Source organism: Pseudomonas sp. MWU16-30317 (assembly GCF_020515695.1).
GTDB lineage: Bacteria > Pseudomonadota > Gammaproteobacteria > Pseudomonadales > Pseudomonadaceae > Aquipseudomonas.
In genome coordinates, this window is sequence record NZ_JAIWJA010000002.1 from 55664 (window position 1) to 112171 (window position 56508).

General features: G+C 61.7%; 52 protein-coding genes, 1 other RNA gene and 1 pseudogene (1 of these 54 running past the window's edge). 38 read left to right on the forward strand and 16 right to left on the reverse strand.

All coding sequences use genetic code 11. The features are described 5' to 3' along the window. The first annotated feature begins 20 nt into the window (after positions 1–20). Together LIX93_RS04995 and LIX93_RS05000 are read left to right on the forward strand one after the other, a co-directional pair. Positions 21–638: a glutathione S-transferase N-terminal domain-containing protein gene (locus LIX93_RS04995; RefSeq protein ID WP_226502916.1), complete on the forward strand. Its 618-nt coding sequence runs from the start codon at positions 21–23 to the stop codon at positions 636–638. Between the two features lie 17 nt (positions 639–655). Continuing rightward, positions 656–1087, forward strand: a complete 432-nt coding sequence (locus tag LIX93_RS05000; protein ID WP_226502917.1) for a ClpXP protease specificity-enhancing factor — start codon at positions 656–658, stop codon at positions 1085–1087. Between the two features lie 66 nt (positions 1088–1153). Here the strand turns inward: LIX93_RS05000 and LIX93_RS05005 are convergent, their stop codons facing one another. The 4 genes and pseudogenes from LIX93_RS05005 to LIX93_RS05020 form a co-directional block, all read right to left on the reverse strand. Next, positions 1154–1732 (reverse strand): BON domain-containing protein, encoded by a 579-nt coding sequence (locus tag LIX93_RS05005; protein ID WP_226502918.1) that lies wholly within the window; start codon positions 1730–1732, stop codon positions 1154–1156. Beyond that, complete coding sequence (locus LIX93_RS05010) at positions 1729–2322, reverse strand: phosphoheptose isomerase (protein WP_226502919.1); 594 nt, start codon at positions 2320–2322, stop codon at positions 1729–1731. Before LIX93_RS05010 ends, LIX93_RS05005 begins: the two co-directional genes overlap by 4 nt. A gap of 140 nt (positions 2323–2462) precedes the next feature. Then, positions 2463–2846, reverse strand: a pseudogene (locus LIX93_RS05015) (YraN family protein); the annotation flags it as partial. Continuing rightward, positions 2846–4624 carry a penicillin-binding protein activator gene (locus tag LIX93_RS05020; RefSeq protein WP_226502920.1) on the reverse strand — a complete coding sequence of 593 codons (1779 nt, stop codon included), beginning with the start codon at positions 4622–4624 and terminating at the stop codon, positions 2846–2848. The pseudogene LIX93_RS05015 and the gene LIX93_RS05020, both read right to left, overlap by 1 nt. 232 nt (positions 4625–4856) lie before the next feature. Between LIX93_RS05020 and rsmI the strand changes: the two genes are divergently transcribed. The 18 genes from rsmI to lpxC all read left to right on the forward strand — a co-directional run bounded on the left by rsmI (position 4857) and on the right by lpxC (position 24364). Beyond that, positions 4857–5708 carry a 16S rRNA (cytidine(1402)-2'-O)-methyltransferase gene (rsmI, locus tag LIX93_RS05025; RefSeq protein ID WP_260524680.1) on the forward strand — a complete coding sequence of 284 codons (852 nt, stop codon included), beginning with the start codon at positions 4857–4859 and terminating at the stop codon, positions 5706–5708. A 159-nt stretch (positions 5709–5867) separates the two neighbouring features. Continuing rightward, an RNA gene (gene rnpB / locus LIX93_RS05030) (RNase P RNA component class A) lies at positions 5868–6228 on the forward strand. Positions 6229–6542: 314 nt separating this feature from the next. Then, the gene (gene mraZ, locus LIX93_RS05035; protein WP_226502922.1) at positions 6543–6998 is read left to right on the forward strand and encodes a division/cell wall cluster transcriptional repressor MraZ; all 456 of its coding nucleotides are present in this window, start codon (positions 6543–6545) and stop codon (positions 6996–6998) included. A gap of 2 nt (positions 6999–7000) precedes the next feature. Beyond that, positions 7001–7942: a 16S rRNA (cytosine(1402)-N(4))-methyltransferase RsmH gene (gene rsmH, locus LIX93_RS05040; RefSeq protein ID WP_226503667.1), complete on the forward strand. Its 942-nt coding sequence runs from the start codon at positions 7001–7003 to the stop codon at positions 7940–7942. A gap of 35 nt (positions 7943–7977) precedes the next feature. Then, positions 7978–8271, forward strand: coding sequence for a cell division protein FtsL (gene ftsL / locus LIX93_RS05045; RefSeq protein WP_226503668.1), 294 nt, complete (start codon positions 7978–7980; stop codon positions 8269–8271). Next, the gene (locus tag LIX93_RS05050) at positions 8271–10013 is read left to right on the forward strand and encodes a penicillin-binding transpeptidase domain-containing protein (protein ID WP_226503669.1); all 1743 of its coding nucleotides are present in this window, start codon (positions 8271–8273) and stop codon (positions 10011–10013) included. The genes ftsL and LIX93_RS05050 overlap by 1 nt, the downstream gene beginning before the upstream one ends. Continuing rightward, positions 10013–11476: a UDP-N-acetylmuramoyl-L-alanyl-D-glutamate--2,6-diaminopimelate ligase gene (locus LIX93_RS05055; protein ID WP_226502923.1), complete on the forward strand. Its 1464-nt coding sequence runs from the start codon at positions 10013–10015 to the stop codon at positions 11474–11476. Before LIX93_RS05050 ends, LIX93_RS05055 begins: the two co-directional genes overlap by 1 nt. Further along, positions 11469–12836 (forward strand): UDP-N-acetylmuramoyl-tripeptide--D-alanyl-D-alanine ligase, encoded by a 1368-nt coding sequence (gene murF / locus LIX93_RS05060; RefSeq protein WP_226502924.1) that lies wholly within the window; start codon positions 11469–11471, stop codon positions 12834–12836. The genes LIX93_RS05055 and murF overlap by 8 nt, the downstream gene beginning before the upstream one ends. Then, on the forward strand, positions 12836–13918 hold the full coding sequence (gene mraY / locus LIX93_RS05065) for a phospho-N-acetylmuramoyl-pentapeptide-transferase (RefSeq protein ID WP_226502925.1): 1083 nt from the start codon (positions 12836–12838) through the stop codon (positions 13916–13918). Before murF ends, mraY begins: the two co-directional genes overlap by 1 nt. A gap of 5 nt (positions 13919–13923) precedes the next feature. Then, a complete protein-coding gene (murD, locus tag LIX93_RS05070; RefSeq protein WP_226502926.1) occupies positions 13924–15270 on the forward strand; it encodes a UDP-N-acetylmuramoyl-L-alanine--D-glutamate ligase in 1347 nt (448 codons plus the stop codon). Further along, entirely contained in the window at positions 15270–16481 is a 1212-nt protein-coding gene (gene ftsW / locus LIX93_RS05075; protein ID WP_226503670.1) for a putative lipid II flippase FtsW, read from the forward strand. The genes murD and ftsW overlap by 1 nt, the downstream gene beginning before the upstream one ends. Then, complete coding sequence (murG, locus tag LIX93_RS05080) at positions 16471–17541, forward strand: undecaprenyldiphospho-muramoylpentapeptide beta-N-acetylglucosaminyltransferase (RefSeq protein ID WP_226502927.1); 1071 nt, start codon at positions 16471–16473, stop codon at positions 17539–17541. The genes ftsW and murG overlap by 11 nt, the downstream gene beginning before the upstream one ends. Then, complete coding sequence (murC, locus tag LIX93_RS05085) at positions 17534–18988, forward strand: UDP-N-acetylmuramate--L-alanine ligase (protein WP_226502928.1); 1455 nt, start codon at positions 17534–17536, stop codon at positions 18986–18988. Before murG ends, murC begins: the two co-directional genes overlap by 8 nt. Further along, the gene (locus LIX93_RS05090; protein ID WP_226502929.1) at positions 18985–19944 is read left to right on the forward strand and encodes a D-alanine--D-alanine ligase; all 960 of its coding nucleotides are present in this window, start codon (positions 18985–18987) and stop codon (positions 19942–19944) included. The genes murC and LIX93_RS05090 overlap by 4 nt, the downstream gene beginning before the upstream one ends. A gap of 3 nt (positions 19945–19947) precedes the next feature. Then, entirely contained in the window at positions 19948–20814 is an 867-nt protein-coding gene (locus LIX93_RS05095; RefSeq protein WP_226502930.1) for a cell division protein FtsQ/DivIB, read from the forward strand. Positions 20815–20828: 14 nt separating this feature from the next. Then, positions 20829–22091 (forward strand): cell division protein FtsA, encoded by a 1263-nt coding sequence (ftsA, locus tag LIX93_RS05100; RefSeq protein ID WP_226502931.1) that lies wholly within the window; start codon positions 20829–20831, stop codon positions 22089–22091. Positions 22092–22149: 58 nt separating this feature from the next. Next, complete coding sequence (gene ftsZ, locus LIX93_RS05105; protein ID WP_226502932.1) at positions 22150–23340, forward strand: cell division protein FtsZ; 1191 nt, start codon at positions 22150–22152, stop codon at positions 23338–23340. Between the two features lie 112 nt (positions 23341–23452). Next, positions 23453–24364: a UDP-3-O-acyl-N-acetylglucosamine deacetylase gene (gene lpxC, locus LIX93_RS05110; RefSeq protein ID WP_226502933.1), complete on the forward strand. Its 912-nt coding sequence runs from the start codon at positions 23453–23455 to the stop codon at positions 24362–24364. Positions 24365–25023: 659 nt separating this feature from the next. Here the strand turns inward: lpxC and LIX93_RS05115 are convergent. Next, a complete protein-coding gene (locus LIX93_RS05115) occupies positions 25024–25479 on the reverse strand; it encodes a DciA family protein (protein ID WP_226502934.1) in 456 nt (151 codons plus the stop codon). Between the two features lie 261 nt (positions 25480–25740). On the opposite strand from LIX93_RS05115, the gene secA reads away from it, so the two are divergent. From secA to LIX93_RS05130, 3 genes are all read left to right on the forward strand, one after another. Continuing rightward, entirely contained in the window at positions 25741–28485 is a 2745-nt protein-coding gene (gene secA, locus LIX93_RS05120) for a preprotein translocase subunit SecA (RefSeq protein ID WP_226502935.1), read from the forward strand. 116 nt (positions 28486–28601) lie between these two features. Continuing rightward, positions 28602–29819 (forward strand): bifunctional glutamate N-acetyltransferase/amino-acid acetyltransferase ArgJ, encoded by a 1218-nt coding sequence (gene argJ, locus LIX93_RS05125; protein WP_226502936.1) that lies wholly within the window; start codon positions 28602–28604, stop codon positions 29817–29819. Positions 29820–29887: 68 nt separating this feature from the next. Then, entirely contained in the window at positions 29888–30829 is a 942-nt protein-coding gene (locus LIX93_RS05130; RefSeq protein WP_226502937.1) for a Nudix family hydrolase, read from the forward strand. 108 nt (positions 30830–30937) lie between these two features. Here LIX93_RS05130 and LIX93_RS05135 read toward each other — a convergent pair whose 3' ends face one another. The 3 genes from LIX93_RS05135 to LIX93_RS05145 all read right to left on the reverse strand — a co-directional run bounded on the left by LIX93_RS05135 (position 30938) and on the right by LIX93_RS05145 (position 34587). Next, the gene (locus tag LIX93_RS05135) at positions 30938–31501 is read right to left on the reverse strand and encodes a cob(I)yrinic acid a,c-diamide adenosyltransferase (protein ID WP_226502938.1); all 564 of its coding nucleotides are present in this window, start codon (positions 31499–31501) and stop codon (positions 30938–30940) included. Positions 31502–31503: 2 nt separating this feature from the next. After that, entirely contained in the window at positions 31504–33531 is a 2028-nt protein-coding gene (locus LIX93_RS05140) for an ATP-binding protein (protein WP_226502939.1), read from the reverse strand. Between the two features lie 138 nt (positions 33532–33669). Further along, entirely contained in the window at positions 33670–34587 is a 918-nt protein-coding gene (locus tag LIX93_RS05145; RefSeq protein ID WP_226502940.1) for a putative 2-dehydropantoate 2-reductase, read from the reverse strand. Positions 34588–34809: 222 nt separating this feature from the next. On the opposite strand from LIX93_RS05145, the gene LIX93_RS05150 reads away from it, so the two are divergent. Both LIX93_RS05150 and LIX93_RS05155 read left to right on the forward strand, forming a co-directional pair. After that, the gene (locus tag LIX93_RS05150) at positions 34810–35289 is read left to right on the forward strand and encodes a YajQ family cyclic di-GMP-binding protein (RefSeq protein ID WP_226502941.1); all 480 of its coding nucleotides are present in this window, start codon (positions 34810–34812) and stop codon (positions 35287–35289) included. 124 nt (positions 35290–35413) lie between these two features. Next, complete coding sequence (locus tag LIX93_RS05155; protein ID WP_226502942.1) at positions 35414–36259, forward strand: mechanosensitive ion channel family protein; 846 nt, start codon at positions 35414–35416, stop codon at positions 36257–36259. A 112-nt stretch (positions 36260–36371) separates the two neighbouring features. Here LIX93_RS05155 and LIX93_RS05160 read toward each other — a convergent pair whose 3' ends face one another. Together LIX93_RS05160 and LIX93_RS05165 are read right to left on the reverse strand one after the other, a co-directional pair. Beyond that, positions 36372–37907: an AmpG family muropeptide MFS transporter gene (locus LIX93_RS05160; RefSeq protein WP_226502943.1), complete on the reverse strand. Its 1536-nt coding sequence runs from the start codon at positions 37905–37907 to the stop codon at positions 36372–36374. A gap of 55 nt (positions 37908–37962) precedes the next feature. Then, entirely contained in the window at positions 37963–38319 is a 357-nt protein-coding gene (locus tag LIX93_RS05165) for an MGMT family protein (protein WP_226502944.1), read from the reverse strand. A gap of 82 nt (positions 38320–38401) precedes the next feature. On the opposite strand from LIX93_RS05165, the gene LIX93_RS05170 reads away from it, so the two are divergent. From LIX93_RS05170 to groL, 5 genes are all read left to right on the forward strand, one after another. Continuing rightward, complete coding sequence (locus LIX93_RS05170) at positions 38402–39421, forward strand: DUF481 domain-containing protein (protein ID WP_226502945.1); 1020 nt, start codon at positions 38402–38404, stop codon at positions 39419–39421. A gap of 126 nt (positions 39422–39547) precedes the next feature. Beyond that, positions 39548–40279 carry a DUF2470 domain-containing protein gene (locus LIX93_RS05175; protein WP_226502946.1) on the forward strand — a complete coding sequence of 244 codons (732 nt, stop codon included), beginning with the start codon at positions 39548–39550 and terminating at the stop codon, positions 40277–40279. A 63-nt stretch (positions 40280–40342) separates the two neighbouring features. Further along, complete coding sequence (locus LIX93_RS05180; protein WP_226502947.1) at positions 40343–40834, forward strand: FxsA family protein; 492 nt, start codon at positions 40343–40345, stop codon at positions 40832–40834. A gap of 254 nt (positions 40835–41088) precedes the next feature. Then, positions 41089–41382: a co-chaperone GroES gene (locus LIX93_RS05185; protein ID WP_226502948.1), complete on the forward strand. Its 294-nt coding sequence runs from the start codon at positions 41089–41091 to the stop codon at positions 41380–41382. Between the two features lie 52 nt (positions 41383–41434). Beyond that, positions 41435–43081: a chaperonin GroEL gene (gene groL, locus LIX93_RS05190; RefSeq protein WP_226502949.1), complete on the forward strand. Its 1647-nt coding sequence runs from the start codon at positions 41435–41437 to the stop codon at positions 43079–43081. Between the two features lie 95 nt (positions 43082–43176). On the opposite strand, the gene LIX93_RS05195 is transcribed toward groL, so the two are convergent. Together LIX93_RS05195 and pta are read right to left on the reverse strand one after the other, a co-directional pair. Then, positions 43177–44070 (reverse strand): acyltransferase, encoded by an 894-nt coding sequence (locus tag LIX93_RS05195; RefSeq protein ID WP_226502950.1) that lies wholly within the window; start codon positions 44068–44070, stop codon positions 43177–43179. Positions 44071–44076: 6 nt separating this feature from the next. After that, on the reverse strand, positions 44077–46173 hold the full coding sequence (gene pta / locus LIX93_RS05200) for a phosphate acetyltransferase (RefSeq protein WP_226502951.1): 2097 nt from the start codon (positions 46171–46173) through the stop codon (positions 44077–44079). A 187-nt stretch (positions 46174–46360) separates the two neighbouring features. On the opposite strand from pta, the gene LIX93_RS05205 reads away from it, so the two are divergent. Both LIX93_RS05205 and LIX93_RS05210 read left to right on the forward strand, forming a co-directional pair. Next, positions 46361–46846 carry a peptidylprolyl isomerase gene (locus LIX93_RS05205; protein WP_226502952.1) on the forward strand — a complete coding sequence of 162 codons (486 nt, stop codon included), beginning with the start codon at positions 46361–46363 and terminating at the stop codon, positions 46844–46846. A 165-nt stretch (positions 46847–47011) separates the two neighbouring features. Continuing rightward, positions 47012–47494 (forward strand): glutathione peroxidase, encoded by a 483-nt coding sequence (locus LIX93_RS05210; protein ID WP_226502953.1) that lies wholly within the window; start codon positions 47012–47014, stop codon positions 47492–47494. A 151-nt stretch (positions 47495–47645) separates the two neighbouring features. Here the strand turns inward: LIX93_RS05210 and cysZ are convergent, their stop codons facing one another. Further along, on the reverse strand, positions 47646–48374 hold the full coding sequence (gene cysZ / locus LIX93_RS05215; RefSeq protein WP_226502954.1) for a sulfate transporter CysZ: 729 nt from the start codon (positions 48372–48374) through the stop codon (positions 47646–47648). Between the two features lie 309 nt (positions 48375–48683). On the opposite strand from cysZ, the gene LIX93_RS05220 reads away from it, so the two are divergent. Both LIX93_RS05220 and trxB read left to right on the forward strand, forming a co-directional pair. After that, positions 48684–49283 carry a peroxiredoxin gene (locus LIX93_RS05220; protein ID WP_226502955.1) on the forward strand — a complete coding sequence of 200 codons (600 nt, stop codon included), beginning with the start codon at positions 48684–48686 and terminating at the stop codon, positions 49281–49283. Between the two features lie 173 nt (positions 49284–49456). Next, positions 49457–50422 (forward strand): thioredoxin-disulfide reductase, encoded by a 966-nt coding sequence (gene trxB, locus LIX93_RS05225; protein ID WP_226502956.1) that lies wholly within the window; start codon positions 49457–49459, stop codon positions 50420–50422. A gap of 94 nt (positions 50423–50516) precedes the next feature. Here the strand turns inward: trxB and LIX93_RS05230 are convergent, their stop codons facing one another. Then, positions 50517–50858 (reverse strand): HopJ type III effector protein, encoded by a 342-nt coding sequence (locus LIX93_RS05230; RefSeq protein WP_226502957.1) that lies wholly within the window; start codon positions 50856–50858, stop codon positions 50517–50519. Between the two features lie 109 nt (positions 50859–50967). Next, positions 50968–51882: an AraC family transcriptional regulator gene (locus LIX93_RS05235; RefSeq protein WP_226502958.1), complete on the reverse strand. Its 915-nt coding sequence runs from the start codon at positions 51880–51882 to the stop codon at positions 50968–50970. 553 nt (positions 51883–52435) lie between these two features. Here LIX93_RS05235 and LIX93_RS05240 point away from each other — a divergent pair. The 4 genes from LIX93_RS05240 (at position 52436) to LIX93_RS05255 (ending at position 56283) form a co-directional block, all read left to right on the forward strand. Continuing rightward, a complete protein-coding gene (locus LIX93_RS05240) occupies positions 52436–53683 on the forward strand; it encodes an MFS transporter (protein ID WP_226502959.1) in 1248 nt (415 codons plus the stop codon). A 109-nt stretch (positions 53684–53792) separates the two neighbouring features. Beyond that, on the forward strand, positions 53793–54494 hold the full coding sequence (locus LIX93_RS05245) for a fumarylacetoacetate hydrolase family protein (RefSeq protein ID WP_226502960.1): 702 nt from the start codon (positions 53793–53795) through the stop codon (positions 54492–54494). Positions 54495–54529: 35 nt separating this feature from the next. Continuing rightward, complete coding sequence (locus tag LIX93_RS05250) at positions 54530–55300, forward strand: SDR family oxidoreductase (protein WP_226502961.1); 771 nt, start codon at positions 54530–54532, stop codon at positions 55298–55300. A gap of 26 nt (positions 55301–55326) precedes the next feature. Then, on the forward strand, positions 55327–56283 hold the full coding sequence (locus tag LIX93_RS05255; protein ID WP_226502962.1) for a 2-hydroxyacid dehydrogenase: 957 nt from the start codon (positions 55327–55329) through the stop codon (positions 56281–56283). A gap of 13 nt (positions 56284–56296) precedes the next feature. On the opposite strand, the gene LIX93_RS05260 is transcribed toward LIX93_RS05255, so the two are convergent. Then, positions 56297–56508, reverse strand: the 3' portion of a protein-coding gene (locus LIX93_RS05260; RefSeq protein ID WP_226502963.1) for a DUF1244 domain-containing protein. 85 nt of this gene lie beyond the right edge of the window; 212 of the gene's 297 nt are visible here — the last part of the coding sequence; the start codon falls outside the window, past its right edge; it ends in the stop codon at positions 56297–56299.

The following is a 56508-nucleotide window of genomic DNA, read 5'->3' on the forward strand; positions in this document are numbered from 1 at the left end:
TATACGCGAGGAGGACCGCCATGGGCGTGACCAATCGGTTGGCCTGTTACTCCGACCCCGCCGACCACTATTCTCACCGAGTGCGCATTGTGCTGGCCGAGAAGGGTGTCAGCGCCGAGATCATCGATGTCGTGGCTGGGCGTCAGCCTGCCAAGTTGATCGAAGTGAATCCCTACGCCAGCGTGCCGACGCTGATCGATCGAGACCTGGCGCTGTATGAGTCGACAGTCGTCATGGAATATCTCGACGAGCGCTATCCGCACCCGCCGTTACTGCCCGTTTATCCTGTCGCTCGCGCCAACAGCCGGCTGCTGATGCACCGTATCCAGCGCGATTGGTGTGGCCTGGTCGATACCATCCTTGACCCGCGCAGCAAGGAAAACGCCCGAGTGCAGCCGCGAAAGGAGCTGCGCGAGAGCCTTACCGGGGTTTCTCCGCTGTTTGCGGACAAGCCGTTTTTCTTGAGTGATGAGCAAAGTCTTGTAGATTGCTGTCTATTACCCATACTTTGGCGCCTGCCCATCCTGGGGATCGAGCTGCCGCGGCCGGCCAAGCCACTGCTCGATTACATGGATCGCCAATTCGCCCGAGAGGCTTTCCAGGCAAGTCTCTCAGCCGCCGAACGTGAAATGCGTTAAGTTTTCAAGGAGCCATGATGAACTCCAGTCGTCCCTATCTTGTGCGAGCGCTCTACGAGTGGATCGTGGATAACGATTGCACCCCCCACATGCTGGTCAATGCCGATTTCGCTGAGGTGCAGGTCCCTCAGGGCTTCGCCAGCGATGGCCAGATTGTCTTGAACGTATCGCCCAGTGCCGTGCGCCATCTGCATATGGATAACGATGCAGTGAGCTTCGAGGGACGCTTTGGTGGTGTTCCGCACAGTCTGTTCGTACCTATTGGCGCCATTCTCGGAATCTACGCGCGCGAGAACGGCCAAGGCATGGTGTTCGACCTGGAAGCGCCGGATGTCGATGAGGAAGAAGTCGACTTTGCTGAAGTGGTCGACTCCGATGACGACGTGCCTCCGCCTGATGGCCAGCCACCTCGCCCTACCGGCCGGCCGAGCTTGAAAGTGGTCAAGTAACGATCATTTGGCTTGAATAAAAAAGGCGACCCCACGAGGTCGCCTTTTTTGTGCGCTGCTGGGCCGTCAGTTGATGTATTCGAACAACTTGACGATCTTTTGCACGCCGGAAACGCTTTGCACGAGGTTAGTGGCTTGGGCGCCTTCCTGTTGAGTTACGAGGCCGAGCAGATAAACGATGCCGTTCTCGGTGACGACCTTGATGCGCGAGCCCGGAACGCTGGCATCGGTGAGCATTTGCGTCTTGATCTTGGTGGTCAGCCAGGCGTCATTGTTGCGCGCCAGCAGGGAGGAGGGCTCAAGGACCTGCAGCTCGTTGTGCACGGTTTTCACGCGTTGCACTTGGCCGGCCGCCTGTTCGGCGGCGGCCTTGAGGTCGGCGCGCGGGGTTTGCCCGGCCAGCAGTACGACGCCGTTGTAGCTGGTCACCACGATGTGAGAGTTCTGGTCCAGGTCAGGGCTGGCCTTGGCGACGTTGACCTTCACTTTGGTTTCGATCAGCGAGTCGTCGATCTTGCTGCCGAAAGTGCGCGTGCCGCGGTCGTCGTCGATGGGTTTGTCGCGGGTAGCGGTAATTACCGAGCTGCAGCCCGACAGGGTCAGGCACAGGGTCAGGGCCATGAGGCCAAGGCGATTAGGGGTCATTCTTCACTCCCGAACAATTGGCTGTCGATCAGATCGCAGAGGCAGTGGATCGCCAGCAGGTGGACTTCCTGGATACGCGCGGTAACGGTAGCAGGTACTCGGATTTCGACGTCTTCGGGCAGCAGCAGCGATGCCATGCCGCCGCCATCGCGGCCGGTCAAGGCTACGACAATCATTTCACGATCATGTGCCGCCTGGATGGCTTGAATGATGTTCGCCGAATTACCGCTGGTGGAGATTGCCAGCAGAACATCGCCTGGCTGGCCGAGTGCGCGGATCTGCTTGGAAAAGATTTCGTTGTAGCTGTAATCGTTGGCGATCGAGGTGATCGTCGAGCTGTCGGTGGTCAGTGCGATCGCCGGCAGGCTGGGGCGCTCGCGCTCGAAGCGATTGAGCAATTCGGAGGAAAAGTGCTGGGCGTCGCCGGCCGAGCCGCCGTTGCCGCAAGACAGCATCTTGCCGTCGCTGAGCAGGGTGTTGACCATGACCTGACTGGCTTGTTCGATGTACGGTGCAAGGACTTCCATCGCCTGTTGCTTGGTATCGATACTAGCCTGAAAAAGCTGGCGAATTCGGGATTGCATGTCCATCAATGAGACCTTAAGTAGGGCGGCTGGTCGGGAAGTTTCGAGTGGTCTCGAATGCTGCCCGGCACATGAATGTGCGGCCCGCAAAACAAAGCGTTAGAAGTCGTGAGTATGAAAAGGGGCGCGGCAAGCATCGCGTATCTGCTCTCGAAAGCGTTTTTCAGCCAGTTGAGACCTGCTGTCGAAGGATCGCTGCCTTCAATGGCGACCACGTCGAACCGGCAGGGGGCATCGGCCCAACGCGCTTCTTGCAACAAAAAATACTGGGCGGCCAATACCAGCTTTTTACGCTTGCCGGCATCGACGCTACCCGCCGCTCCGCCCCATTGTGAATGCAGGCGATAGCGAACTTCGACGAATACTACTGTATCGCCATCAACCATGACCAGATCCAGCTCGCCTCGTTTGCAGCGCCAGTTCCTGAAGAGGGTGCGCATACCCTGCTCGAGCAGGTGGCGTTCGGCCCACTGCTCGGCTTGCTGGCCACTGCGCTGACGTGTCTGCGGCGGGGAAAGCGGTGCTGCCATCAGCGCGGCGTATCGGGAAGGCGCTTGACCTGCCCGCCGTCGAATTGTGCCCAGGGCAGTTGACGCTCGATGCGTTGCCCGGTGGTCATGCTGAGGCTGCCGGACAGGCCGTCGATACGGTTATCCGGCAGGGCCTTGAGTTGATCCAGGCGCGGTGCGAGCAGAAAGGCATCGGCGCCCATGGCGTAGAGGCGCCCGAGGCTGCCAGCCGATTGTGGCCATTGGCGCACTACTTGCTGACGCAGGGCGTTGCCGGTATCCAGCAGCCAGGGTGTTTCGCAAAAGCGCACGCCAGCCATGTCGTTGTATTGAGCCTGGTCGCCACTGGCGCTATAGACGTGGGAGGTGGCGTAGACAGGCACGTCGCCCGCGTACTGGTAGTTCAGGGTCGGTTTGATCTGCTGTGCCAGCTGCGGCGTGGCGGCCAGGAAGATGAAGTCGATGTCCTGGCGGCGGGTAGGCGTGGCGCCAGTGGTATTGCCGGCGCCGTGCAGCTGGAACATGTCGGCGATCTGGTTGGCCAGGGCTACGGGTTGGTCGACGCGTTCGACGGCCATGATCTTGCCGCCGCCGCCCTCCCAGTCCTGGCGGAAGGCGGCGAGTACGCGATCGCCCCATTCGCCCTTCGGTACCATGGCCGCGGCGTTGTGCAGGCCGTCGGCGCGGGCCCGGCGGGCGACTTCGTGGGCTTCGTCTTCAGCCGCCAGACCAAACTGGAACAGCTGGGGCGGCCCAGCCTGGGTCGAATCGCTGTAGTTGAGGGCGAGGGTAGGCAGTGGCAGTTGCGGTTTGCCATTGAGCTGCTTGACCAGGTTCTTCTCCAGGGGGCCGACCACCAGTTGTACGCCGGCCGCCTGTGCCTGGCGGTAGAAGTCATCCATGGAGGTGATGCGCGAGCTGTCGTAGATCTCGATGGCGGGGACTTTCTGGCCGCTTTGCTGGGCCTGGAATTGCGCAGCCATGAAGCCTTCGCGCAGGGCGCGCGCTACAGATACCAGCTGGCCCTGTTGTGGCAGCAGCAGGGCGATCTTGTCCAGCGGCTGGCTCTTGAGGTTCTTGATGGTCACCAGCTGTTGCGGCAACTGCTTGGCGGCAGGGTGGTTGGGATGCTGGGCGATCCAGTTGTCGATGGCGGCCTGCTGTTGCTGCAGGGTGCCCGGGGTCTTGGCAGCCAGGGCCAGGCTCAGCCAGCCACCAAGGTCGTCATTGCTGGTGGCCTGCAGTTGCTCTGGCGGCAGCGCCATGACCAGCGACCAGATGGCCTCTTGGTTGGTCGCGGCTTCGGCGCCATTGAGCAGCGGAGCGATGAAGATGCGTTCACGGGCCGCTGCCAGGGGCTGGTTGTCGGCTTCCAGCGCCTTGGCCTTCACGGTCGAGGTGCGGATCTGCTGTTCTACCGGCAGCTCTGCCAGATGGCTCATGCTCGGGTGATTGAGGCTGCTCAGGGCTGCCTTGAAATCGTTGCGGGTCATGGCCAGTTCGGCGCTCAGGGTTACCGCGAAAATCTGCTGGGCGGGCTTGAGCGAGTCCAGCGGCACGGTGCCGAGGATTTGCGCGGCGCGGGCGGCATCGCCCTGGCGCGAAGCCTGGTCGGCGGCGCTGAGGCGTAGCAGCGCGGCTTCTTCCGGTTTGGCTGTGGCGGCTTTTTCGAGCAGTTGTTCGATGCTCGCATCCGGCGTGCGCGGCAGTTCACCCAGTGTCGATGACGGGGAGCTGGCGCAAGCTGCCAGCAGGGCAGCGAGGCAAAGGGCGGTCAGCAGCCGCAGGCAAGCTATCATTTAGATCTTCCTGATACCGGTTCGGTTTAAGCGAGCAATTGTACCCAAGCACTGGCCTGGGCGCGATGTTACTGGTGTGAAAGCGTTCATGCATTGCGCCAGTGGTTGCAAAACATCTCCAAGGTGGCCGCAGCCCTCGTCGTCGTATCGAGTGTCGACCGGCGCGCGCAAGACGGTACAATGGGTCTTTTGCCAAACCATTAAGGTGTGTGCTGTGACTGTGACGGGCGCTTTGAATTCCACGACTGGCACACTTTATGTAGTGGCGACGCCCATCGGCAATCTCGATGACATGAGCGCTCGCGCCCTCAAGGTGCTCGCCGACGTGGCCCTGATTGCGGCCGAAGATACCCGGCACTCGATTCGCCTGTTGCAGCATTTCGGTATCGAGACGCCATTGGCGGCCTGCCATGAGCACAATGAGCGCGAAGAGGGCAGCCGTTTCATCACCCGGCTGCTGGCGGGTGACAGCGTGGCGTTGATCTCCGATGCCGGCACGCCGCTTATTTCCGACCCTGGCTATCATCTGGTGCGCCAAGCGCGGGCCGCCGGTGTGCCGGTGGTGCCGGTCCCGGGTGCCTGTGCCCTGATCGCCGCGCTGTCGGCGGCGGGTCTGCCGTCCGATCGCTTCATCTTCGAGGGTTTCCTGCCGGCCAAGACGGCCGGGCGCAAGGCGCGTCTCGAGCAGGTGCGCGAGGAGCCGCGAACGCTGATCTTTTACGAAGCACCGCACCGGATTCTCGAATGCCTGCAGGATATGGAGCAGGTGTTCGGTGCCGAGCGCTCGGCGCTGCTGGCACGGGAGCTGACCAAGACGTTCGAAACCCTCAAGGGCTTGCCTCTGGCCGAACTGCGCGCCTTCGTCGAGGGCGACAGCAACCAGCAACGCGGCGAGTGTGTGGTGCTGGTGGCGGGGTGGACCGCACCCGAAAGCGACGAGGCCGTGAGTACCGAAGTGATGCGTATCCTTGATCTGCTGCTCAAGGAGATGCCACTCAAGCGCGCGGCGGCTCTGGCTGCGGAAATCACTGGCGTGCGCAAGAACCTGTTGTATCAGGTCGCCCTCGAGAAGCAGAAGGATTGAACCTGTGGGAGCGGGCTCTGCTCACAAAGCTGTCCGGTTTGCGCGGGTTCAAGAGCTTCATGGGCAGAGGCCGCTCCGACCTTGGAGGATGTCCACACATCCCCTCAAGCCGCGATAAAGCTTGTTCTTGAGGGCCGCTGCCGTTAATCTTGCCGGCGGAGAGTCGATCGGACAGTCGCTGCCTTCTTTTGTTCCGCAAAAGGGGGGGGAGGAAAGTCCGGGCTCCATAGGGCGGAGTGCCAGGTAATACCTGGGGGGCGTGAGCCTACGGAAAGTGCCACAGAAAATAACCGCCTAAGCGCTTCGGCGCCGGTAAGGGTGAAAAGGTGCGGTAAGAGCGCACCGCGCGACTGGCAACAGTTCGTGGTCAAGGTAAACCCCACTCGGAGCAAGACCAAATAGGGTTCCATATGGCGCGGCCCGCGTTGGAACCGGGTAGGTTGCTAAAGGTGTCCAGTGATGGCCACCGTAGAGGAATGACTGTCCTCGACAGAACCCGGCTTACAGATCGACTCTCCACCTTTTTCCCCCGCTTCATTGGCAAAACGCCATCCGATACCCCTCGTCGTAATCCTGAAAAATTCTTGCTCTTGATAAATCACTTTAACTTTGGCCGCTAGTTGCCTGATTTATCAAACGTTGTTATCCGAAAATCCCCCTCTTTTTGCTGTTCTGTATCCCAAATGCGCTGTAAATCTCCGATCTGTAAGGCTTTTCGTCGCGTGCGCGCCTTGACGGTGTGGCAGGCGGGTTCCTATAGTGTGCGCGAGTGGAGAGAAGTGGCACAAAGTGGGTTTTTTGGACGCAAAAAAGTAAAAAAGGGGAAGCGCAGCTGTGTTTCGCGGAGCGAATGCCATCAGTCTCGATGCCAAGGGTCGTCTCGCTATGCCGAGCCGGTACCGTGACGAGCTGAATTCGCGTAGTTCCGGACAGTTGGTGATCACGATCGATACCGTCTCCCCGTGCCTTTGCGTCTATCCGCTGGATGAATGGGAAATTATTGAAGCCAGGTTGAGCAAGTTGCCGTCGTTCGATGACGAAGCCCGTCGCCTTCAGCGTTTGCTGATTGGTAATGCGGTGGATCTCGAACTCGACGGCAGCGGTCGTTTCCTGGTTCCGCCGCGTTTGCGCGAGTACGCCAAGCTCGACAAACGCACCATGCTGGTCGGCCAGCTGAACAAGTTTCAATTGTGGGACGAAGACGCCTGGAACGTTGTTGCGACAGCGGACCTGGAAGCCATACAACGACCGGGCGCGATGCCCGCTGAACTGCGTGATTTGATTCTGTGACTATAGATAGCGGCTTTAACCACATCACCGTGCTGCTCGACGAAGCTGTCGAGGCTCTGGACGTGCGCGTCGATGGCTGCTACCTGGATGGCACGTTCGGCCGCGGTGGGCACAGTCGATTACTGCTCTCCAAGCTCGGGCCCGATGGCCGCCTGCTAGGGTTCGACAAGGATCCTCAAGCGATTGCCACCGGGCAAGCGCTGGCGGCCGAAGACGGCCGCTTTGTCATTGTGCAGCGCAGTTTTGCCGAAATGGCCGCGGTCATCGCCGAGCAAGGTCTGGCCGGCAAGGTTCAAGGCGTGCTGATGGACCTTGGCGTGTCGTCGCCCCAGCTCGATGACCCCGAGCGCGGTTTCAGCTTCATGAACGACGGCCCGCTGGACATGCGCATGGACCCGACGCGCGGCGTCAGTGCCGCCGAGTTCATCGCCCAGGCGCCGGAAGAAGAAATCGCCCGGGTCTTCAAGGAATACGGCGAAGAGCGTTTCGCCCGGCGCATGGCCCGTGCCGTAGTGCTGCGTCGCGAAACCGAGCCCTTTCTGCGCACCGGTGATCTGGCCGAAGTGCTCAAGGTTGCCAACCCTGCCTGGGAAAAGGGCAAGAACCCGGCCACACGCGCCTTTCAGGGACTGCGTATCCACGTCAACAACGAATTGGGTGATCTGGAGGCTGGCCTCGAAGCGGCACTCGACGCCCTGGAAGTCGGCGGACGCCTGGTCGTCATCAGCTTCCATTCGCTCGAAGACCGTATCGTCAAACTCTTCATGCGTCGCTTGGCCAAGGGCGAAGCCGACAATCTGCCGCGCAACCTGCCGGTGCGTTTCGAAGCCTTCGTGCCGAAGATCAAGGTCCACGGCAAGGCGCAGTTCGCCTCCGAGGCCGAGCTCAAGGCCAACCCGCGCTCGCGCAGCGCGGTCATGCGCGTGGCGGAGAAGCTCCGTTGAGCAAACTCTTGAAAAAGCCTCTGCCCAGCGCGCCGCTGAGCAAGCTCATGAACAAGCCTCTGCCGGGCGGCAGCTTCCTGATGCTGCTGTTGTTCATCGCGGTGCTGGTCTCGGCCATTGCCGTGGCGTACAGCGCGCACACCAATCGCATGCTGCTCAACCAGCTGTACACCGAGCTGAACGACGCCGACAAAGTGCAGGCTGAATGGGGCCGCTTGATCCTTGAGCAGAGCACCTGGACTGCCCAGAGCCGTATCGAGGCCCTGGCGGCCGATCAATTGAAAATGCGCGTGCCCGACGCCGCCGAAATTCGCATGGTGACGCCATGATGAAACTCGAAGGCGCACTGTACCCGTGGCGGTTCCGGGTAATGGTCGGATTGCTGATGAGCATGGTCGCGGCCATTTCCTATCGTATCGTCGACCTGCAGGTCATCGACCATGACTTCCTCAAGGGTCAGGGAGATGCCCGCAGCATGCGCCACATCCCGATTCCCGCCCACCGTGGCTTGATCACCGACCGTAATGGCGAGCCGCTGGCCGTCAGTACGCCGGTGACCACCTTGTGGGCCAACCCCAAGGAAATGCAGGCCGGCAAAGACAAATGGCCGGCGCTGGCGGCTGCCCTGCAGCAGGATCCCGCGCAACTGACCGAGCGTCTTGAAGCCAACGCTACCAAGGAGTTCATCTACCTGGTGCGCGGCCTGACTCCGGAGCAGGGCCAGACGGTGCTCGACCTCAAGGTGCCGGGCGTCTACGGCCTCGAAGAGTTCCGCCGCTTCTATCCGGCTGGCGACGTGACCGCGCACATGGTCGGCTTTACCGACCTGGACGACCACGGCCGCGAAGGTGTCGAGCTGGCCTATGACGATTGGCTGGCCGGTGTGCCGGGCCGTCGTCAGGTGCTCAAGGATCGCCGCGGTCGTTTGATCAAGGACGTGCAAGTCACCAAGAACGCCAAGCCAGGCAAGACTGTGGCGCTGTCGATCGACTTGCGCCTGCAATACCTGGCGACCCGTGAATTGCGCAAGGCCATCACCGAGAACGAGGCGAAGGCTGGCAGCCTGGTGATCCTCGACGTCAAGACCGGTGAAGTACTGGCCATGGTCAACATGCCCACCTACAACCCCAACAACCGCCGAACCATGTTCCCGGCGGCAATGCGTAACCGTGCCATCACCGACGTGTTCGAACCCGGTTCGACCATGAAGCCGCTGTCGATGAGTGCCGCGCTCGAGACCGGCCGCTGGAAGCCCAGCGACAAGGTCGACGTGTACCCCGGGACCCTGCAGATCGGTCGCTACACCATTCGTGACGTGACCAAGACCGAAGGCCCGGTGCTCGACCTGACCGGCATCCTGATCAACTCCAGTAACGTCGGCATGAGCAAGGTCGCCTTCGATATCGGCGGCGAAGCCGTGTTCAAGGTGATGTCGTCGGTAGGCCTGGGGCAATATTCCGGCCTGGGCTTCCCGGGCGAGCGTGTGGGTAACCTGCCTAACCACCGCGAATGGCACAAGGCCGAAACCGCAACGCTCTCGTACGGCTACGGCCTGTCGGTGACCGCGCTGCAACTGGCCCATGCCTACGCGACCATCGCCAACCATGGCCGCCTGACACCGCTGTCGATCCTCAAGGTGGACAAACAGCCTGACGCGGTGCAAGTGATTCCGGAAAAAGTCGCCGACACCGTGCAGTGGATGCTCGGCCAGGTGATCGAAGACCCGCGCGGCGTCTATCGCGCACGGGTACCGGGCTATCACGTGATGGGCAAATCGGGTACCGCCCGTAAAGCCACCATCGGTTCGCGCGGCTATACCGAAAATGCCTACCGTTCATTGTTCGCCGGTTTCGGCCCGGCCGCCGATCCTCGGTACGCCGTGATCGTGGTCATCGACGAACCTGGCAAGGCCGGCTACTTCGGCGGCCTGGTATCGGCACCCGTATTCAGCAAGGTGATGTCCGGTACCTTGCGCCTGATGAACGTGCGTCCCGACAACCTGCCGAGCACCCCGCAGCAGCAGGCCGAAGCGGCTCCTGCTGCGGCCCCGGTCAAGGGAGGGCGCGGCTGATGGTCATGTCACTCAATCAGCTGTTCATCCAGGTCGAGCGCGATCCATTGATCCGCGAGTTGACTCTGGACAGCCGCAACGTACGGCCGGGCGACCTGTTTTTGGCGGTGCCAGGGCTCAAGGTCGATGGCCGCGATCACATTGCCGATGCCATTGCCCATGGTGCTGCTGCCGTGGCCTATGAAGTCGAAGGCGCCACCGTACTGCCCTTGACCGACATTCCGCTGATTCCGGTCAAGGGCTTGATCGCCCAGCTTTCAGACCTGGCCGGGCGTTTCTACGGCGAGCCGAGCCGGCAGATGAACCTGCTGGGTGTCACCGGCACCAACGGCAAGACCAGCGTCACCCAGCTGGTCGCCCAGGCGCTGGACTTGCTCGGCCAGCATTGCGGGCTGATTGGCACCTTGGGCACGGGTTTCCATGGCTCGCTGAAAAGCGGCCGCCTGACCACGCCCGATCCGATTGCCGTGCAGGCGACCCTGTCGGACCTGCGCAAGGCCGGTGCTCGCGCCGTGGCCATGGAGGTTTCCTCCCACGCGCTGGATCAAGGTCGCGTAGCGGCGCTGGACTTCGACGTGGCCGTATTGACCAACCTGTCGCGCGACCACCTCGATTACCACGGCAGCATGCAGGCCTATGCCGACGCCAAGGCGCGTCTGTTCGCGTGGCGGACACTCAAGTGCCGCGTATTGAATCTCGACGACGAGCTGGGCCGTGAACTGGCCGGTCGCGAGGCCGAATCGCGCTTGATCACCTACAGCCTCAAAGACCCAGCCGCTACCTTGTATTGCCGCGAAGCGTCGTTCGATGACAGCGGCGTGCGCGCCACGCTGGTCACCGCACAAGGCGAGCGCAGCCTGCGCAGCGGCCTGCTCGGGCGCTTCAACCTGAGCAACGTACTGGCGGCGGTCGGTGCCTTGCTGGGCATGGATTATCCACTGGACGACATCCTCAAGGTGCTGCCAGTGCTCGAAGGTCCGGTCGGCCGTATGCAGCGTCTGGGTGGCGGCAAGCGGCCGCTGGTGGTGGTCGATTACGCCCATACCCCCGATGCCCTGGATCAGGTGTTGCAGGCAATGCGTGCGCACGCCAAAGGCCAGCTGGTGTGCCTGTTCGGTTGCGGTGGCGATCGTGACAGTGGCAAGCGCCCCTTGATGGCCGCCGTGGCCGAGCGCCTGGCCGATCGCGTGGTGGTCACCGACGACAACCCACGCAGCGAAGAACCGCTGGCGATTTTCGACGACATCCGTGCCGGGTTCGTCAACCCCGACTCCGTGCCTTTCGTGCCGGGTCGCGGGGCGGCCATCGCCCAGGCCATCGCCGCTGCCGCTGCCGACGATGTCATCGTCCTGGCCGGCAAGGGCCACGAGGATTATCAGGAAATTCACGGCCAGCGCCTGCCGTTCTCCGATCTGAACGAGGCCGAAATGGCGCTCGCCACCTGGGAGCTCAATCATGCTTAAGCCCTTGGCATTGAGTGATGTGTTACAGCCCTTGAACGGCCGCCTGCAAGGCGGCGATTGTCATTTTAGCGGGGTCAGTATCGACAGCCGCGCGATCGAGGCCGGGCAGTTGTTCGTCGCCTTGAGCGGGCCGAATTTCGATGGCCACAATTACCTGAACGATGTCGCCGGCAAAGGCGCTGTGGCCGCGCTGGTCGAGCGCCCCGTCGCCGACAGCGACCTGGCGCAGATCATCGTCGCCGATACCCGCGCCGCGCTCGGCCAGCTGGCGGCGCTCAACCGCGCCGCGTTCGACAAACCCGTAGCCGCCATCACCGGTTCCAGCGGCAAGACTACGGTCAAGGAAATGCTCGCGAGCATTCTGCGCACCCGCGGCCTGGTCCTGGCCACCCGCGGCAACTTGAACAACGATCTGGGTGCACCGCTGACCCTGCTCGAACTAGCGCCGGAGCACAGCGCCGCGGTGATCGAGCTGGGCGCTTCGCGTCTGGGTGAAATCGCCTACACCGTCGGCCTCACTCGCCCCCACGTCGCCATCCTGAACAACGCCGGTACTGCCCATGTCGGCGAGTTCGGCGGCCCGGAGAAAATCGTCGAAGCCAAAGGCGAGATCATCGACGGTCTGGGCGCCGACGGTGTGGCCGTGCTCAACCTCGACGACAAAGCGTTTACCATCTGGCAAGCCCGTGCCGGCGCGCGTCAGGTGCTGACATTCGCCCTGAGCAACCCGAGCGCTGACTTCCATGCCAGTGCCATCACCACAGACGCCCGCGGTTGCCCGAGATTCGAATTGCATTGCAAAGAGGGTGTGGCACCGGTGCAATTGAACCTGCTCGGCACCCATAACGTGCAGAACGCCCTCGCGGCCGCTGCGGCCGCCAGCGCCATGGGCGTTTCCCTGGCGGGCATCGTTGCCGGCCTTGACGCGGTGCAGCCGGTCAAGGGCCGCACCGTGGCGCAGCTGGCCAAGGCTGGCATGCGCGTCATCGATGACACCTACAACGCAAATCCCTCCTCCATGTGCGCGGCCATTGATATACTCGCCGGCTTTTCCGGTCGCACCGTCCTGGTGCTCGGAGATATCGGCGAGTTGGGCGAGTGGGCGATAGAGGGGCATCGGCAGGTTGGTGACTATGCGCGTGGCAAGGTTGACGCGCTATATGCCGTCGGGCCGCTCATGGCTCACGCCGTCAGTGCCTTCGGTGAAGGCGCCGCACACTTTTCCAGTCAGGCCGAACTGATTTCTGCGCTCGAGGCCGAGCAAGGTTCCGACACCACTATTTTGATCAAGGGTTCACGCAGCGCGGCGATGGAAAACATCGTCGCGGCCTTGTGCGTACCCGGCGGGGAGAAACATTAATGCTGCTGCTGTTGGCCGAGTATCTGCAACAGTTCTACAAAGGCTTCGCGGTCTTTCAATACCTGACCCTGCGCGGGATTCTGGGTGTGTTGACCGCGTTGGCGCTCGCCCTGTTTCTGGGCCCATGGATGATCCGTACCCTGCAGATGCGCCAGATTGGTCAATCGGTGCGTAACGATGGTCCGCAATCGCACCTGTCCAAGTCGGGCACTCCGACCATGGGCGGCGCGCTGATCCTCTCGGCGATCGGTGTCAGCACCTTGCTGTGGGCCGACCTGAGCAATCGCTATGTCTGGACCGTGTTGATCGTCACCTTCCTGTTCGGCGCGATCGGCTGGGTGGATGATTATCGCAAGGTCATCGAGAAAAACTCCCGCGGGCTGCCAAGCCGCTGGAAGTACTTCTGGCAGTCGGTTTTCGGCCTGGGCGCGGCGATCTTCCTTTATACGACGGCGCCGGGCAGCAACGAAACCACGCTGATCATCCCGATGCTCAAGGACGCCAGCATTCATCTGGGCCTGGGCTTCATCGTGCTGACCTACTTCGTGATCGTCGGCTCCAGCAACGCGGTCAACCTTACCGACGGCCTCGACGGCCTGGCGATTCTGCCCACGGTCATGGTCGGCGGCGCGTTGGGCATCTTCTGCTACCTGTCGGGCAACATCAAATTCGCCGATTACCTGCTGATTCCCTATGTACCGGGGGCTGGCGAGCTGATCGTGTTCTGCGGCGCGCTGATCGGTGCGGGGCTGGGCTTCCTGTGGTTCAACACCTATCCCGCGCAAGTGTTCATGGGTGACGTCGGCGCACTGGCGCTGGGCGCTGCCCTCGGCACCATCGCCGTGGTGGTGCGTCAGGAAATCGTGCTGTTCATCATGGGCGGGGTGTTCGTGATGGAGACCTTGTCGGTTGTCATCCAGGTGGCGTCGTTCAAGTTGACCGGCCGCCGGGTGTTCCGCATGGCGCCGATCCATCACCATTTCGAACTCAAGGGTTGGCCTGAACCACGGGTCATCGTCCGATTCTGGATCATCACCGTGATTCTGGTGTTGATCGGCCTTGCCACCCTGAAATTGAGGTAGAACGAGTGTCTCTGATCGCTTCTGACCAATTCCGCATCGTTGTCGGCCTCGGCAAGAGCGGCATGTCCCTGGTTCGCTTCCTGGCGAATCGGGGCGTGTCCTTTGCCGTGGCCGACACGCGCGAGAATCCGCCAGAACTCGCGACCTTGCGCCGTGACTACCCGCACGTCGATGTGCGTTGTGGCGAGCTGGACGTCGAATTTCTTTGCCGCGCGTCCGAGCTCTACGTGAGCCCGGGCCTGGCGCTGGCGACCCCGGCCTTGCAGCAAGCGGCAGCCCGTGGCGTTACCCTGTCGGGCGACATCGAGCTGTTTGCGCGCAATGCCAAGGCGCCGATCGTGGCCATCAGCGGCTCCAACGCCAAGAGCACCGTGACCACCCTGGTGGGTGACATGGCGCGGGCCTCGGGTAAACGCGTCGCGGTGGGCGGCAATCTCGGCACCCCAGCGCTCGACCTGCTCGCCGACAACGTCGATCTATACGTGATGGAGCTGTCCAGCTTTCAGTTGGAAACCACCCATCATCTGGGCGCCGAAGTGGCGACCGTGCTCAATGTCAGCGAAGACCACATGGATCGCTACAGCGGGCTACCGGCCTATCACCTGGCCAAGCACCGGATCTTCCGCGGTGCCCGCCAGGTGGTGGTCAACCGCCAGGACGCGCTGTCGCGGCCATTGCTGACCGAAGGCCAGCCGTGCTGGACCTTCGGCCTCAATCGTCCGGACTTCAAGGGCTTTGGCCTGATCGAAGAAAACGCCGAGAAGCACCTGGCGTTCGAGTTCAAGACCCTGATGCCCGTCAGCGAATTGAAGATCCGCGGCGCACATAACTACGCCAACGCTCTGGCTGCGCTGGCGCTGGGGCATGCGGTCGGCTTGCCGTTCGCCGCCATGCTGCACACCTTGCGCGAGTTCGGCGGCCTGGAGCATCGCTGCCAATGGCTGCGCGAGCGTGCAGGGGTGAGCTATTACAACGATTCCAAGGCCACCAATGTCGGTGCCGCGCTGGCGGCCATCGAAGGCCTGGGCAGCGACATCGACGGCAAGCTGGTGCTGATCGCCGGCGGTGATGGCAAAGGGGCGGACTTCAAGCCCCTGGCCGCGCCGGTTGCCGCTCATTGCCGTGCGGTCGTGCTGCTGGGCCGCGATGCCGAGCAGATCGCCGCCGTGCTGGGCGACCGCGTGCCGCTGGTGCGCGTGCAATCGCTGGAGGACGCCGTGCTGCGCAGCGCCGGATTGGCCCAGCCCGGCGATGCCGTGTTGCTGTCGCCGGCCTGCGCGAGCCTCGATATGTTCAAGAACTATGAAGAGCGCGGACATTTGTTCGCCCGCGCCGTGGAGGCTTTGTCATGATTTTCGGTGTGATCAAGCCTTATCCGTCACCGCTGATCAGCGGCCGCGGTATCGATATCGATTTCCCCATGCTGGTCGGCTGCCTGGCGTTGCTGGGCCTTGGCCTGGTGATGATCACGTCGGCTTCGTCGGAAGTAGCCGCGGCGCAGTCCGGCAATCCGCTGTATCACATGATTCGCCACCTGATCTATCTGGCCATCGGCCTGGGGGCGTGCATCGTCACCATGATGGTGCCGATCGCCACCTGGCAGCGGCTGGGCTGGTGGATGCTGGTGGGTGCGTTCGGTCTGCTGGTGGCTGTGCTGCTGCCGGGCATCGGCCGCGAGGTCAATGGCTCGATGCGCTGGATCGGCTTCAGTTTTTTCAACGTGCAGCCTTCGGAAATCGCCAAGGTGTTCGTGGTGATCTTCCTTGCCGGTTATCTGGTACGCCGTCAGCAAGAGGTTCGCGACAGTTGGATGGGCTTTTTCAAGCCGTTCTTCGTGTTGCTGCCGATGGCAGGCCTGTTGCTGATGGAGCCGGACTTCGGCGCAACCGTGGTGATGATGGGCGCCGCGGCGGCCATGCTGTTCCTCGGGGGTGTCGGGCTGTTCCGCTTCGCGCTGATGGTGGTGTTGGCGGTGGCTTCGGTCATTTTGCTGGTCAAGGCGCAGCCGTATCGGATGGCGCGTTTGGTGACCTTTACCGATCCGTGGTCCGATCAGTTCGGTTCCGGCTACCAGTTGACCCAGGCGTTGATCGCGTTCGGGCGTGGCGAATGGTTCGGCGTCGGCCTGGGCAACAGTGTGCAGAAGCAATTCTATCTACCGGAAGCGCACACCGACTTCGTGTTCTCGGTACTGGCCGAAGAGCTGGGCGTCGTGGGCTCGCTGTGCACCGTGGCGCTGTTCGTGTTCGTGTGTATTCGCGGCATGTACATCGGCATATGGGCGGAGCGCGCCAAACATTATTTCGCCGCGTACATGGCCTATGGTTTGTCGTTCCTGTGGATCGGACAGTTCTTGATCAACATTGGCGTGAACGTCGGCCTGCTGCCGACCAAGGGCCTGACCCTGCCATTCCTCAGTTACGGCGGCAGCTCGTTGGTGATCTGCTGCATGTGCCTGGGCTTGCTCTTGCGCATCGAGTGGGAAAGCCGTGCGGCGCTGGGCAGTGAAGAAACCGAATTCAGCGAAGACGATTTCGCCGAGGAGCCCGCCCATGGCCGGTAACGTGCTGATCATGGCCGGCGGCACCGGCGGGCACGTGTTCCCGGCCCTGGCCTGCGCGCGCGAGTTCCAGGCTCGTGGCTACAGCGTGCACTGGCTGGGGACCCCGCGCGGGATCGAGAACGACCTGGTCCCCCAGGCGGGTTTGCCGTTGCATTTGATCAACGTTGCCGGGCTGCGGGGCAAAGGTATCAAGTCGCTGCTCAAAGCGCCGTTTGTATTATGCAACGCGCTGTTGCAGGCGCGCCGTGTGGTGCGCCAGATCAGGCCGGTGTGCGTGCTCGGCTTTGGTGGCTACGTGACCGGCCCCGGCGGCCTGGCTGCGCGCCTGGCCGGCGTACCGGTGATCGTGCACGAGCAGAACGCCGTGGCCGGTACTGCCAATCGCCTGTTGGTGCCGTTTGCCAGCCGCGTCTGTGAAGCGTTCCCGAACACCTTCGGGGCGTCCAGCAAGCGCCGCACCACGGGTAATCCGGTGCGCCCTGAGCTGTTCCTCGAAACCCCCCGCCAGAGCCTCGCCGGGCGCAAGCCGCGCTTGCTGATCACGGGCGGCAGCCTCGGCTCCGAGCCGTTGAACAAGTTACTGCCCGCCGCGTTGGCGCTGGTGCCCGCCGAATTTCGCCCAGAAGTCTTTCATCAGGCCGGCAAGAAACACGACCAGGTGACCCTTGAGCGTTACCAGGCTGCGGGTGTCGAGGCGCAGGTCGCGCCCTTCATCCAGGACATGGCCCAGGCCTATGGCTGGGCCGACATGATGGTCTGCCGCTCCGGTGCGCTGACCGTCAGCGAGCTGGCGGCGGCCGGGCTGCCGTCGTTCCTGGTGCCATTGCCCCACGCGATCGACGACCACCAGACCCGTAATGCCGAATATCTGGCCCGTGAAGGCGCTGCCTTCCTCATGCCACAAGCGACAACCGGCGCGGCCCAACTGGCCGAGCGCCTGAAAGAGGTTTTGATGCAACCCGAGAAACTCAACCAAATGGCCGCCACCGCGCGCCGTCTGGCGAAACCCGATGCCACCCGTAATGTCGTCGATGTCTGCCTGGAGGTGGCCCATGGTTGAAAACCAGAAAGGCATCCCACAGCCAGAAATGCGCCGTATCCGCCGTATCCACTTCGTCGGTATTGGCGGCGTGGGCATGTGCGGTATCGCCGAAGTGTTGCTCAACCTTGGCTACAGCGTGTCCGGCTCCGACCTCAAGGCCTCGCCGGTTACCGAGCGGCTCAAGTCCTTCGGCGCCGAAATCTTCATCGGCCACCGCGCCGAGAACGCCGCTGTGGCTGACGTGCTGGTGGTATCCAGCGCCATCAACCCCAGCAACCCCGAAGTCGCCACCGCCCTGGAGCGTCGCATTCCAGTGGTGCCGCGCGCCGAGATGCTCGCCGAACTGATGCGCTATCGCCACGGTATCGCCGTGGCCGGCACCCATGGCAAGACCACCACCACCAGCCTGATCGCCTCGGTGTTCGCCGCCGGTGGCCTGGATCCGACCTTCGTCATCGGTGGCCGTCTGAACGCTGCGGGCACCAACGCACAGTTAGGCACCAGCCGCTACCTGATCGCCGAAGCCGACGAGAGTGACGCCAGCTTCTTGCATCTGCAGCCCTTGGTCGCCGTGGTCACCAACATCGACGCCGATCACATGGACACCTACGAGGGCGACTTCAACAAGTTGAAGAAAACCTTCGTCGAGTTCCTCCACAACCTGCCGTTCTACGGTTTGGCCGTGGTGTGCCTGGATGATCCGGTGGTGCGCGAGATTCTGCCGCAGATCGCTCGGCCGACCGTGACCTATGGCGTCTGTGAAGAAGCCGACGTGCGCGCGATCAATATTCGCCAGGACGGCATGCTCACCCACTTCACCGTGCTGCGCCGCGACCGCGAGCCGCTCAATGTGTCGGTGAACATGCCGGGCCTGCACAACGTGCTGAACGCCTTGGCGACCATCGCCATCGCCTCCGACGAGGGCGTCAGCGATGAGGCCATCGTCCAGGGCCTGTCGGGCTTCCAGGGCGTCGGCCGGCGTTTTCAGATTTACGGCGAACTGCCCGTAGAGGGCGGCAGCGTGATGCTGGTGGACGACTATGGTCACCATCCCCGTGAAGTGGCCGCGGTCATCAACGCCGTGCGCGGCGGCTGGCCCGAGCGCCGCCTGGTGATGGTCTATCAGCCACACCGTTACACCCGAACCCGCGACCTGTACGACGATTTCGTCCAGGTGCTGGGCGAGACCAATGTGCTGCTGTTGATGGAAGTCTATCCCGCCGGCGAAGAGCCGATTCAGGGCGCGGACAGCCGTCAGATGTGCCACAGCATCCGTCAGCGCGGCCAATTGGACCCGATCTACATCGAGCGTGGCGTCGAACTGGCGCCGCTGGTCAAGCCGCTGCTGCGTCCCGGCGACATCCTGCTGTGTCAGGGCGCTGGCGATATTGGCGCCTTGGCGCCGCAATTACTTAAAAGTCCGTTGTTCGCCGGCGCCGTTGCCGGTCCAGGAAAGTTGAAATGACCGTTAGCGCCTACTCCTCTCTGTTTTCCACTATCGCGCCGAAGGACTTCGGTCGCGTGGCGGTGCTGTACGGCGGCAAAAGCGCTGAACGGGAAGTGTCGCTCAAATCCGGTGCGCAAGTACTGGGTGCGTTGCAGAGCGCCGGTGTTGACGTGTTCGGTATCGATGTAGGCGACGACCTGCTCGAGATTCTGCAACGCGAAAAGATCGACCTGGCGTTCATCATCCTCCACGGCCGTGGCGGCGAAGACGGCAGCATGCAGGGCCTGCTCGAATGCCTGGGCATCCCTTACACCGGCAGCGGCATCCTCGCCTCGGCGCTGGCCATGGACAAACTGCGCACCAAGCAAGTGTGGAAGAGCCTCGGTTTGCCGACCCCTCATCACGCCGTGCTGGCCAGCGAGGCCGACTGTATTTTGGCGGGCAGGGAACTGGGCTTCCCTTTGATCGTCAAACCGGCCCATGAAGGTTCCAGTATCGGTATGGCCAAGGTGACCGGCGTCGAAGAATTGATCGCCGCCTGGAAAGACGCCAGTACCTACGATTCGCAAGTGTTGGTCGAACAATGGATCACCGGTCCCGAGTTCACTATCGCGACCCTGCGCGATCAGGTTTTGCCGCCGATCGCCCTCGGCACCCCGCACTCGTTCTATGACTACGATGCCAAGTACGTGGCCAACGATACCCAGTATCGGATCCCGTGCGGCCTCGACCCGGTCAAGGAGCAAGAGCTCATCGAACTCACCGCCCGCGCCTGCGAAGCCATCGGCATCGCCGGCTGGGGCCGCGTGGACGTTATGCAGGACACCGACGGCCAGTTCTGGCTGCTGGAAGTGAACACGACCCCAGGCATGACCGATCACAGCCTGGTCCCCATGGCAGCACGCGCGGCCGGTCTCGATTTCCAGCAGTTGGTGCTGGCGATCCTGGCCGCCAGTATTCCGGTACGAGGGTAACCCATGCAGGGCGCATCGATTCGTCACCAGATTCCCGCTCCGAGCCGCAAGCCGGTGCCCCGTGGCGCCAGTCGTATGGTGGCCAAGGAGCCGATGTCGGTGCGCCTGCCGAAGGCCAATTTCGGCTTTCTGAAAATGCTCATGTGGCCAATATTGCTGGTGGCGCTGGGCTATGGCACTTACATCGGTGCCCAGCGCCTGATGCCTTATGCCGACCGCCCGATCACCAAGGTCGCGGTGCAGGGCGACCTCAGCTACATCAGCCAGCAGGCGGTGCAGCAGCGCATTGCGCCCTACATCGCCGCGAGCTTTTTCACCATCGATCTGGCGAGCATGCGCACGGAACTGGAGAAAATGCCCTGGATCGCCCACGCCGAAGTGCGTCGGGTGTGGCCCGATCAGGTGGTGATCCGCCTTGAAGAACAGCTGCCAGTCGCGCGTTGGGGTGACGGCGCCCTGTTGAACAACCAGGGTGAAGCCTTCGCCCCGCGCGAGCTGGCCAACTATGAGCACCTGCCGCAGCTGTACGGCCCGCAGCGTGCTCAGCAACAAGTCATGCAGCAGTATCAAGTGTTGAGTCAGATGTTGCGGCCGCTGGGCTTCTCCGTCGCCAGGCTCGAATTGCGTGAACGCGGCAGCTGGTTCCTGACCACCGGTGCTGGCAGCGCCGGGCCGGGCATCGAATTGCTGCTAGGGCGGGATCACCTGATCGAGAAGATGCGTCGCTTTATCGTCATTTACGACAAGACGCTCAAAGAACAGATTACGAATATTGCGAGCATCGACCTGCGTTATGCCAACGGCCTGGCCGTCAGCTGGCGCGAACCGATTGCCCCGACCGGGGAAAAACCCGCGGTCGCGAAGAATTAAGAAGAGGCAGGACCATGGCAAACGTGCAAAGCGGCAAAATGATCGTCGGTCTGGATATCGGCACCTCCAAGGTGGTGGCGCTGGTAGGCGAAGTCGCGGCCGACGGCACCCTGGATATCGTCGGGATCGGTACCCATCCTTCCCGCGGCCTGAAGAAGGGCGTGGTGGTCAATATCGAGTCCACAGTGCAGTCGATCCAGCGCGCCATCGAAGAAGCGCAGCTGATGGCCGGTTGCCGGATCCACTCGGCCTTCGTCGGTGTGGCGGGCAATCATATCCGCAGCCTCAACTCCCACGGCATCGTCGCCATTCGCGATCGCGAAGTGAGCATGGCCGACCTTGAGCGCGTCCTCGACGCCGCCCAGGCCGTCGCCATTCCCGCCGATCAGCGCGTGCTGCACACGCTGCCGCAGGATTACGTGATCGACAACCAGGAAGGCGTCCGCGAGCCACTGGGCATGTCGGGCGTGCGCCTGGAAGCCAAGGTCCACGTGGTGACCTGCGCAGTCAACGCCGCGCAGAACATCGAGAAGTGCGTGCGTCGCTGTGGTCTGGAAATCGACGACATCATCCTCGAGCAGCTGGCCTCGGCCTATTCGGTATTGACCGATGACGAGAAAGAGCTGGGCGTGTGCCTGGTGGACATCGGCGGCGGTACCACCGACATCGCGATTTTCACCGAAGGCGCCATCCGCCACACGGCAGTGATCCCGATCGCCGGCGATCAGGTCACCAACGACATCGCCATGGCCCTGCGCACGCCGACCCAGTATGCCGAAGAGATCAAGATCCGTTACGCCTGCGCCCTGGCCAAGTTGGCCGGTGCCGGCGAAACCATCAAAGTGCCGAGCGTTGGCGATCGTCCACCGCGCGAGCTGTCCCGTCAGGCCTTGGCCGAAGTGGTCGAGCCGCGCTACGACGAGCTGTTCACCCTGATCCATGCCGAACTGCGTCGCAGTGGCTACGAAGACCTGATCCCGGCCGGCATCGTGCTGACCGGCGGCACTTCGAAAATGGAAGGGGCCACGGAGCTGGCCGAAGAAATTTTCCACATGCCGGTACGCCTCGGTGTACCGCACACGGTGCGCGGCCTCGGTGACGTGATCCGCAATCCGATCTATTCCACAGCAGTGGGTTTGTTGATGTATGGCCTGCAGAAGCAGTCCGATGGCGTCAACCTGTCCGGAATCAGCAGTAGCAGCAACAGCGGTTATGGCGAAGAAGAGAAAGCCCCAGTGCTAGAGCGGTTGAAGCGGTGGGTGCAGGGCAATTTCTAGCTTCAAAAGCGGTAATGGGCAGTAGGCGAAAAAACTAGAGAACTGAAGGAGAGGGAACATGTTCGAACTCGTAGACAACATCCCACAAAGCCCGGTCATTAAAGTGATCGGCGTTGGTGGTGGCGGCGGCAACGCGGTCAATCACATGGTCAAGAGCAACATCGAAGGCGTCGAGTTCATCTGCGCCAACACCGATGCTCAAGCCCTGAAAAGCATTGGTGCACGTACCATTCTGCAACTGGGTACCGGCGTCACCAAGGGCCTGGGCGCAGGCGCCAACCCGGAAGTCGGTCGTCAGGCCGCTCTCGAAGATCGCGAGCGCATCGCTGAAGTGCTGGCGGGCACCAACATGGTCTTCATCACCACCGGCATGGGTGGCGGTACCGGTACCGGTGCGGCCCCGATCATTGCCGAAGTGGCGAAGGAAATGGGCATCCTGACCGTTGCGGTGGTCACGCGTCCGTTCCCGTTCGAAGGCCGCAAGCGCATGCAGATCGCCGACGAAGGCATCCGTATGCTGTCGGAAAGCGTCGATTCGCTGATCACCATCCCGAACGAGAAACTGCTGACCATCCTCGGCAAGGACGCCAGCCTGCTGTCGGCTTTCGCCAAGGCCGACGACGTGCTGGCCGGTGCCGTTCGCGGTATCTCGGACATCATCAAGCGTCCGGGCATGATCAACGTCGACTTCGCCGACGTGCGTACCGTGATGAGCGAGATGGGCATGGCGATGATGGGCACTGGCTGCGCCAGCGGTCCTAATCGTGCACGTGAAGCCACCGAAGCGGCGATTCGCAACCCGCTGCTCGAGGACGTCAACCTGCAAGGTGCTCGCGGTATCCTGGTGAACATCACCGCAGGTCCCGACCTGTCGCTGGGCGAGTACTCGGATGTCGGTAGCATCATCGAAGCGTTCGCCTCCGAACACGCGATGGTCAAGGTCGGCACCGTGATCGATCCCGATATGCGCGACGAGCTGCACGTGACTGTAGTCGCGACGGGCCTGGGCGCGAAAATCGAGAAGCCGGTGAAGATCATCGACAACACCTTGCAGACCATGTCCGCACAGTCCGCCGCTCCAGCGCCTGCTCGTCAGGAACTGCCATCGGTGAACTACCGTGACCTGGATCGTCCGACCGTCATGCGCAATCAGGCTCAGGCCGGTGCCGCTGCGGCCGCGAAGCTGAATCCGCAAGATGATCTGGATTATCTGGACATCCCGGCCTTCCTGCGTCGCCAGGCCGATTAATGCAATTTATCAGGGGTATTAGGGTGATTGGTGTTCAGCAAAGGTCGGAGCTGCTATTATCGCCAGCCTTTGTTGATACCAGTTCGCAATTTGCGCTGAAGCGGCCAATGCCATGATTAAACAACGCACCCTGAAGAATATTATCCGTGCCACTGGGGTAGGCCTGCACTCTGGGGAGAAGGTATACCTGACCCTCAAGCCTGCACCGGTGGATACCGGCATCGTCTTCGTTCGCGCCGACCTGGACCCGATCGTCCAGATTCCCGCTCGCGCGGAAAACGTCGGCGAGACAACGATGTCGACCACTCTGGTCAACGGCGATACCAAGGTAGACACGGTGGAGCATCTGCTCTCGGCCATGGCTGGCCTGGGCATCGATAACGCCTACGTCGAGCTCTCCGCGTCCGAAGTCCCGATCATGGATGGTAGCGCTGGACCCTTCGTATTCCTGATTCAATCGGCCGGCCTGGAAGAGCAGGACGCCGCCAAGAAATTCATCCGCATCCTGCGCGAAGTGACAGTGGAAGACGGCGACAAGCGCGCCACTTTCGTCCCTTTCGAAGGCTTCAAGGTGAGTTTCGAGATCGATTTCGATCACCCTGTGTTCCGTGACCGTACCCAGATTGCCAGCGTGGATTTTTCCAGCACTTCGTTCGTAAAAGAAGTCAGCCGCGCGCGCACTTTCGGTTTCATGAGTGACCTCGAGTACCTGCGCAAGCACAACCTCGCACTCGGTGGTAGCGTCGAAAACGCTATCGTGGTCGACAAGGACGGCGTGCTCAACGAAGACGGCCTGCGGTATGAGGACGAGTTCGTCAAGCACAAGATCCTCGACGCCATTGGTGACCTCTACCTGCTGGGCAACAGCCTGATCGGTGAGTTCCAAGGCTTCAAGTCGGGCCATGCACTGAACAACCAGCTTCTGCGCAAGCTCATTGCACAGAAAGATGCCTGGGAAGTGGTGACTTTCGAAGATGCCAGCACGGCACCGATCTCTTACATGCGTCCTGTCGCGGCCGTGTAAGTACAGTTTCGAACGTTTCTCTCTCAGTTTGAAAAGCCATCTTCGGGTGGCTTTTTTTATGGTCGCTGGTTGGGGTTGGGGTGTGGTGCTTTGCTGCGGGCTTGTGCGGCTCGCCCTGCTCATTGGCCCTTCGCCGAGGCTCAGGGTACCCGCGTGCAGACGCCTGAAGAGAGGGCACGGCGCAATGGGCCATCCGTGGCCCAACGCGCCTGACCCGGCATCCTGCCGGGATCTCCCTCTCTTCAGGCGCCTGCACGCGGCCTGCTGGAGGGGCGATCCGCACAGGCCCGCAGCAAAGCACCAGCCGAGATTTGAGGTGCATGGAGCAGCTTTGAAAAGCTGAACAAACGACGCAGATGTCACTGTTCTGCTTTCGAGGCGGTCTTGGGGTTGCGGCCCCCTTCCAGCAGGCCGCGTTTCGACGCACTGGCGAGGGGATAGCCGGCATGGATGCCGGCTAAGCCCCGTTGGGCCACGGAAGGCCCATCGGGGCGTGCCCCTCGCCAGTGCGTTGAAGCGCGGGCACCCTGAGCCAAGGCGAAGGGCCAATGGCGGGAGCCGCAACCCCAAGGCCGGCTCGAAAGCAGAACCACCCCGATCCCCAACCCACTCTGGTCATCAAGCGGCCGTAAACCCAGCCCAGGCCGACACCCAAGCGATCAAGTTTTAGGCTTGCCATGACTGGCCAATCGCTCCAGCGCCGCACGCAACCCAGGATTGGTAATCCCCTCGGCAGTGGCCTGGATATTCTCGGCCGAGCGTACCGACAGATCGATCGCATGCCCGGCCGCTGCGCTCTGTACCGTGGGCGGTTGCACCTTGAAGAGGATGCGCGTCAGGCTGGCGAATTCCTCCAGCGCCGTGAGATCGCGCTGCAGGCGTTTTTGCTGGTAGCGCAGGCGTGTGGCCCAGTGCCCGTCGGTGACCACCAGCAGCAAAGTGCCTTCGCGCCACGACGCCACGCGGCAGAATTCCCGCGCCGCAGGTTGCAGCTGACTCTCGAGCAATCGTTGCAGATGACCCAGACGCTGGGCCTGGCTGAACAGCGCCTTCAGCGGCTTGGCTTCGCGCAACAAGGCGGCGGGAGCCTTGGCGGGGAGGGGGCGAAAGGCCATGGGGGGGACACCGGAGGTTACAGAGCACCTATGGTAACAGATGCCCTGGCAACATAACTTATGCGTCAATGGGTTGAAGTTGACGCAAAAGCCCTTATTGTAAAAAAGCCCCGTCACAGCGCTGTGCCAGCATCGTGGACATCGAGCCACTTTCCTCTCCATCGTTTCCGGGTAGAATGCTCGTTCGCATGCGGCCATCAGGGCTGCTCGGGCGACTCACGGGGCCGCCCTCCATCCCTATGTGTGGAAGAAACTGCCGATATGTTTGCGCCTTTGTTAAAGAAACTTTTTGGAAGCAAGAACGAGCGTGAAGTCAAACGCATGCTCAAGACGGTTGCTGTCGTCAATGCCTTCGAAGAGCAAATGGTGGCCCTCTCGGACGAGCAATTGCGCGCCAAGACCGAGGAGTTCAAGGCCCGCCTGGCAAAAGGTGAGACTCTCGACAAGCTGCTGCCTGAAGCCTTCGCCGTGTGCCGGGAGGCCGGTAAGCGCATCATGGGTATGCGCCACTTCGACGTTCAGCTGATCGGCGGCATGACGCTGCATGAAGGCATGATCGCCGAGATGCGTACCGGTGAGGGCAAGACCCTCTGCGCGACCCTGGCGGTATATCTCAACGCACTGTCCGGCAAAGGCGTGCACGTGGTCACGGTCAACGACTACCTGGCCCGTCGCGACGCCAACTGGATGCGTCCGCTGTACGAATTCCTCGGCCTCACCGTGGGCGTCGTCACGCCGTTCGCGCCGCCTGACGAAAAACGCATCGCCTACGCTTCGGACATCACCTACGGCACCAACAACGAATTCGGTTTCGACTACCTGCGCGACAACATGGCGTTCAGCCTGGAAGAGAAATTCCAGCGCGAGCTCAACTTTGCCGTGATCGACGAAGTCGACTCCATCCTTATCGACGAAGCCCGTACGCCGCTGATCATCTCCGGCCAGGCCGAAGACAGCTCGCGCCTGTACACCGAGATCAACCGCTTGATCCCGCGTCTGGAACAGCACATCGAAGAAGTCGAAGGCGAAGTCACCAAAGAAGGGCACTTCACCGTCGACGAGAAGAGCCGTCAGGTCGAGCTCAACGAAGCCGGTCACCAGTTCATCGAGGAGATGCTCACCCAGGTCGGCTTGCTGGCCGAAGGCGAGAGCCTCTACTCGGCGCACAACCTGGGCCTCTTGACCCACGTGTATGCCGGTCTGCGCGCTCACAAGCTGTTCAATCGCAACGTCGAGTATATCGTCCAGGACGGCCAGATCCTGCTGGTCGACGAGCACACCGGCCGTACCATGCCGGGCCGTCGCCTGTCCGAAGGCCTGCACCAGGCCATCGAGGCCAAAGAGAATCTCAACATCCAGGCCGAAAGCCAGACCCTGGCGTCGACCACCTTCCAGAACTACTTCCGCCTCTACAACAAGCTGTCCGGCATGACCGGTACGGCTGACACCGAAGCGTTCGAGTTCCACCAGATCTATTCCCTCAATGTCATGGTCATCCCGCCCAACCGTCCGTTGGCGCGCAAGGATTTCAACGACTTGGTGTACCTGACCGCGGACGAGAAATACGCGGCCATCGTCACCGACATCAAGGAAAGCATGGCCCTGGGGCGTCCGGTGCTGGTCGGTACGGCCACCATCGAAACCTCCGAGCACATGTCCGCCTTGCTCGACAAGGAAGGCATCGAGCACAAGGTGCTCAACGCCAAGTTCCACGAGAAGGAAGCCGAGATCATCGCCCAGGCGGGCCGTCCGGGCGCGCTGACCATCGCCACCAACATGGCCGGTCGCGGTACCGACATCCTGCTGGGCGGCAACTGGGAGGTCGAAGTGGCCTCGCTCGAAAATCCGACCCCCGAGCAGATCGCCCAGATCAAGGCCGACTGGCAGAAGCGTCACCAGCAGGTTCTCGAGTCCGGTGGCCTGCACGTGATCGCCTCCGAGCGTCACGAGTCGCGCCGTATCGACAACCAGCTGCGGGGTCGTGCCGGTCGTCAGGGCGACACCGGTTCGAGCCGCTTCTACCTGTCGCTCGAAGACAGCCTGATGCGTATCTTCGCCTCCGACCGCGTGAAGAACTTCATGAAGGCACTGGGCATGCAGTCCGGTGAGGCCATCGAACACCGCATGGTCACCAACGCCATCGAAAAGGCGCAGCGCAAGGTCGAAGGCCGCAACTTCGATATCCGCAAGCAACTGCTGGAGTTCGACGACGTCGCCAACGAGCAGCGCAAAGTGATCTATCACATGCGCAACAGCTTGCTGGCTATGGTCAACATCGGCGAAACCATTGCTGACTTCCGCCAGGAAGTGCTGAACAACACCATCGCCACCCACATTCCGCCGCAGTCGCTGCCTGAGCAGTGGGACGTGGCCGGTCTCGAGGCGGCGTTGTTCACCGACTTCGGCGTCAAGCTGCCGGTTCAGCAGTGGCTCGACGACGACGCCCAGCTGTATGAAGAAACCCTGCGCGAAAAACTCTTGGCCGAGCTGCTGCTGGCCTACAACGAGAAAGAAGAGCAGGCCAGTGCTGACGCGCTGCGCACCTTCGAGAAGCAGATCCTGCTGCGCGTCCTTGACGACCTGTGGAAAGACCACCTGTCGACCATGGACCACCTGCGTCACGGTATCCACTTGCGCGGCTACGCTCAGAAGAACCCGAAGCAGGAATACAAGCGCGAGTCGTTCACCCTGTTCCAGGAACTGCTGGACTCGATCAAGCGCGACACCATCCGCGTGTTGTCGCACGTTCAGGTGCGTCGCGAAGACCCGATCGAGGAAGAAGCCCGCCTGCGTCAAGAGGCCGAAAACCTGGCCTCTCGGATGCAGTTCCAGCACGCCGAAGCGCCTGGCCTGGATCAGCCTGAAACGCTGGCACTGGAAGAACCGGTGGACGTTGCCCTGGCAGTTTCCGAGCCGGTGCGCAACGACCAGAAGCTCGGCCGCAACGAGCTGTGCTGGTGTGGTTCGGGCAAGAAATTCAAGCACTGTCACGGCAAGATTGACTGACAGCTGCCTGTAACCTGTTGTATCGCGCCGCGAACGGCTTGCCGTTCGCGGCGTTTTTCCATCATTGCCGCCGCGGCCCGATGCCGCGACGCAGATTCCATTCAAGGAGCGCTTACATGGCTGTCGGTCTTGGTCCTTTGCCTACGCTGCACCCGGTTCCCGGTTTTGAACTCGGCATCTCCAGTGCTGGCATCAAGCGCCCAGGGCGCAAGGATGTCGTGGTCATGCGCTGCGCCGAAGGCTCCAGCGTCGCCGGCGTGTTCACCCTCAACGCGTTCTGCGCCGCGCCTGTGATCCTGTCCAAGCAGCGCGTCGGCGGCCCTGTGCGTTATCTGCTGACCAATACTGGCAACGCCAACGCCGGTACCGGCAAGCCGGGCCTGCTGGCCGCCGAGCGCACCACTGCCAAACTGGCCGAGCTGACCGGTGTCGACGCCAGCGCCGTGCTGCCGTTCTCGACCGGTGTGATCGGCGAGCCGCTGCCGGTCGAGAAGATCGAAGGCGCACTGCAAGCTGCGCTGGACGACCTGTCTGTGGATAACTGGGCGGCGGCTGCCACTGGCATCATGACCACCGACACCTTGCCTAAAGGCGCCAGCCGGCAGTTTCAGCACGATGGCGTGACCGTCACCGTGACCGGTATCAGCAAGGGCGCGGGGATGATTCGGCCGAACATGGCAACCATGCTGGGCTACATCGCCACCGACGCCAAGGTGGCGCCGGCAGTGCTGCAAGACCTGATGCGCGACGGTGCCAACAAGTCGTTCAACCGCATTACCATCGACGGCGATACGTCCACCAACGACTGCTGCATGCTGATCGCGACCGGTCAGGCGGCGCTGCCGGAAATCACGGCGGCCAGCGGCGAACTGTTTACCAAGCTAAAGCAGGCGGTGTTCGAGGTGTGCATGGAAGTGGCCCAGGCCATCGTCCGTGACGGTGAAGGGGCAACCAAGTTCGTGACGGTCGAGGTCAACGGCGGTGGCAATCATCAGGAGTGCCTGGACGTCGGTTATACCGTGGCTCACTCGCCGCTGATCAAGACCGCGCTGTTCGCGTCCGACCCTAACTGGGGCCGGATTCTGGCGGCAGTCGGGCGTGCTGGCGTGCCGGACCTGGATGTCAGCCTGATCGACGTCTACCTGGGCGAGGTCAATATCGCCAGCCGAGGCGCACGCGCGGTGACCTACACCGAAGAGCAGGGCTCGGCGGTGATGGCGCGTGAAGAGATCACTATCCGTATCGAACTGGGCCGTGGCGACTGCAGCGAAACCATCTGGACCACTGACCTGTCCCACGAGTACGTGAAGATCAACGCCGAATACCGCACTTAATATTTGCACCTCCCTCTGTGGGAGCGCGCAAGCCGGCTCCCACAGAGGGTTGGTCCCAGGAGGCACTTGTGAAACGCATCCACGTAGCCGCCGCCGTGATACGCGGTGCCGACGGCAAGATTCTGATCGCTCGACGGGCCGAGACCCAGCATCAAGGCGGCCTATGGGAATTTCCCGGTGGCAAGGTCGAGGACGGCGAAGATGTTCAGCACGCCCTCAAGCGCGAGCTGGCCGAGGAGTTGGGTATCCAGGTCACGCAAGCCCGGCCGCTGATCAAGGTCAGCCATGATTATGTCGACAAACACGTCTTGCTCGACGTCTGGGAGGTGTCGGCCTTCACCGGCGAGCCCCATGGCGCCGAGGGCCAGCCGCTGGTCTGGGTGACGTCCAGGGAGCTGCTGCAATACGACTTCCCTGAGGCCAATCGGCCGATCGTCGCGGCGGCCAGCTTGCCTAGCCAGTATCTGATCACCCCGGGCGAGCTGGACACGCCGGTGCTGCTGCGCGGTTTGCAAAAGGCTATCGCTGGCGGCATCAGGCTGGTGCAACTGAGGGCGCCAAATGGCTACGATCCGCAGTACCGCGATCTGGCGGTGGACGCTGCCGGTTTGTGTGCGGGCAAGGCGCAGTTGATGCTGAAGGGGCCGTTGGAATGGCTGGGGGATTTCCCTTCGGCTGGCTGGCACCTGACCTCAGCGCAGCTGCGCAAGTATGCGAGCAAGGGCCGGCCGTTTCCGAAGGAGCGGTGGCTGGCGGCGTCTTGCCATGATGCCGAGGAGATCGCGCTGGCGCGGCAGATGGATGTGGATTTCATCACGTTGTCGCCGGTGCAGCCGACCCAGACCCATCCTGAGGCGCAGCCTTTGGGGTGGGAGCGGGTCGGGGAGTTGATCGTTGGCTTCAATCAGCCGGTGTTTTTGTTGGGTGGGGTTGGGCCTTCGGACGCTTCCAGAGCGCATGAGCTGGGTGCTCAAGGTGTCGCCGGCATCCGCGCCTTCTGGACTGATTGATTCGCGGCGTCTATGCCGGCCCTTTCGCGGGCAAGCCTTGCTCCTACAAATGTACACCCGTGGGAGCAAAGCTTGCTCGCGAAGAGGCCGGCAAACACACAGCCGACCTCAAGGTTTCGCCGCGGCCTGCCAGAGGATTTCCTTTACGCCTTGGCGCCGGGCGATGATCCTCGCGGCAACGAACAGCAGATCCGATAGGCGATTGATGTAGGCCAAGGCGACGCCTTCCAAGGGTTCTATGGCGTTCAGTTGCTGGCAACGACGCTCTGCGGTGCGGGCCAGGCTCCGGCAGACGTGGGCCTGGGCAATGAGCGTCGAGCCGCCCGGCAGAATGAAATTCTCCAAGGGCCCCAACTCCTCGTTCCATAGATCGATTGCCTGTTCCAGGCGCTCGACTTCCAGCTGATTCAGCGCCTGATAGGTCGGCATCGCCAGTTCGCCGCCGAGGTCGAACAAGCGGTGTTGGCAGGGGGCGAGCACGGCGAGTACTTCGTGCAACTCCGACTCCTGTGCCAGCCCGGCGAGCAGCAGGCCGAGTTGGCTGTTGAGGGTGTCGACTTCGCCAATCGCCTCGACGCGGGGGTGGTCCTTGGGCACGCGACGTCCGTCGCCCAAACCGGTTTCGCCCGTGTCGCCAGTGCGGGTGTAAATTTTCGACAGGCGAAAGCCCATGATCAAAGCTCCGTTTGTTGAATGGCCGGGGGAGTGTTCTCCAGCGGCAGGCGCAAGGTGAAGCAGGTGCCGACGCCTTGTGTCGACTGCACCTCCATCTGGCCCTTGTGGTTGTTGGTGATGATGAAATACGAGACCGACAGCCCGAGGCCCGTGCCTTGGCCGATTTCCTTGGTGGTGAAGAACGGTTCGAAGGTGCGTTTGCGCACGTTTTCCGTCATGCCGACGCCATTGTCCTCGACCTGAATTTCCGCCCAGGGCGGGTTCAGCCGCGTGCGCAGGGTGATACGCCCTGGCTCGCCGCCGGGTTCGCGCTGGTGGATCGCCTGGGCGGCGTTTTTCAAGAGGTTGAGAAGTACCTGTTCGAGTTCGTTGGCGGTGCCGGGTACCGGCCCCAGGCGGGCGTCGAACTGACGCACGATGTTCTGGCCCTTGAAATCGAAGCCGATGGTCAGGTCGAAGTCGTTGCCGGCGATGTCCACGGCCTGGTCGATGAGTGCCGGCAGGTCGCACGGCGCCATCTGGCGGGTGCTGCGGCGGCTGAAGCTAAGCATGTGGGTGACGATCTTCGCCGCTCGGCCGCCGGCCTGGGCGATGCCGTCGAGCAGTTGCGGGACCTCGCGGCTGATCAGGTAGCGGTTGACGGTCTCCAGATCGATGCCCGCCTGCTCGGCGTATTCGAGGTTCTTCGGCAAGTCCGCCGACAGGCGCCGGCGAATGTTCTGCACGTTGTGCAGGATCGCTCCCAGAGGATTGTTGATCTCGTGGGCCATGCCCGCTGCGAGGCCGCCGACCGAGAGCATTTTTTCCGACTGCACCATCATTTCTTCCAGTGACAGGCGCTGGGTGATGTCATCGATGCGGATCACCACGCCACGTCCCGCGCCGCCGACCAGTGGGTAGAAGGTCAGGGCGTAGTGCTTGGCGGTGTCGTCGCGGGTCCAGGTGACGCGGTCGATCTTGGCGACCACGTGTTGCTCGACGGTGGTCTTGAGCTGCGGCAAGAACGGCTTGAGCGGCTCGAACGCGAGGAAGATCGGCTGATTCAGGGCTTCATCCAGCGGCGTGCCCGAGAGCGCGCTGGCCTCCTGATTCCACTGCGTCACGTACAGCTGTTCGTCGAGGGCGATGAGCGCCGAGGGCATGGAGTCGATGATGCTGTTGAGGTAGTTCTGGAAGCCGGTGAGTTTTTTCTCGATCTTGCTGCGCACCTGCACTTCGAGTTCGAGCTTGCGATTGGTGTGGCGGGTTTCCTCGGCCAGGCCCTGGGCCTGGGAGTAGGCGGCATCGGAGTCGTCACGGGCGCGCTTGAGCTGCTGCTCGCGGGCCTCGATGCGCGACAGCATGGTATTGAAGGCTTCTGCCAGGTTGCCGATCTCGTCATGATTGCCGGGGCGTGCGCGCAGGGCGTAGTTTTCTTCGCGAGTGACCTGGCGCGAGAGTTCTTCGAGTTGATAGATGGGTTGCGTGATCAGCCGCTTGATCTGCCGCGCGATGATCATCCACAGCAGCACGCTGAAGACCAGAATGCCGAGGCTGGCGGTGAGGGTGCCGGTGTAGAACGCCATCGGCAATTCACTGGTGGCCACCAGCAGCAGGTGGCCGGATGCTTTGCCAGCCCGTGGCAGCTCGATCAGCTGGTTGCTGCGGAACTCGCTCAGGCGCCAGTCCTGCATGTGGCGAAAATGCGCTGGCAGATCGAGGTGGTGACCGTGCTGAAGCTGGCCCATCAGGTTGCCGTCGCCGTCGTACAGCGCCGCCGCGCGCAAGGGCGTGTAGCTGTCGAGTTCCTGCAGCAGGTCGTTGGCGCGGTCCTTGGACTCCAGCGCCTGGCGTGCCAGGTCGGGGTTGGAAACCAGTCGGCCGATGGTCTGCAAGGCTTGGGGCGCCATGCTTTCCTGGGAGATCCAGTACGCAGCGCTGATGAACGTCAGGTTGGCGACCAGCAACACGGTAATCAGCAGTGCCAGGAGGGCGGCCAGGAGTTTCTGGCCGACGGGCAGGTTTTCAAGGCGCTGGCGCAGTGGCATCAAAGGTCCTGATAGAAGGCGAGGTGGCTACACAGTCTAACTCAAGCCCTGTGCAAATCCCTGTGGGCTTGCGCGTCCGGCGGCGATGCTTTCGGCTTCAACCGCTTCGCGGGCAGAGCCCGCTCCCACAGAGGAAGGTCATTCGGTGGGCAGGCCAAGGGCGTTCAAATGTTGGACCAACCGCACCTGCAGTTGTTGCAGGTGTGCCAGTACAAGACCATGGCGCTGGGCCGTCGCACAGGCATGCCCCAGCAGGTAGTGGATCTCGGTCCGGCGCCGCTGGCTCACATCCTGATGCATCGACGAGAAATTCGCCGCCGTGGCGTGAATCACCCGCTCGACCTCGCTGTGCAAATCCTGAGCGGCTGCCGGTTGGCCGCAGTGTTCGAGCAAGTGCGCCAGCTCGGCGCACAGGCTCGCCACTTCGCAGTGATGGCTTTGCAGCCCGCCATTGCGACAGTCGTACAGCACCGTCAGGGGGTTGATCGCGCAGTTGAGGGCCAGCTTGCGCCACGGGCGGGTGGTGATATCGGCGGTCCACTCGTGGGCGATGCCGCTCGCCGACAACGCGCCAAGCCAATCTGGCGGCTGCGGGCGCAGCGGGTCGCCAAGCCAGGTGAAACCGTGGCCGGCGAACACCACCTGCCAGTCTGCGTGGCGAAAGGCGCCTTCGGTACTGGAGGCCAGGATGCAGCGCGCGTGGCCGAGTTGGGCGGCGACCTCGTCCTGGCTGCCGAGGCCGTTCTGCAACAGGATCACCTCGCTGTCGGCGTTCAGTCGATGCTTGAGTGCGGCCACCGCAAGGGCGGCGTCGTAGGCCTTGCAGGCCACCAGCAGACGTTTGATCGGGGTCTGTGCTTCAGGGCCTTCGGCGTCTATCGCAAAGGTGTGGGGAACGCCCTGTTCGATCAGCGTCAGGCCGCCGGCCGCTTGGTAAGCCTGCAGGCGCCCTTCGTTGCGCAGAATCAAGCGCACCGCCTGCCCGCTACGCGCCAGGCGGCAGGCCCAGAGGCTGCCCAGGCTGCCGGCGCCCAGTACATGCCAGGTGGTGTTCATGAAGGGTTCAGCATGAAAAGGCTCGCACAATAAGGATAAAATCCGCAGATCAGGGGAACGCCCGCGCCCGCGATGCATTCCAACGACTCTGTCGAGAATCGGCTCGCGGCCCTGGCAATCGTTATAATGCCGCTCGTTATAATGACGCTCTGTTGCAAGTCGTCAAGTCAAGCGTGGCCGGCCAATGTCGGGTGCCACGCTCACCTATCTGGAGAAATCAGCATGCCCTCGTTCGACGTCGTGTCCGAGTTGGACAAACACGAAGTGACCAACGCGGTCGACAACGCCATCAAGGAGCTCGACCGCCGCTACGACCTCAAAGGCAAAGGCAGTTTCGCGTTCAAGGAATTGACCGTGACCCTGACCGCCGAGGCCGACTTTCAGCTCGAGGCGATGATCGAGATCCTCAAGCTGTCGCTCATCAAGCGCAAGCTGGATATCAAGTGCCTCGAAATCAAAGACGCCTATGCGTCGGGCAAGGAAATGAAGCAGGAAGCGACGCTGCGCGAAGGTGTCGATAAAGAATTGGCGAAGAAGATCGTTGCCCATATCAAGGACGCCAAGTTGAAAGTCCAGGCCGCCATTCAGGGCGAGCAGGTACGGGTGACCGGCAAGAAGCGCGATGATCTGCAGGAAGCCATCGCGGCCCTGCGCGCCAAGGAGTTCGACATGCCGCTGCAGTTCAACAACTTCCGCGACTGAGTCGGGCAAGGTCCAGGGCGTTGAACCTCTCGCGCCCGGCGGCGTCCCACGCCCCATGCAATGGCAACTGCGGTTGCCATTGTTGTTTCAAACGAAAAGCGCGAATTGAAAAGAGGAAAGCTCCATGGATTTGAACGCTCAAGTCAACCATCTGGTCCAGGCGTCGCAGGCCTGGATTCCGATGGTCATGCAATACGGCAGCAAGCTGATCCTGGCGCTGGTAACCCTGTGTGTCGGCTGGTGGTTGATCAACCGGGTGACCAGCAATCTGCAAAAACTTCTGGCCTTGCGCCACATCGATCTGGCACTGCAGGGCTTTATCGGCAGCCTGGCCAACATCATTCTGAAAATTCTGCTGATCGTCAGCGTGGCCTCGATGATCGGGGTCGAGACCACCTCCTTCGTCGCCGCTATCGGTGCTGCCGGTCTGGCCATCGGCCTGGCATTGCAGGGCAGCCTGGCGAACTTCGCCGGTGGGGTGCTGATCTTGCTGTTCCGCCCGTTCCGTATCGGTGACTGGATCGAGGCGCAAGGCGTTGCCGGCACCGTCGACAGCATCCAGATCTTCCACACCGTGGTGCGTACCGGCGACAACAAGACGGTGATCATGCCCAACGGCAACCTGTCCAACGGCATCATCACCAATACCAACCGTCAGCCGACGCGCAAGATCACCTATGACATCGGCATCGACTACGACGCCGACCTGCAGAAGGCTCGGGAGATCCTCCTCGATCTGGCCAAGGACTCGCGCGTGCTGGAATCCCCGGCGCCAGAAGCGGTGGTGGCCGCGCTGGGTGACAGCTCGATCACCGTTTCGCTGCGCATGTGGGTCAATACCGGCGACATGGGCGGCGTGACCAACATGCTCAACGGCGAAATCCGCGACCGTTTGCGGGCCGAAGGCATCGAGATCCCGTTCCCGCAACGGGTGGTTCGGGTCATGCAAGAGGCGGCTCCGGGGAAATAAGCCCCCACGCCGCAACGAAAAAGCCCCGAAGCGCTGAGCGTTTCGGGGCTTTTTATTGACCCGGCATTGTGCGGGCTGGGCTGGCCATCAAGGGCGCCGCCTAAGCCTGAGCCTAAGCCTCAGGCGCCTCGCTCTCGATCGGCTCGCGCCGCGCTTCCTGAAACCAGTGGATGGCGATCAGCACCAGCGTCGGCACGCCCATGATCGCAGTGATCAAAAAGAACTGGTGATACCCGTACTTCTCGACCATCACCCCCGAATAACCGCCGATCAAGCGTGGCAGCAACAGCATGATCGAGCTCAGCAGGGCGTACTGGGTGGCGGAAAACTTGAGGTTGGTCAGGCTCGACAGATAAGCCACGAAGGCCGATGTCGCCAGCCCCGAGCTGAAATTGTCGAGCGAGATGGTGACAATCAGCATGCGCAGATTGGGGCCCATGTCGGCCAGCATCAGGAACAGCAGGTTGGTGCCCGCCGAGGCCGCGCCGCCGATGAACAAGATCGGCAGGATGCCGAAGCGCACGATCAACAGGCCACCGACGCCGGCACCGACCAGGGTCATGATCAGGCCGAACAGCTTGCTGACGCTGGCGATCTGGTCTTTGGTGAAGCCTTGGTCGATATAGAACACGTTGGCCATCACGCCCATCACTGTGTCCGACATCCGATACGTGGCAATCAGCCCCAACAACAGAAAGGCCTGCCAGCGGTAGCGCAGGATGAAGTCGTTGACCGGTGTCAGCACCGGCGCCAGGCCGCGGCGGCCGACGGCGGAGAGGCACAGCGCGGTGAGGGTGATGTAGAGGATGGCCCGCAGGAAGGCGCGGTCATCCATGAACAGCCCGGCCACGCTTTCGGTGCCCAGCACCACGCTGGCGAAGTCGGTGTTGTACAGCTGGGTGAACATGGCGGGCACCGACACCAGCAAGATGATCAGCACCAGCACCGAGGCCACCTGGTGGCTGAAGCTATAGCGGCCCGCCGACAGTTGCGTGCGCAAGGTGACCGCCGGCTCGCGCATCAGCAGCGTGGTCAGCAGCGCTGGCACCATCAACAGCCCGAACAGCAGGTAAGTGCCGGCCCACGCCTTGTGCAGGTACGCATAGCCGGTGGAGCCGAAGCCCTCGGCGAAGAACAAAGCGCCTGCGGTGGCCAACAGTGCGGCGACGCGGTAGCCCGCCATGTAACTCGCGGCCAGGGCGGCTTGCTGGCTGTCTTCGGCGATTTCCAGGCGATAGGCGTCGATGGCGATGTCCTGGGTGGCGGACGCAAACGCGACGACCACCGCAATGGCGATCAACCAGGACAGATGTTTTTGCGGGTCGCAGAAGCTCATGCCGACCAGGCCCAGAATCACCAGCGTCTGCGCCAATACCAGCCACGACCGACGGCGGCCCAGGCGATAGAGCAGGGGCAGACGCCATTGATCGAGCAGCGGCGACCATACCCATTTGAACGCATAGGCGAGACCGATCAGGCTGGCGTAGCCGATGGTTTCACGGGCCACACCGGCTTCCCGAAGCCAGACGGACAGGGTAGAGAACACCAGCATGTAGGGCATGCCGGCGGCAAAGCCAAGCAGCAACAGCACAAGGGTGGACGGGCTGGCATAAGCGGCGAGCGCGGCGCGCCAGGTTTTGCGGGGCATGGGCTGAAATCTGCCTCAAAAGTGCGAAAACAAAGCGCGCACTCTAACCGCACTGCTACATCGGGCGCCAGCCATGCCGAGCAATATCCACACGATTATTCATTATCTGAACACCCTCGCTGCGTAATCGCGCCCGTTGTTCGTCGCCGCTCGGGCTGCCGAGCGGCAGGCTCAGGCGACCGCCAGCAGCTACCACGCGGTGCCAGGGCAGGGCGCTGCCTTCTGGCAGTTGGCTCAGTGTCCTGCCAACCCAGCGCGCAGCGCGGCCGAGGCCTGCCAACTCGGCGAGCTGTCCGTAGCTCACGACATGGCCGGCTGGCACCGCCGCCAGCGCGATGTAGAGCGCCTCGCGTCGACGGTCCGCGCCATCAATCGGAAATGGTCCTGAAAAATCAGGGAACTCATCGGTCATTCGCAAGTCTGTCCTTGTTCTGCCATCACTGAAACGAATTGTCACACCTACAGTTCGTGAGCCAAGAGCCCCGATACCGCCTATGTTGACACCTACGTTGAAAAGAACCCTTCTCTGCGTTGCTGCCTTTTCTGCATCTTCCGCCGCCATGGCTGACACCGTCTGGATGAAGAATGGTGACCGTCTGACCGGGACGATCAAGGTGTTCGACGGCGGCAAGCTGATGCTCGATACCCCGTACGGCGGCTCCATCCCGATCGACATGAAGCAGGTCAAGACCTTGCAGAGCGATCAGGAACTGCTGGTCAAGCAGGACGCCTACACTGGCGAGAAGGCCAAGTCGATCAAGGCGTCGGACGACGGCAAGGTCACCCTGGAAAATGGCGAGGCGCCGAAAACGGTCCCCATTGCCAGCATCCAGCAGATCATGAAGCCCAAGCCGATCATCCAGGACCTGACCTTTACCGGCAACGTCGATCTGGCCCTGGACTTCAAGCGCGCCGATACCGATACCGATGACTACAACATCGCCTTCAAGACCCAGGCCCGCCATGGCAAATGGCGCCATAACGCCACGGGCGAGTACAACCGCGAATCCCAGGACGGCATCACCACCACCGATAACTGGAGCGCCGAGTATGCCCTCGACCGTTTCATTACCGACAAGTGGTTCTGGCAAGGGCGCGTTGACTACAAGAGCGATCACGTCGAGGATCTCGAACGCCAGCGCACCGTCGGTACCGGTCCTGGCTACCAGTTCTGGGATGACGAGCTAGGCGCGTTCTCGCTGACCGGCTTGCTCAACCGTACGGATTACCGCTACAGCGATGGCAACCAGGTCAACTTCTATTCAACGGCGTTGAAATGGGACTACAGCCGCTACCTCATTGGCAAGACGGTGCAGTTCTTCACGACTGGCGAGCTGGGCCGGCCTTTGGATAATACTGCGACCTACAGCCTGGATGCCGATATCGGCCTGCGCTACAAGCTGACCGAATGGGCCTCGCTCAACCTCAAGGCCGAGAAGGACCAGGTGTCCGGTACTACCAACAGCGACCTCAACACCACCCGTTACACCGCAGGCCTGGGTGTGACCTGGTAAGCACAGGCTTACCTATGTAAAGAGGGGGCTTGCCCCCGATCCAGTAGACCCGTCAACATCTCCGTGGTTGACACACTGAATCGGGGGCAAGCCCCCTCTCTACATTATTTAGGAGGAGCCGTTGCGATGAGCGCCAAAGCCATCAAGCAAGCCCGCGAACTGCTGCTCAAGGATTATCGCGGGGTGCTGTCGACCCACTCCAAAGCCATGCCCGGATTTCCTTTCGGCTCAGTGGTGCCTTATTGCCTGGATGCCGATGGCTACCCGCTGATCCTCATCAGCCGGATCGCCCAGCACACCCATAATCTTGCGCTGGACCCAAAATGCTCGCTGCTGGTCAGCGAGCGTGGCGCCGAAGACGTGCAGGCGGTAGGTCGTCTTACCGTGTTGGCCGAGGCGAGCAAGCTGCTTGACCCGGCGGCCATCGAGTCAGCGGCGAACCGCTACTACCAATTCTTCCCCGACTCGCAAAACTACCACCAGGCCCACGATTTCGATTTCTGGGTGCTGACCCCGGTGCGCTATCGCTATATCGGCGGCTTCGGCGCCATTCACTGGCTCGACGACGTCACCCTGGCCAATCCTTTCGTTGGCAAGGTCGAGACCAGCATGGTTGCGCATATGAATGCCGACCATGCCAAGGCCATTGCCCACTACGTGGCATTGGCCGGGTTGCCCGACGGCGAGCCAGCGGTGCTGGCAGGCATCGACAGCGAAGGGATGCACTTGCGCATCGGCCAGGCGCTCTGGTGGTTGCCCTTCGCAGCACCTTGTAATACGCCGATACAAGTCCGTGAGGCCCTGGTTTTACTGGCTCAAGCAACGCACTGGCCGGGTCGCGAGACCGCTGACGCTTGAATTCACGATTTATCGACGCCATCTACGGTCTACTGCAAGCGTTCTTGCGTAGAGGAAACCTTGATGCGTGCCTTTTTAGTGTTGTTTCTGCTGTTCCCGGTGCTTGAGCTGTATACGTTCTTCAAAGTCAGCACCGCGATCGGCTTCTTTCCGGCCTTGCTGATGATCATCATCGGTTCGGCCCTGGGTGTGATGGTCATGCGTCTGGCCGGCCTGGCCACGGTGCTGCGCACCCGTGAAGCGTTGCAGCGTGGCGAGATGCCCGCCGACCAGGTGTTCGATGGCCTGATGTTCGCCATTGGCGGTGGACTGTTGCTGTTGCCGGGCTTCATCAGCGATGTGCTGGGTGTCATCTGCCTGATGCCTTTCACCCGCAACATCCTGGCGCGCAAGATCCGTGCGCGCGCTCAGGCCCAGTCGATGCGCCAGCGCGCGTTCGCCGATGACCTGCAACCCCGGGGTCCTGCTGCCGGCTCGGCCACGCCATCGCGTCGCCCGCCGGAAGTCATCGAAGGCGAGGTGATCGAGGGCGATTTCGAGCGTCGCGATCACTGACCCCGTCCATGATTTTCCAACGGCTCCTACGGGGGCCGTTTTGCATTGCAGACCTCTGAAAACGAAAAAAATTGTGCCGCAGCCCTTGTAATCGTTTAGCGCGACCTTATGTATGGGTCACCGAAAGGTTTCCAGCATCCATGCTGGACAAATTCCGCGTCTCGCCCGTCGAGCCGCGACCGGCAACGCCGGACTGAACCAACCCGCCGGTGAGAGCACTGGCTGATGAAAACCATAATTAGGAGAGATCGACAATGAAGCTTCGTCCTCTGCATGACCGCGTAGTCATCCGTCGTAGTGAAGAAGAAAAGAAAACCGCTGGCGGTATCGTTCTGCCAGGTTCGGCTGCTGAAAAAGCCAACCACGGTGTGATTCTCGCTGCTGGTCCTGGCAAGTCGCTGGAAAACGGCGAAGTCCGCGCGCTGGCCGTGAAGGTGGGTGACAAGGTTGTGTTCGGCCCTTACTCCGGCAGCAACACTGTGAAAATCGACGGCGAAGATCTGCTGGTAATGGCTGAGAACGAGATTCTCGCTGTACTGGAAGACTGATACCGCCCCGCCCATTTTCCCGTTACTACAAAGTATTTAAGGATTATCGATCATGGCTGCTAAAGAAGTTAAATTCGGCGACTCCGCCCGCAAAAAGATGCTCACCGGTGTCAACGTCCTGGCTGACGCAGTAAAAGCGACCCTGGGCCCTAAAGGCCGTAACGTGATCATCGAGAAGAGCTTCGGCGCTCCGACCATCACCAAGGACGGCGTTTCCGTCGCCAAAGAAATCGAACTCGAAGATCGTTTCGAAAACATGGGCGCGCAGCTGGTCAAAGACGTTGCCTCCCGTGCCAACGATGACGCAGGCGACGGCACCACCACCGCTACCGTACTGGCTCAGGCTATCGTCAACGAAGGCTACAAGGCAGTCGCTGCCGGCATGAACCCGATGGACCTCAAGCGCGGCATCGACAAGGCGACCGTCGCCATTGTTGCCGAGCTGAAAAACCTGTCCAAGCCATGCGCTGACACCAAGGCTATCGCTCAGGTCGGCACCATCTCGGCCAACTCCGACAGCTCCATCGGCGACATCATTGCCGAAGCCATGGAAAAAGTCGGTAAAGAAGGCGTGATCACCGTTGAAGAAGGCACTGGCCTGGAAAACGAACTGTCGGTCGTGGAAGGCATGCAGTTCGACCGTGGCTACCTGTCCCCGTATTTCGTCAACAAGCCGGAAACCATGGTTGCCGAGCTGGACAGCCCGCTGATCCTGCTGGTCGACAAAAAGATCTCCAACATCCGCGAAATGCTGCCAGTGCTGGAAGCCGTTGCCAAAGCCGGTCGTCCGCTGCTGATCGTTTCCGAAGACGTTGAAGGCGAAGCCCTGGCGACTCTGGTCGTGAACAACATGCGTGGCATCGTCAAAGTTGCAGCCGTCAAGGCTCCTGGCTTCGGCGACCGTCGCAAGGCCATGCTGCAGGACATCGCTGTACTGACCGGCGGTACCGTCATCTCCGAAGAGATCGGCCTGAGCCTGGAAAGCGCCACCCTGGAAAACCTGGGTAGCGCCAAGCGCGTGACCATCTCCAAAGAAAACACCATCATCGTTGACGGTGCTGGGGTTGATCAGGACATCCAGGCACGTATCACCCAGATCCGTACCCAGGTTGGCGAAACCTCGTCGGACTACGACCGTGAAAAACTGCAAGAACGTCTGGCCAAGCTGTCTGGCGGCGTTGCAGTGATCAAGGTTGGTGCTGGTTCCGAAGTTGAAATGAAAGAGAAGAAAGCCCGCGTTGAAGACGCCCTGCACGCAACCCGTGCAGCCGTCGAAGAAGGCGTGGTACCTGGCGGTGGCGTTGCCCTGATCCGTGCTCTGGAAGCGCTGACCAATCTGACCGGCGAAAACGCTGACCAGAACGTCGGTATCGCTGTACTGCGTCGCGCCGTTGAAGCGCCGCTGCGCCAGATCGCTGCCAACTCCGGCGACGAGCCAAGCGTTGTGGTCAACGAAGTCAAGAACGGCAAAGGTAACTACGGTTACAACGCTGCGACTGGCGTCTACGGCGACATGATCGAAATGGGCATCCTGGACCCTACCAAGGTGACTCGTTCGGCACTGCAAGCAGCTGCTTCCATCGGCGGTCTGATCCTGACCACCGAAGCGGCCATCGCTGACAAGCCGAAGGCTGAAGGCTCTGCTGGCGGCGGCATGCCAGACATGGGCGGCATGGGTGGCATGGGCGGCATGATGTAATCGCTGCTTCATCCTGCTGAATAAAAAATCCCGCTCTCGTAGCGGGATTTTTTTATGCCTGGGATTTGTGCAGTTATGTCAGCAGCGATCCCGGATCAACCCGGATACTGCCGATGCAGCTGCCCCAGCCGCTCATCCTTGGCCACCCACAACGCATTGATCCACTGCTGAAACGCTTGGCGATAGTCCATATCCTGATCGTAACTCTTGCCGATGAACTCGGCCGGAATCGCCACTTCTTCGAACTGCGCGACGATCTCCGGCACATTCCCGCACAACATGTCCCAGAACCCCGGCCGCCCTTGCGGGTAATGAATGGTCACGTCGACCAGCGATTGCAACTGCTCGCCCATGGCATCCAGCACAAAGGCGATACCCCCGGCCTTTGGCTTGAGCAAGTAGCGAAACGGCGACTGCTGCTGGGCATGCTTGGCTTCGGTGAAGCGTGTGCCTTCGACGAAATTGAAGATGCCCGTGGCCTGATGGCGAAACTTGGCGCAGGTGCGCCGGGTGGTCTGCAAGTCCTTGCCCTTTTTCTCCGGATGCTTTTCAAGATACGCCTTGGTGTAGCGCTTCATGAACGGGAACCCCAATGCCCACATCGCCACACCGATGATTGGCACCCAGATCAGCTCCTGCTTGAGAAAGAACTTCAAAGGCTGCACCCGCCGGTTGAGCTGGTACTGCAGGACCATGATGTCGACCCAGCTCTGGTGGTTGCTGGTGACCAGATAGGAGTGGCTGTAGTCCAGCCCTTGCAAGCCGCTGACATGCCACTGCACCGGGTCGACCCAGATGCGGTTGTTGTTGATCCAGCTTTCGTGGATGAAGCGCAGCAGGCGGTCGCAAGCACGTTGCACCGGTGCAACGCGTATGCAGGCCTTGACCAACGCCACGACGAACAGCGGGGTGCAGCAAAGAATGGTATTGAACGCCAGAATCAGCGCGGCGAGGGTGCCGCGCACTGGGCCGGGGAGAAATGCCAGCATGGATGCCTATAGCTCCAGAATTCGGTTGGCCTGAATGGCAGTCAGGGCGATGGTGTAGACGATGTCGTCCACTTGCGCGCCCCGTGGCAGGTCGTTGACCGGTTTGCGCAGGCCTTGCAGCATCGGCCCGAGACTGACGCAGTCGGCGCTTCGTTGTACCGCCTTGTGGGTGGTGTTGCCGGTATTCAGGTCCGGGAACACGAATACCGTAGCGCGGCCGGCGACCGGGCTGTCGGGCGCCAGTTGATGGGCGACATGCTCGTTGGCAGCGGCGTCGTATTGCAGCGGGCCGTCGATCAGCAGTTCGCGCTGAGCCTCCTTGGCCAGCAGCGTCGCCTCGCGGACCTTCTCGACCTCTTCGCCGCTGGCCGAGTGACCGCTTGAGTAGCTAATCATCGCCACTCGCGCAGGGATCCCGAACGCCTGGGCCGAGTCGGCGCTTTGCAGGGCGATCTCGGCCAGTTCGCTGGCCGTGGGGTGCGGGTTCATCACGCAGTCGCCGTACACCAGTACTTCTTCGGGGAACATCATGAAAAACACCGAGGACACCAAGGTGCAGCCCGGCGCGGTCTTGATCAGCTGCAGGGCCGGGCGAATGGTGTTGGCGGTGGAGTGGATCAGCCCCGACACCAGGCCGTCGACTTCATCGAGGGCCAGCATCATGGTGCCGATCACCACCGGATCCTCGAGTTGCTGCTCGGCCATGGGGGCGTTGAGGTTCTTGCTTTTGCGAAGTTCGACCATCGGCTCGACGTAGCGCTCGCGGATCAGGTCCGGGTCGAGGATCTCCAGCCCTTCAGGCAATTCGATGCCTTGGGCGCGAGCCACGGCGTGCACGTCCTGAGGCTTGGCCAGCAGCACGCAACGGGCGATGCCGCGCGCCTGGCAGATGGCAGCGGCTTGCACGGTCATGGGCTCGGCGCCTTCGGGCAGGACGATGCGCTTGTTGGCCTGCTGCGCGCGCTGGATCAACTGATAACGGAACACCGCCGGCGACAGGCGCATTTCTCGCGGCGTACCGGAGCGTTGATGCAGCCAATTGGAGTCGAGGTGGCTGGCGACGAAATCGGTGATGATCTCCGCACGTTCGCGGTCATCGATGGGGATTTCCTTGTTCAGCTGATTGAGCTGCGTCGCCGTATCGTACGACCCCGTGCTCACCGACAGCACCGGCAGGCCGCTCTGCAGGGCGCCTCGGCACAGCTCCATGATGCGCGGGTCGGGCAGCGAATCGCTGGTCAGCAGAATACCCGCCAGCGGCACGCCGTTGAGCCAGGCCAGGCTGGCGGCCAGGAGGATGTCGTCGCGATCGCCGGGGGTCACTACCAATACGCCGGGCTTGAGCAGCGGCACGGTGTTGAGCACGGTGCGCGCGCAGATGATGATCTTGGCCATGCGCCGCACTTCGAAATCGCCCGCGTTGATCACCTGGGCGCCCAGCAGTTCGGCGACGTCGCGGGTGCGCGGGGCATTGAGGTCGGCCTGGAAGGGGATGGCGCCGAGCACGCGGAACTCGCCGCTGCGCAGCAAGGCGGAATGCTCCTTGAGGCGCGTGGTGAACACCTCCAGGGATTCGTCGGTACGCACCTTGTTGAGGATCACGCCGAGCACCTTGGGGTCCCGCGGGCCACCGAACAGCTGCGCCTGCAGCTCCACTCGGCCGGACAACTCGGCCAGCACGTCGCCATCCGGGGCGGCCACCAGAATCACATCGGCGTCGAGGCTTTTGGCCAGATGCTGGTTGACCCGAGCGGCGTAGCTGGCGCTGCGGGTGGGGACCATGCCTTCGACGATCAGCACGTCCTTGCCGATGGCCGCTTCCTGATACAGCGTGATGATTTCTTCGAGCAGTTCATCCAGCTGGCCGTCGCCCAGCATGCGTTCGACATGGGCCAGGCCCAGCGGTTTGGGCGGGCGCAGGCCATGGGTGCGGGCGATGAGTTCGGTGGAGCGCTCGGGGCCGGTATCGCCCGGATGGGGCTGGGCGATGGGCTTGAAAAAGCCTACTTTGTGACCGGCACGCTCCAGGCTGCGGACCAGTCCGAGACTGATGGAAGTCAGGCCTACGCCAAAATCGGTCGGCGCGAGAAAAAATGTTTGCATGCGATCATCTCGGGGTCAGCACTGCACAGGCGTCGGCGTATGGGTCGCCGATCGCGGGATCCGTCGCCAAGGGTATCGACAATGGACGAGGTTTTCGAGTGGCCCCGTCTGTCAGTGTTCAGTTCGCTTTCGGGCGGATGCTTGGTTACACTTGATCGTTCTACATTCTTTCGTAAAGGTCTCGCCCATGCCGATTGCCGCTAACAAGGCTGTCTCTATCGACTATACCCTCACCAACGACGCTGGTGAGGTCATCGACAGCTCCGCCGGCGGCGCGCCGCTGGTTTACCTGCATGGCGCAGGTAATATCATTCCAGGTCTGGAAAAAGCCCTCGTCGGCAAAGACGTTGGTGACGAACTCACCGTTGCTGTCGAGCCTGAGGACGCCTACGGCGAGTACTCGGCCGAACTGGTCAGCACCCTGAGCCGCAGCATGTTCGAGGGTGTCGACGAGCTGGAAGTCGGCATGCAGTTCCACGCTTCGGCCCCCGATGGCAAGATGCAGATCGTCACCATCCGCGATCTGGACGGCGACGACGTGACGGTCGATGGCAACCACCCGTTGGCCGGCCAGCGTCTGAATTTTCAGGTCAAGGTCGTCGACGTGCGTGATGCCAGTCAGGAAGAAGTCGCTCACGGCCACGTGCACGGCGAAGGCGGTCATCACCACTGATTGAGCTGCTAAGCTCAAGGGTAGCCGCGAAGGCGCCCGTTCGAGTTCCGCGCCACCTTTGATACGGTGAGCGAAGGGCTTGGACGGGCGCCTTTTCAGTCTGTTAGTGTTGTTCGAAAGGACAGGCTCGCGGGCCGTGACGGGATTCGAACAGGGGATTACTCCATGAGTGCATTTCATGAACTCAAGCTCAAGGCGCTGGACGGCAAGGAGCTGCCGCTGGCGCCGCTGAAGGGCAAAGTGGTATTGGTGGTGAACGTGGCCTCCAAGTGCGGGCTCACGCCCCAGTACGCAGGGCTGGAGAGCCTCTACCAGAAGTACCACGATCAAGGCTTCAGCATTCTGGGCTTGCCTTGCAATCAGTTTGCCGGCCAGGAGCCAGGCACCGAAGCCGAGATTCAGGAATTCTGCACGCTCAACTATGGTGTGACCTTTCCCCTGGGCAGCAAGGTGGAGGTCAACGGCCCGCATCGTCATTCCCTGTATCGCCTGCTGGCAGGAGAGGGCGCGGAGTTTCCCGGGGATATCACCTGGAACTTCGAAAAGTTTCTGGTCGGCAAGGATGGCCGCGTGCTGGCGCGCTTTTCGCCGCGGGCCACGCCGGATGATCCGGCTATCATTGCTGCGATCGAAAAAGCGCTGGCTTGAATGTCGCGGGCTGCTGACTCTGTCCTGGCCAACCGGGCCACTTCGCGAGCAAGCTTTGTTCCCACAGTGCAAGCAGTTCCGGTGTCTTACACCTGTGAGCGCGAGGCTTGCCCGCGAACGCGTCGGTACCGTCAATACATGACGTGAAGCCTTACCCCCGCTCCCGTACCCAGAACAATGTCGCCCCCGCCACCGCCGCTGGCATCATCAACACATTGACCAGCGGTATCAGCAGCACCAGATATACGATCCCGCCAAAACTCAAACACTTCCAGCGCTTTTGCCTAAGCCAGGCGAGCATGTCCTGCCAGCTCATCTTGTGGTTGTCCGCCGGGTAGTCGATGTACTGGATCGCCATCATCCAGACCCCGAACAGCAACCACAGTGGCGCGGCGATGATGTTGACCACCGGAATGAACGACAGCACCAGCAGGGCCGCGGCGCGCGGCAGGTAATAACCGAGCTTGCGCATTTCGCGGGAGAAGGTGCGCGGGACCATTTCAATCAGTTCGCCCATGCTGAACGCCGGGAATTCATCCTTGCCGGTCACCACCACCTCGACCTTTTCCGCCAGGAAGCCGTTGAATGGCGCGGCGATGACGTTGGCGAGCATGGTGAAGGTAAAGAACACCATAAAGGCCACCAGCACCACAAACAGGGGCCAGAGGATGTAGCTGAGAAAGTCGAGCCAATGGGGCAGGCTGGGCATCAACGCGTCGACCCACAGGCGGAATTCGTGCCCGGCGAAGTAGATCAGGCCGACGAACAGGATCAGGTTGATCAGCAGTGGCATCAGCACGAACATTCGCAGGCCCGGGCTCAGGACCAGTTTCAGGCCCTCGCGCAGGTAATCGGGACCGGACAATACGGGTAGAGGCATTAGAGCTCCATTGATGATGCACAGGAATCGGGCGTCTGTGGTAGCGGGCTCTGCCCGCGAAGGCTTTGGCACTGGCGCCGATGCACTTCGTCTGTGCGAGCCGTTGCGCGACGACCGGCTCCACGGGCAGAGCCCGCTCCCATAAGCGGGAACGCAAGCGATAAGCTACCAAGGATGGATAGCCCATCGCTATGGGTCGAATTGTAAAAGGGCATTTCACTAATCGCCTGCACCTCGTTAAGCTGTGCCCATCGAATTTGAAACCCTTCAGTCCATCAACTTTCGAGGCCAACGCCTCAAGGAGATTGCGTGAGTATTCTGGTCAACAAACAAGCCCCTGACTTCGACGCCCCGGCCGTGCTGGGTGATGGCTCGATCGTCGACAGCTTCAAGTTGTCATCGCTCAGGGGCAAGTACGTTGTGCTGTTCTTCTGGCCGCTGGACTTCACCTTCGTGTGCCCATCCGAAATCATCGCCCACAACAACCGCATCGGCAAATTCCGCGAGTTGGGTGTTGAAGTGGTGGGTGTGTCGATCGACTCGCAGTTCACTCACTACGCCTGGCGCAGCACGCCGGTCGAAAAAGGCGGCATCGGCGCCGTCGAGTTCCCGATGGTCGCCGACGTCAAGCACGAGATCACCCGCGCCTACGGCATCGAGCACGAAGACGGCGTGGCCCTGCGAGCGTCCTTCCTGATCGACCAGCAAGGCGTGGTGCAGCACCAGGTGGTCAACAACCTGCCGCTGGGCCGCGAAGTGGACGAGATGGTCCGCCTGGTCGAAGCCCTGCAGTTCACCGAACAACACGGTGAAGTGTGCCCGGCCGGCTGGCGCCCAGGTCAGAAAGGCATGAAGGCCGACGCCAAGGGCGTTGCCGATTACCTGGCCGAGAACGCCACCAGCCTGTAAGGGCGAGGTGTTGTGAACCACCTGCGCCATACCGCTCTCAAAGCTATATGGCTACAGTTTCAGGATCGGCGACATAAAGCCTTCCCCAAGTGCTGCGTCGATCCTTTTTATTTTCCGCCGGTATCCGGCGATGCGACCCAGGCGATGCAAAGGCCGGTCGATAGGAGAGTGTCATGTCTGAAGTTCGTCATTCGCGGGTCATCATTCTCGGTTCCGGCCCTGCCGGTTACAGCGCTGCCGTCTACGCCGCGCGGGCCAACCTCAAGCCGCTGCTGATCACCGGCATGCAGGCCGGTGGCCAACTGACCACCACCACCGAAGTCGACAATTGGCCGGGCGATGTCCACGGCCTGACCGGCCCGGTATTGATGGAACGCATGAAAGAACACGCCGAGCGTTTCGAAACCGAAATCGTCTTCGACCATATCAACTCCGTAGACCTCGCGGGCAAACCGTTTTCGCTGACCGGCGACAGCGGCACCTACACCTGCGACGCGCTGATCATCGCCACCGGTGCAAGCGCTCGCTACTTGGGCCTGCCGTCGGAAGAGGCCTTCATGGGCAAGGGTGTATCGGCCTGTGCCACCTGTGACGGCTTCTTCTACCGCAACAAGCCGGTCGCCGTGGTCGGCGGTGGCAACACGGCCGTCGAAGAGGCGCTGTACCTGGCCAACATCGCCAGCAAGGTGACTTTGGTTCACCGTCGCGAGACTTTCCGCGCCGAGAAGATCCTGATCGACAAGCTGCACGCACGTGTCGCCGAGGGCAAGATCGAACTCAAGCTCAACGAAACCCTGGACGAAGTTCTGGGCGACAAAACGGGCGTCACCGGTGCACGCTTGAAGAACAACGACGGCAGCCTCAGCGAGCTGAAGGTCGACGGCGTGTTCATCGCCATCGGGCACACCCCGAACACGTCCCTGTTCGAAGGTCAGCTGGCGCTCAAAGATGGCTATATGGTGGTGTCGGGCGGCCGTGAAGGCAATGCCACCGCGACCAGCGTCGAGGGTGTTTTCGCTGCCGGTGACGTGGCTGACCACGTGTATCGCCAGGCGATTACCTCGGCCGGTGCCGGCTGTATGGCCGCGCTGGACGTCGAGCGATATCTGGATGGCTTGGCGAACGCTACGTTCACCTGATCTGATTCGCGTGGGGCCGGTACTGCTGGCGAATATCCCCGAACATAAAAAAACCGGCCATCGACAGCCGGTTTTTTTATGCCTGCAATTCAGTTCAGCCCTTGCGGCTCAACGGCTGCCCGGCGAACTTCACTCCGGCCAGGCCGTGGGCGATCAGGTTGCGGATATTGCCGTGGTCGCTGCCATCGGGCGTCGCCACAACCGAGCGATAGTGCTCGCCGAATGCCAGCAGGACTTCCTGGTCGCTGAGGCCTTCGAGCACGGCCAGGCCGATGGTCTTGCAAGAGCCTTCGTTCTGGCCGGCGGCGTTTTCGACGCTGCCGTTGCTGAATGCCTGAGGCGTGTAATCGTAATGCTCGGCGACGAAAGCCAAGGTGTCGGCAAATAAGTTGCTGCCTGTTTCGAGGCTGGCGCGGAAAGCGTTGATTTCGGTCATGGCAGTGGGCTCCTGCTTAACGGATGGATATTTGCGAAAGTTTTCAATCGGTTACCCATATTAACTTTTTCGCGCGCGCCATGGCTGTTTAAACATCAAGTCGGTCGGGTCAGGGCACCTGTAACTGCGTCTGCTGGCGGCGGAACTGACCGGGTGGCAAGCCGTGGGCATGACGAAAGCGCCGGGAGAAATAAGCCTCGTCGGCAAAACCACACAGCCGCGCGATCTCGCCCACCGGCTTGCTGCCGGTCAACAGCAGCTGACGCGCCAGGTGCATGCGCCGCTCCAGTACCAACTCGCTGAAACTCTTGCCGATCTCCTTGCGCAGCCAGTGGGTCAAATAGTTGGGGGACAGGTAGGTTGCCGCAGCCACCTTCTTTAAATCCAGCTCGGGATCGGCCAGGTGTTCGCGCACATACTCGGTCATACGCCCCAGTGCGTCACGGCGGCTAGCCTGCGCGGCGTTGCTGCCGGCCAGGGCCAACAACGGCTCGGCGTATAACTGGCAGACTCTACCGATCAGTTGCAGCAGGCAGCCCTTGAGCCCTTCACGGGTGCCGAACTGGCGCGAACCGTCGAGGCCGCGCATCCGTTCCAGCAGCGCGAGCACCTCAGCGAACTCGCTGTCGCCCAGCGTGAAATCCAGTTGCTGCTGAAAGCGAAACGGTGACAGCTCCGGCGCCTGCTGAATCGACACATCTTCGAGATCGAGTGGATCACAGTGCAGATGCGGCAGCAGAAATTCCTGGGAAAAATTCAGCACCACGCCTTTGCCATCCACCGGATGCGGGATGAAATGCACACGGTGCGGCAGGATGAACGCCAGGGTGCTGCGCGGAAATGGCCGTTCGATGCCACCAATGAGCTGCACGGTATCGCCGCCAAGATTGACTTGGATCTGAAAATATTCGTGACGATGGGGGCCGGGCTCGGCGCTGCGCTCGAATTGCTCGCGGATATGAAAGTCGGCCCGCTCGCTGCGTTGTTGCATGCCGTAAGTCGGCACCCGAGAAGTCAATTGCATGGAAAGGCTTCCTTTCTTGTATGGCAACCATGTTAGGGGAAGCGGCGCTTGCATTCGAGGGGGTAATGAGCGTTTCGAGAAAATTTAATGGATGCTTGTCCGATAACTTTTGCATGAATCCGGTCTGGCGGATGATCGGTCAAATCCAAAAAACGCGCAAAATACGGATGCATAAAAAAGGCTCTATTTCAGTACTTACGGCGACTTCGTAGATGCGTATCGGCGATTTTTATCTTGATATTATTTTTGTACTTGGCAGCTTTCGATCTGTTTTAAAGCATAAAAGAATATAAGCGATCGATTGATTTGGCGAACTTGTACGATAACGTAGGGCCATGTTGTGATGGTGTCTGACGCCAGCCACAGCACTCGATACTCAATAAAAATAATGAGGAATATCATGTCGAGTCGTCCCGAAGGTCCCGTGTTGCGGGCTTCTGGCGCGAGCGTTCACGCTGGCGCAGTGCCCCTTGTCGATAATCGCGAAAATACCATTGGAAGCCCGCCACAGGCCGCAGCCAGTACGCGTCTGCCTACGCGCCGGCGCTGGATCATGCTCTCGCTGCTGTTGATAGCGACGATCATCAACTACGTCGACCGGGTCAATATCTCTATCGCCGCGCCCTTCATGGCCAAGGATCTGGGCCTCGACAAGGTGCAGATGGGCCTGGTGTTCTCGGCTTTCGCCTGGACCTACGCGTTCGCGCTGGTGCCGGCCGGTTTTATTGCCGACCGCTTCGGCTCGCGGGTGACCTACGGCGTGTCGCTGGTGTCTTGGTCGGCGGTGACCGTTTGCCAGGGCTTGGTGGGCGGCTTCGCTTCGCTGTTCGGCCTGCGTCTGGCCATCGGTGCGATGGAAGCGCCTGCGTTCCCCGCCAATAGCCGTGCGGTCACGGTGTGGTTCCCGGCCCGTGAACGCGGTCTGGCCAGCAGCATCTATGTGTGCGGCCAGTATCTGGGCACCGCGTTGTTCACCGGCGCACTGCTGTGGCTGGCGACCACCTACGACTGGCGCCACGTGTTCTATAGCACCGGTATCGTCGGCATCGTGTTCGGGGTTTTCTGGCTGTATGTCTATCGTGATCCGCTGAATTGCAAAAAAGTCAGCCCTGAAGAGCTGGCCTATATCGAGGACGGCGGCGGTCTGGTCAGGAGCAGCCAGGAGCGCACCCGCTTCAACTGGCGGCAGATCACCGAGCTGTTTCGCTATCGCCAGGTGTGGGCCATCTGTATCGGCAAGTTCGCCAACACCTCGGTGCTGTATTTCTTCCTGACCTGGTTTCCGACCTACCTGATCGAGGAGCGTCACCTGACCATGGTCAAGGTGGGGATCTTCGCGGTGCTGCCGTTCATTGGTGCCACGGTCGGCATTCTGTTGGCGGGGATCGTCTCTGATTTGCTGATCCGCCGCGGGGTGAGCCTGTCGTTCGCCCGCAAGCTGCCGCTGGTCGTGGGCTCGGCGCTGGGCATGTCGATCGTGCTGGTCAACTTTACCGACTCCAACGTGCTGTGCATCGCGGTGCTGACCGTGGCGTTCTTCGCTCAAGGCATTGCATCGGCCTCCTGGGCGGCCGTCTCGGAAGTCGCACCCAAGGAGCTGATCGGCCTCACCGGTGGCATCACCAGCCTCGCGGCCAATATCGGTGGCATCGTCACGCCCATCGTGATCGGCTGGATTCTGCATGAAACCGGTAAGTTCTCGGCGGCCTTCTGGTTCATTGGCGCGGTGGCCATGATCGGTTGCCTGTCCTATTCGCTGTTGCTCGGGCGCCTGCACCGGATCGTCCTGCAGGCACGCTGAAGCCCCGTGTGCGAGGAGCTTGGATAAGTCCAGTTTCCTCACCGCATCGTCCAACTTTGCCTTGCTGGCATGCCTTAGGCTGTAGCCAGCACCGCACTCGAGCCAAGGAATGATAATGAACGACTATGTGATTGCTCCCCCGGCAGTGAGCAGCCTGCCCGTGGACGGCAGCACTCAGCGGTTTCCCGTGGCGCGAGTTTTCTGCCTGGGCCGCAACTATCTGTGGGGCGACGCCGTGGCCGCGCCACGCAGCTTTCCGCTGTTTTTCATGAAGCCCGCCAGTGCCGTGGTCGAAGCCACCGCGCGCGTGGACTTCCCGGTACAGACCGACGAGTTCTGCCCGGAAATCGAATTGGTCGTGGCGATCGGTATCGGCGGCGTGGATATCCCCGAGGCGCGCGCGCTGGAGCACGTGTGGGGTTACGCCGCAGGGCTGGACATGACGCGCCGCGATCTGCAGATGGCGGCCAAGGCTGCCGGCCAGCCGTGGGAGGCCGCCAAGGCGTTCGATGCCTCGGCGCCGGTCACGGCCATCGTGCCCAGCGCCCGTATTGGCCATCCCCAACAAGGGGCGTTGTGGCTGGCGGTCAATGGCGTCGAGCGCCAGCGCTCCGATCTCGAGGCGCAGATCTGGTCGGTCGCCGAGGTGGTTAGCCAGCTGTCACGCTCGCTGCGCCTGGAGGCGGGCGACTTGATCATGACCGGCACGCCACCGGGGGTCGAGCCGCTGCAGCCGGGCGATCTGATCAGCGCAGGCATTGAGGGTATCGCCAGATTGCAAGTGCGCGTGGGCCAACGGCCCACACGCTGAAGCTTTGATCATTTTTACGCCAAGGAGTCATCACAATGTCCAACAACACTGATTCTTCCGCAAAAATCGCGCTGGTCACCGGCGCCGGCAGCGGGGTCGGTCGCGCCGTGACGCTCGCCTTGATGGCTGACGGTTATCGTCTGGCTCTGGCCGGGCGCCGCCCCGAGCCGCTGCAGACACTGGTCGAGGAGATCCGCGCCCAAGGTGGCGAAGCCATCGCCATACCCACGGATGTGCGTGATCCGGCCAGCGTCGATGCGCTGTTCGCGAGTGTCGAGGAGGTCTATGGCCGCCTCGATGTGATTTTCAACAACGCGGGCATCAACGCCCCCGCAGTGCCGATGGACGAACTGCCGGTGCAGAACTGGCTGGACGTCATCAATACCAACGTGACCGGTGTGTACCTGTGCAGCCGCGGCGCCTTCGAACTGATGCGCCGCCAGCAGCCTCAGGGCGGGCGGATCATCAACAACGGTTCGATCTCGGCCCATACCCCGCGGCCCTTCACCGCGCCCTACACGGCCAGCAAGCATGCGGTGCTGGGGTTGACCAAGAGCCTGGCGCTGGACGGGCGCGAGTTCAATATCGCCTGCAGCCAGATCGACATCGGCAACGCCCTGACCGAGCTGTCGCAGCGCATGACCAAAGGCGTGCGCCAGGCCAACGGCACCATGGCCACCGAGCCCATGTGCGATGTCGAGCACATCGCCGGAGCGGTGCGTTACATGGCTTCGCTGCCGCTGTCGGCCAACGTGCTGAACATGACGGTGATGGCCACCAACATGCCATTTGTCGGTCGCGGCTGAGCCCTTTTCGCCTGGAGATTTCGTTCATGAAGCCTGAAGTTCTGCAACTTAGCCCCATCCTCATCCCCCATGTGCGCGAGCAGCTTGAAGCCTTGTACACCGTGCATCCCTACTACCTGCAGACCGACAAGCCAGCCTACCTGCGTGAAGTGGGCGCCAACGTGCGCGGCGTGGTCACCGGCGGCCATACCGGTATTACCCGGGAAGTGATGGCGCAGTTGCCGCAGCTCGAAGTGGTGGCGGTCAATGGCGTGGGCACTGATGCGGTGGACCTGGCCTATGCCCGCGACCGTGGCATCCATGTCACGGCCACACTGGGGGCCTTGACCGAAGATGTCGCTGACCTCGCCATGGGGTTGCTGATCGGCGTGTGCCGCGGCCTGTGCACCAGTGACCGCTATGTGCGCAGCGGCCAGTGGGCGACCACCGCCACGCCATTGGCGCCCTTGCCCCTGGCGCGTCAGGTCAGCGGCCTGCGCGTGGGCATCGTCGGCATGGGGCGCGTAGGACGTGCGGTGGCCACTCGGGCGGCAGCGTTTGGCTGCCCGATCAGATACACCGACTTGCGCGCCATGGACGACGTGCCGCACACCTTTGTTGCCGACCTGCTCGAGCTGGCACGGGGCAGCGATGCGCTCATCGTCGCGGCCGCCGCCGACAAAGCCGAGGGCCTGATCGATGCGGGCGTGCTGGAGGCGCTGGGTGCTGAAGGGTATCTGATCAATGTCGCCCGTGGCCGGCTGGTCAACGAGCCCGATCTGCTCGCCGCTTTGCAGGCGGGCACTATCGCCGGCGCTGGCCTGGACGTGTTCGTCGATGAACCGCGGGTGCCCGAGAGCCTGTTTGCCCGCGAGAACGTGGTGCTGCAACCGCACCGCGCCAGCGCGACCGTACAGACCCGCACGCGCATGGGCGAGATGGTACTTGCGAGTCTGGCGGATGCCTTGGCCGGCAAGGTCCCGGCCAATAGCGTGACGGCCTGAGGCGGCGCCGACGTTACGCTAGAGGTTTGCCTTTGGCGAACGCGGCGGACTGCTCGGCGCTCGCTTCTTTCTGATAAAGGGACTTCCACTCGTTATACGGCATGCCGTACACCACCTCGCGGGCGTCATCGAGGCTGACCTCGATGGCGCGCTCGTCGGCGGCGGCCTTGTACCATTTGGACAGGCAATTGCGGCAAAAGCCCGAGAGGTTCATCAGATCGATGT

Coding starts and splice junctions, on each gene's coding strand:
- pta (WP_226502951.1), bottom strand. CDS start 46,173: ATGCAAACATTTTTTCTCGCGCCGACCGATTTTGGCGTAGGCCTGACT.
- LIX93_RS05050 (WP_226503669.1), top strand. CDS start 8,271: ATGAAACTCGAAGGCGCACTGTACCCGTGGCGGTTCCGGGTAATGGTC.
- LIX93_RS05245 (WP_226502960.1), top strand. CDS start 53,793: ATGATAATGAACGACTATGTGATTGCTCCCCCGGCAGTGAGCAGCCTG.
- LIX93_RS05010 (WP_226502919.1), bottom strand. CDS start 2,322: ATGGACATGCAATCCCGAATTCGCCAGCTTTTTCAGGCTAGTATCGAT.
- LIX93_RS05180 (WP_226502947.1), top strand. CDS start 40,343: ATGCGTGCCTTTTTAGTGTTGTTTCTGCTGTTCCCGGTGCTTGAGCTG.
- LIX93_RS05170 (WP_226502945.1), top strand. CDS start 38,402: ATGTTGACACCTACGTTGAAAAGAACCCTTCTCTGCGTTGCTGCCTTT.
- LIX93_RS05185 (WP_226502948.1), top strand. CDS start 41,089: ATGAAGCTTCGTCCTCTGCATGACCGCGTAGTCATCCGTCGTAGTGAA.
- LIX93_RS04995 (WP_226502916.1), top strand. CDS start 21: ATGGGCGTGACCAATCGGTTGGCCTGTTACTCCGACCCCGCCGACCAC.
- groL (WP_226502949.1), top strand. CDS start 41,435: ATGGCTGCTAAAGAAGTTAAATTCGGCGACTCCGCCCGCAAAAAGATG.
- LIX93_RS05135 (WP_226502938.1), bottom strand. CDS start 31,501: ATGGGCTTTCGCCTGTCGAAAATTTACACCCGCACTGGCGACACGGGC.
- LIX93_RS05115 (WP_226502934.1), bottom strand. CDS start 25,479: ATGGCCTTTCGCCCCCTCCCCGCCAAGGCTCCCGCCGCCTTGTTGCGC.
- LIX93_RS05005 (WP_226502918.1), bottom strand. CDS start 1,732: ATGACCCCTAATCGCCTTGGCCTCATGGCCCTGACCCTGTGCCTGACC.
- LIX93_RS05250 (WP_226502961.1), top strand. CDS start 54,530: ATGTCCAACAACACTGATTCTTCCGCAAAAATCGCGCTGGTCACCGGC.
- LIX93_RS05235 (WP_226502958.1), bottom strand. CDS start 51,882: ATGCAATTGACTTCTCGGGTGCCGACTTACGGCATGCAACAACGCAGC.
- trxB (WP_226502956.1), top strand. CDS start 49,457: ATGTCTGAAGTTCGTCATTCGCGGGTCATCATTCTCGGTTCCGGCCCT.
- LIX93_RS05155 (WP_226502942.1), top strand. CDS start 35,414: ATGGATTTGAACGCTCAAGTCAACCATCTGGTCCAGGCGTCGCAGGCC.
- murG (WP_226502927.1), top strand. CDS start 16,471: ATGGCCGGTAACGTGCTGATCATGGCCGGCGGCACCGGCGGGCACGTG.
- LIX93_RS05205 (WP_226502952.1), top strand. CDS start 46,361: ATGCCGATTGCCGCTAACAAGGCTGTCTCTATCGACTATACCCTCACC.
- murC (WP_226502928.1), top strand. CDS start 17,534: ATGGTTGAAAACCAGAAAGGCATCCCACAGCCAGAAATGCGCCGTATC.
- LIX93_RS05210 (WP_226502953.1), top strand. CDS start 47,012: ATGAGTGCATTTCATGAACTCAAGCTCAAGGCGCTGGACGGCAAGGAG.
- ftsA (WP_226502931.1), top strand. CDS start 20,829: ATGGCAAACGTGCAAAGCGGCAAAATGATCGTCGGTCTGGATATCGGC.
- LIX93_RS05195 (WP_226502950.1), bottom strand. CDS start 44,070: ATGCTGGCATTTCTCCCCGGCCCAGTGCGCGGCACCCTCGCCGCGCTG.
- LIX93_RS05175 (WP_226502946.1), top strand. CDS start 39,548: ATGAGCGCCAAAGCCATCAAGCAAGCCCGCGAACTGCTGCTCAAGGAT.
- LIX93_RS05140 (WP_226502939.1), bottom strand. CDS start 33,531: ATGCCACTGCGCCAGCGCCTTGAAAACCTGCCCGTCGGCCAGAAACTC.
- LIX93_RS05055 (WP_226502923.1), top strand. CDS start 10,013: ATGGTCATGTCACTCAATCAGCTGTTCATCCAGGTCGAGCGCGATCCA.
- LIX93_RS05150 (WP_226502941.1), top strand. CDS start 34,810: ATGCCCTCGTTCGACGTCGTGTCCGAGTTGGACAAACACGAAGTGACC.
- mraY (WP_226502925.1), top strand. CDS start 12,836: ATGCTGCTGCTGTTGGCCGAGTATCTGCAACAGTTCTACAAAGGCTTC.
- LIX93_RS05000 (WP_226502917.1), top strand. CDS start 656: ATGAACTCCAGTCGTCCCTATCTTGTGCGAGCGCTCTACGAGTGGATC.
- LIX93_RS05095 (WP_226502930.1), top strand. CDS start 19,948: ATGCAGGGCGCATCGATTCGTCACCAGATTCCCGCTCCGAGCCGCAAG.
- secA (WP_226502935.1), top strand. CDS start 25,741: ATGTTTGCGCCTTTGTTAAAGAAACTTTTTGGAAGCAAGAACGAGCGT.
- LIX93_RS05240 (WP_226502959.1), top strand. CDS start 52,436: ATGCTCTCGCTGCTGTTGATAGCGACGATCATCAACTACGTCGACCGG.
- argJ (WP_226502936.1), top strand. CDS start 28,602: ATGGCTGTCGGTCTTGGTCCTTTGCCTACGCTGCACCCGGTTCCCGGT.
- cysZ (WP_226502954.1), bottom strand. CDS start 48,374: ATGCCTCTACCCGTATTGTCCGGTCCCGATTACCTGCGCGAGGGCCTG.
- LIX93_RS05165 (WP_226502944.1), bottom strand. CDS start 38,319: ATGACCGATGAGTTCCCTGATTTTTCAGGACCATTTCCGATTGATGGC.
- lpxC (WP_226502933.1), top strand. CDS start 23,453: ATGATTAAACAACGCACCCTGAAGAATATTATCCGTGCCACTGGGGTA.
- LIX93_RS05145 (WP_226502940.1), bottom strand. CDS start 34,587: ATGAACACCACCTGGCATGTACTGGGCGCCGGCAGCCTGGGCAGCCTC.
- LIX93_RS05020 (WP_226502920.1), bottom strand. CDS start 4,624: ATGATAGCTTGCCTGCGGCTGCTGACCGCCCTTTGCCTCGCTGCCCTG.
- LIX93_RS05255 (WP_226502962.1), top strand. CDS start 55,327: ATGAAGCCTGAAGTTCTGCAACTTAGCCCCATCCTCATCCCCCATGTG.
- LIX93_RS05160 (WP_226502943.1), bottom strand. CDS start 37,907: ATGCCCCGCAAAACCTGGCGCGCCGCGCTCGCCGCTTATGCCAGCCCG.
- murF (WP_226502924.1), top strand. CDS start 11,469: ATGCTTAAGCCCTTGGCATTGAGTGATGTGTTACAGCCCTTGAACGGC.
- LIX93_RS05230 (WP_226502957.1), bottom strand. CDS start 50,858: ATGACCGAAATCAACGCTTTCCGCGCCAGCCTCGAAACAGGCAGCAAC.
- ftsZ (WP_226502932.1), top strand. CDS start 22,150: ATGTTCGAACTCGTAGACAACATCCCACAAAGCCCGGTCATTAAAGTG.
- LIX93_RS05090 (WP_226502929.1), top strand. CDS start 18,985: ATGACCGTTAGCGCCTACTCCTCTCTGTTTTCCACTATCGCGCCGAAG.